The organism is Micromonospora sp. NPDC005206, from assembly GCF_040608175.1.
Taxonomy (GTDB): Bacteria; Actinomycetota; Actinomycetes; order Mycobacteriales; family Micromonosporaceae; genus Micromonospora.
Genome location: NZ_JBEXHU010000013.1, coordinates 114,543 through 171,543 on the forward strand (window position 1 = coordinate 114,543; position 57,001 = coordinate 171,543).

Here is a 57,001-nt window from a genome sequence, read left to right on the forward strand (position 1 = left end):
CACCAGCTGGTGCCGCGCGGCCAGGTCGACCAGCTCGGCGCCGATCCGGGCCCGCTCACCGGCCAGGCCGGCGCGGTGGAAGGCGTGCATGAAGCGGGCATTGAGCGCGAAGGCCAGCAGCCCCGGGTCCGCGGCGGCCCGGGCGATCCCCTCGGCCTCCTGGGCTGCCCGGCGGCCACGGTCGGTGGTGGTGCCGCGCAGCTCCAGCGCGAGGGTGCTGAGCAGCCGGCTACGCTGCGTCGAGCCGGTCGGGCCGAGGGCGGTCAGGGCGTGCTCGGCGGCCTGGACGATCCGCCCGGAGAGCCGGTCGTCGTCGTTGCGGGTCCAGATGGCGGGCACGTCGAAGCCGGCCAGCACCTCCGCGACCAGGCGAGGGTCGCCGACCGACTCGGCGTCGGCGATCGCCTCGGCCCGGCGCCGTCGCGCCTCGGCCAGCCGGCCCGTCACGGCCAGCGCGCGACCCAGGCCGAGCACGGCGCCCAGCCGCTCGCGTCGCTTGCTCCCGCCGGCGCGGTCGTACGCGTCGACCACCTGCGTCCACAGCCGGACCGCCTCGTGCGGGTTGCCGGCCCGCTCGGCGTGTTCCGCGGCGGTACGGGCGTAGCCGGCGGCCCGCCGGGCGGCTGCCGGTCCACCGGCGTGCAGCAGGTGGTGCGCCAGCGCGGCGGGATCAGTGGGTTGGCGCGTTCGCAGCGCCTCCGCCACGGCCGCGTGCAGGGCTGCGCGGCGCGGCGCGGACAGGTCGGCGTAGAGCGTGTCGCGGACGAGAATGTGGGTGAACCGCAGCCGCCCGTCGGGGTCCTGTTCGCTGAGGAAGCCGGCCTGCAACGCACGGTCCACGGCGTCCAGCAGGGTCGCGGGGTCGCCGGCCAGCGCGCCGAGCACCTCCGGGTCGAGGTCCCGGCCGAGCACCGCCGCCTGCCGCAGCACCGTGCGGGTCGGCGCGGGTAGCTGCGCCAGCCGATGCCGGATGACGTCGCGCACCCCGGGCGGCACCGCAGCGAGGGCTCCGCCGCCCTCGGCCGCGTACAGCTGGGCCAGCTCCCGCACGAAGAAGGGGTTGCCGCCGCTGCGGTGGTGGATCAACCGCACGGTGGGCGGGTCCAGCTCGGTCCCGGCGACGACGCGGGCCAGTTCACCGGTCGCCGACGTGGACAGGCCGGCGAGGTATTCCCGTACCGGCTCCAGCCGGGCCGCCCGGGCCAGTGCGGCGGTCAGCTCCGGGCTGATCTCGGTGGCCCGGTAGGTGCCGAGGATCAGCACCGGTCCGGTGGCCGGTTGCGGGCCGGTGAGCAGCGCGGTCAGCAGGTCCAGGGTGTCCCCGTCCGCGCGGTGCAGGTCGTCGAGGACCAGCAGCACCGGCCGCCGGTCGGCGACCGCCGAGACCAGCGACGCCACCGCGCGGTGCCGGCGGAACCGGGCGACGGCGGGATCGCTCGCCGCCCCGGTGCCATCGACCGCGCCGCCGGAGCCAGCGCCCCCGCTGGGGTCGGTCGGTCCGGCGAGCGCATCCGTGATCTGGGTCCACGGCCAGGCTGCCGGGGCGCCCTCGTACTCCGGGCTGCGGCCCCACGCCGTCGCCCAACCCTCGGCGGCGAGCCGTCGGGTCAGCGTCTCGGCCAGTGCCGTCTTGCCGGCGCCCGGGTCCCCGCTGAGCAGGACGAGGGTCGGCTGGCCGCGCAGGGCGGCGGTCTCAGCGGCCCGGCGCAGCCGGTCCAGCTCGGTGTCGCGGCCGACGAACGGACGCTCCCACACCGGTCCCGGGCCGCCGGGTCGAACGGGGACGGCCACCTCCAGGTTGGGCGGGGTGAGGTGCGGCGCCTGGGCCAGGATGTCGGCCTCAAGCCGCCGCAGCTCGGGCCCGGGGTCCACGCCCAGTTCGGTCACCAGGACGTCCCGGGCCTGGCGCAGCGCGGCCAGCGCGTCGCCCTGTCGACCGGAGCGGTACCGGGCCACCGCGAGCAGCCGCCAGGCGTCCTCGCGCAGCGGATGGCTGGCGAGGTGGGCCGGCAGTTCGGCGGCGGCTTCGTCCGGCCGACCGAGCGCCAACAGCGCCTCCGCCCGCCGCTCGACGGCGAGCATCCGCAGCTCCTCCAGCCGGTTGATCTCCGCGACCGCCCAGACCTCACCCGCGCAGTCGGCGTACGCGGGCCCCCGCCAGAGCCCGAGCGCCGCGTCCAGCGCGGTCAGAGCCGGTGCGGGCAGTCCCGCCGCCAGCAGCTGGGCCGCCTCGCTGACCGCCGCCTCGAACCGTCCGGCGTCCACCGCGTCCGGGGCGGCTCGCAGCACGTACCCCGGTGGTTCGGTGACCAGGAGCCGGGGCGGTTGCCGGGGCGGCCGGTCGGGCTCCAGTGCCCGGCGCAGGTCGGCGACGAAGGTCCGGATCGCGCCGACCGCGCCCTCCGGGGGTACCTCCCACAGGTCGTCGACGAGCCGGTCCACCGGCACGACCCGGCCCCGGGCGATCAGCAGCCGGCCCAGCACCGTGCGCTGGCGGGGCCCCTTGAGCGGGACCGGGCCACTCTCGGTCGCGGCGGTCACCGGCCCGAGGACGCCGAAGGTCACCGCCACGGGTGCCGCCGCCTGGTCATGGCACCAATCTAGGTGGGTCGACCCGGCCGGCCCCGGCCTGTCGGCACTGATTCGCCGCTGACCGCCTGCTGATCACCCGGGGGCAGGCTCGACCAGGTACGACGGCGTCGGGCCACCGCCCCCGCCGGCCCCTGCTCACCAGAGAGGTTCACCGTGGACCTGAGGATCAACGGATTCGACTACCGGCGGGTCAACGTCGCCGAGGGCGTCACGCTCAACGTCGCCGTGGGCGGCTCCGGGCCCGCGATCGTGCTGCTGCACGGTTTCCCGCAGACCCACCTGATGTGGCGGCACGTCGCGGCCGACCTGGCCGCCGACCACACGGTCATCTGCCCGGACCTGCGCGGCTACGGCGACAGCGACAAACCCGTCGACGTCGACGGCAGCGGGTACGCCAAACGCACCATGGCCGCCGACATCGTGGCGCTGGCCCGGGCGCTCGGCCACGAGCGTTTCGCGCTGGCCGGGCACGACCGGGGCGCCCTGGTCGCGTTCCGCGCCGGTCTCGACCATCCGGACGCGGTCAGCCAGCTGGCCCTGCTCGACGTGCTGCCCACCCTGGACATGTGGGACGTGCTGCACGGCGCCACCGCCGCCGTCGCCTTCCACCTGTATCTGATGGCGCAGCCGCCCGGCCTGCCGGAGGAGCTGATCGGCGGCAGCCCGGACGCCTTCTTCGGCCACTTCCTGGACGCCTGGACCCGCGATCCCGGGGCCCTGCCGGCGGACGTGCGGGCCGCGTACCTGGGCGCGTCCCGGGCCGCGGTCACCTCGATCGTCGCCGACTACCGGGCGTCCGCCGGGATCGACGTCGCCCACGACACCGCCGACCGGGCGGCCGGCAACCGGCTGCGGATGCCGGTGACGGTGCTGCAGCAGGACTGGGGCGCGGCGCTCGGCTACGACGCGGCCGGCTTGTGGCGGGCCTGGGCGCCGAACCTGTCACACCAGACCGTCACCTGCGGGCACTTCATGGCCGAGGAGGCGCCCGCGGAGGTGGTCCGGGCGCTACGCGCGCTGCTCGCACGGTAGCGACGGGTCGACCGCAGCCATGTGACGGAACGTAAGATATTCGACACTTATCGTCACTCGTCGACATGGCCCGGTCGACCGGGGGCCCGCACCGCGCCACCCGGGCCGACAGCCACCGAAATGGGCTCTGACCTGCGGATATATGACGTTACACAAAGTGGACGCCAGCGGTTCATCGGTGCTACACAGGCAGATATCGGCCAGCCAACGACGGCGAGTCGCTCACCTCCTCGACCATCGACCGTCCACACGCACCCTCACCACCGTCGGGCTTCGCCGCACGGACCGCAGCGCGGTCACCATCGATCCACCGGCACCCAACGGCCGCTGGTGGTTGACGACGGTTATCGACCAAGGAGTCGCCGTGGGGTACCTGCGTATCCGGCCCCGGCACCAACCCTTCGAGGTGGCCGCCCTGGCCATGGCTCCCGTCTGCGGTGTTCTGCTGCTCCTGCTCGGGGGCCGGCCGACCTCGGTCCGGATGGCCATGCCGGTCCCGATCCAGATCGGTTGGGAGCTCGGTCTGGTCCTGGTCGGCGTCGGAGGCCTGCTGGGCATCCTGTGGCCCGGCCGGCTCGCCACCGGGCTCGGCATCGAGCTCGCGTCGGTCGTGGTGTTCGGCACCATCAGCGGCATGTACACGATGGCGCTGCTGGTCGTGTCGGGCCGGCAGGCCATCGCCGCGGCGTCGTTCATCACCGCGCTCGCCGTCGGGTCGCTGTGGCGGGCCGCTCAGATCGCCATCGACCTGCGCCGGCTGGCCCAGGCCAGCCAGTGCGTCGCTGTCGAACCGGCAGAAGGCGGTGTCACGTGATCTCCACACCGGCGCCCGACGCACCCCCGTGGCTGCAGGTGGCGCTCAGCGTGTTCGGCATCCTCGGCGGAAGCACCGGCCTGGTCGCCATCGCCACCGTCGTGGTGCAGCGGGGCAAGTTCAAGGCCGACGCCGCCGACACCCTCACCGAGGCCGCCCTCACCCTGGTACAGCCACTACAGACCCGGATCACCGAGCTGGAGGAGGAGGCGCTGAGCGCCCGGTCGGAGCTGGGGTGCTGCGCGAGCAGGTCAACCAGTTGCAGTTCGTGGTCCGGGTGCTCACCCGGACGCTGGACCGGTGGCGTGCCGCGATCCGCTCCCCCGACGCCACCCTGCGCAAGGTCCGTGCCGTGGTCGCGGAGTCCGAACGGCTGCCGGAGGACCGGTGAGGGCCGACCCCGAACGGCCCGGATCCATCGGCGACCGCTCAGTCACCGTCCTGGTCGCGTAGTCGACCGGCGAGTTCGCGCACCGCTGCCCGGAACTCGGGGTCGGACTCGCCCGGGTGGTGCCCCCGCAGCGGCGGCGCCCGGCGCTCCCCTGGCCGCGCCGGCAGGTCCCGAGGATCCCGCAGCCGCCGATCGACCCGCGTGGCGGGGTTGGTCACGTCGAGCGGCGGATCGCCGGGCCGGTGCGCGGCGAAGATCCAGCCACCGATCGGGTCGGTGTCCCGCCACAGGTTCAACCACCGCCACCCGACCCGCTCCCCCACCTGGCGCAGCACCTCCTCGCTCAGGTACGCCGGGAACAGCCGGGCGTACAGGCGGTCCAGCGGGGACCCGTAGGTGAGCAGCGCGACCCGCTGACGCACGCCCGGCGGGAGCCGCAGCACCGCGAGGGCCAGCAGCGCGGAGCCGTGGCTGTGCCCGCAGAGCACCACCCCGGCGTGCCGCTGCGTGAGCTGGGTGATCCGGTCGACCAGCTCGGGCACCGCGCGGTCGGCGTAGCTCGCGGGCGCGAACGGGTGGGCGGCCCGGGGCCAGAACGTGCCCAGGTCCCACAGCACCCCGACGTACCGGCGGAACCACGCCGTCCGGTACGCGAACAGCCCGCCCAAAAGCAGGGCGAGCAGCAGGGCGGCGACGAAGTAGCTGCCCACGGCGAGGCCGACGCCGACGGACCCGGCTGGCAGCCCGAGGAGCTCCCGCCCCAGCTGGTCCGGTTCGAGCCGGAACTGTCCCAGCAGGCTGGTGGTCAGACCGATGACCGCCAGCGCCGCATAGGTCGCGGCGAGCAGCCCCAGCCACTCGGTGAAGCGGGCCCGGGCAATCATCTTCGTCACCCTGTGTAGATAATCGGCTGCTCCCGGCGGTGCCGTCGGGAAGTCCCGGGCGGTGATCGTCGCCGCGGCACGCCACCGGCGGCCACGCGAGAGCAGCGTCATCGCACCACACAGCACCACCGCCGCAACGACGTGCAGGAAGAAGGCCAGGATGGTCCAGTTGTACGCCAGCGGCTGACCGGCGATGCCGCCAAGCAAGTTCCCGGCCCAGTAGACCAGGGCTGCGGAGAACGCTCCGGCCAGGCCGACCGCGATGGCCGCGATGACCGCCGCGCCCAGCCCGTGCCGCGGTGCGCCGCGAGGGACCCCTCGACCGTGGTCCCACAGCACCAGCCCGCCCAGCGCCACGAGCAGCGACATCTGGACGAGCGACACCGAGCCGAGGATCCGCCCGTACCCCGGCAGCCCGGTCGACGACGGCCAGCCCCGCGAATCCAGGGCCACGATGGCGAGGGTGGCCACGCTCAGGCCGTACGCCACCAGGCGCAGCGCGCCGGCGACCCGGCCGGCGGGCAGGGCGGTCGCCGAGCCGTCCACCAGCCCCGGCACGCCGAGCAGAACGACGGAGGCGAGCAGCACCGCCCCGGTGAGCGCGAGCAGCACGGTCGTCGCGGTCGTCCGGCCGCCGGCCGACCGGGCGACGAGCAGCACCAGGTCGACCACGGCGAGCGCGGCGGCGACGTGGGTCGCCCGCAGCCGTCCGACGAGTGGCTCGACGGCCCACAGCGAGTTGTCGACGGGACGGCGCCGACGGGCGCCGAGCAGCCGGAGAAGTCCGACGGCGGCAATCGGCAGCAGAGCCAGCACCGCCAGTCGCTGCCCGATCGACCAGTCGTCGAGCCCGGCGAGCCCTCCACGCCCCGCCGGGCAGCGGGCCATGCCGAGACAGCGCCAAGCGAGCAGGTCGAGCGCGACACCGGCCGTCGACAGCACGTAGAGCACCGTGAGGTCGAGCGCGACGAGCCGGCACAGGACGGTGACGCCGGGGCCGCTCCACCGACCCGTCGGCCTCATCCAGACCGCCAGGTTGCTGAGCATGAACGGCAGCAGGAAGACCAGGGAGAGCGTCCGGGCCACGGTGCCCGAGGGCAGATCGCCCCACCGGTACGCCTCCAGCGTGACCCCGTCCGGGTCGGTGTCGTCGGCCTGGGGGGCCCGACGGTGGAACCCGCCACTGCGGTCACCGGCGACCTGCCGCACGTGTGCCTGGTCGAGCACCCGCTCCGGTCCCGCCCCGGAGACGCCATGCACCCGCAACTCCACGACGTCGTCGTGCCGCCGCCCCGGAAGCCCGTTCGCCATCGCCATCCTTCCAGGCCCCCGGTGTCGCCGCCTCCAGTCGTACCACCCGCAGGGCCGGAGCCGGGTCGGTTTCCCGGGCCCGCCAGTCCGTCTGTCGCGGCGGGTCGGGCTGCCTGGGTCAGCCGGCCGCCCGCTCGCCGACCACCACCGAGATGCCGTCCAGGACCCTTTGCAGGCCGAACTCGAAGGCGTACTCCGGCCCGTACGCGGCGCCGTGCTGCTGGCCCGCCGCGGTGCCGACCCGGGCGGCGGTCGGGTAGCTGCCGGCCGTCATGACCCTCTCCAGGAAGGGCGCGTGCGACTGCCACCACTGGCCGTCGGTCATGCCGGTCTCCCGCTCCAGGTCGACCACCTCGGACGCGGCGCGCGCGGCACTCTTCACGTGCCCGAGGACGAGGGTGAGCACCGCGTCCATCTCCACGTCGGTCAGCCCGATGTCGGCGACGGCGCTCAGCTCGTGGTCGTACTTGCCCACCAGGTGGGGGCCGAGCACGGGTCGGGTCGTCTCGGCCCGCAGCATCCAGAGGTGTCGCCGGTAGAGGGCGAGATTGTCCCGGGCGATCCGCTCCAGCCGGGCCCGCCAGTCGCCGGCGACGGCGGCGCGGGGCATCTCGCCGTACACGGTGTCGATCATGACGTCGACGAGTTCGGCCTTGCCCGGCACGTAGGTGTAGACGGACATCGTGCCGACGCCCAGCGCCTCGGCGACCCGGCGCATGGTCAGCGCGTCGAGGCCCTCGGCGTCCGCGATGGCGACGGCGGCCCGGACGATCCGGTCGACACTGAGCCCCGGCCCCGCGCTGCGGCTGGTCGGCTCGCCGGTGCGCCACAGGATGGCCAGGCTGCGGGCCGGATCCGCGGTCGCCTTGCGCTCACTCGCCATGGTGCGGCCATCCTAGCAACGCGGCCGTACGTCGTACGCCACCTGCCGACCGCTGCCAACGTCAGAGCGCCTGCCGGTCGTCGGTCAGCGTCGGGCCGGCTGCGGCCGGCACCAGGTGACGCACCTCCGGTTCGCCGTCGGTCAGCTCCCGGGCCCGCTCCTCGGCCTCGCGGTCCTCGCTCGTCAACCGGCCGCCGTGCTGACGCAGGTGCTCGCCCCAGGACGGCACCATGTACACCTCGACGAACCGGTCCGTGGTCTCGGCCGGCCGGAACAGCCCCCAACGCATCGCGCCGGTCCGCTGGCGGGCGCCGCGCACCAGATCCATCGCCGCCAGGAACGGCTGTGTCCGCTCCGGCCGGACGGTGTACTCCACGATCACCAGCACCGGCCCGACCCGGGGGTCCGGGTCGTGCGCCAGGTGCAGCTGGGGCCAGTAGCTGGCCGGATCCCGGTTCACCGTCGGCAGGTCCGGCAGCGGCCAGACCCGACTGGTCACGGTGCCGACCAGCATGAACACCGCCGCGGCGACGAAGGCCGCCACCAGCCCGGCCAGGTCGGCCACCAGACCCCAGACGAACGCGCCCACCGCCTGCCCGCCGGCGAAGAAGATCTGGTAGACGGCCAACCCTCGGGCTCGCACCCAGCTCGGCAGGAAGACCTGCATCTCGGCGTTGACGTTGGCCAGCACCGTCACCCAGGCCAACCCGGCGGGCAGCAGGGCGATGAGCACCAGCGGCACCACCCGCACCGTGCCGACCACCGTCAGCGCGGCGGTGAACAGCACCCCGGCGATGAACAGCAACTGGTTGGCCGACAGCCGGGTCCGGATCACAGCCAGCAGCACGCCACCCGCGATGGCTCCCACCCCGAGGGCTGCCAGCAGCAGACCGTACCCACCGGAACCCAGCCCGAGTCGGCGGTTGGCCACCAGCGGAAGCAGCGCCCACAGTGCGCTGGCCGGGATCACGAAGACCAGCGCGCGGCGCAGCAACCGGCGGACAGTCGGCGAGTGCCGTACGTAGCGGCTGCCGGCACGCAGCGCCGCGGTGAACCGCTCGGGCACCTCGACCGCGCGGGCGTTGCCCGGTTTCCAGCGCGCCAACGCGTACGTGAAGATCAGAAACGCGATGGCGTTGAGCGCGAAGACCGGGGCGACGCCGGTCTGGGCGATCAACACGCCGGCCACCGCCGGCCCGACCGCCCGCGCCATGTTCACGCTGATCGAACCGAGCGCGGAGGCCGCCCGGAGCTGGTCCTGCGGCACCAGCTCCGGGATCACCGCCGCCCAGGCCGGCAGGGTGAGCGCCTGCCCGACCCCGAACGCGAACGTGAGGGTGAGCAGCAGCGCGGGCGGCATCCGGTCGGTGACGGTGAGCAGGGTCAACGCCACCGCCACCACCACCAGGAACAGCTGTACGGCGATCAGCAGGTGCCGGCGGTCGAAGTTGTCGGCCAGCACGCCGGCGGGCAGTGCCAGCAGCAGCACCGGCAGCAGGCTCGCGGTCTGGACCAGGGCGACCAGGGTGGAGGCGTTGGAGTGGTGGATCAGCAGCCACTGCGCGCCGACCGTCTGCATCCAGGTGCCGATGTTGGCGGCGAGCAGAGCCAGCCACAGGTTGCGGTAGACGGCGGTCCGCAGGGGCGCCCACACCGAGGTCGGACGGTCGGCGGGTCCGGCCGCCGCCGTCACCACCGCCCGTCCGCGCGCAGCACGCGCTCTCCCGAGACGTAGAGATCGCCGGGTTCGAGCAGCAGCAGCCGGACGACTTCGGTGGCGACCTGATCGGGACGGGCGTACACCTCGTCCAGGAACTCGGCGCCGACCCGTTCCTGCAGCCGGGTCGGCATCGGCCCGGGATGCAGCTGCATCACCTTGATCTGGTTGCTGTGCTGGGCCTCGGCCAGCGACTCGACCAGGCTGCTGCCGTAGCTCTTGGTCGCCCGGTAGACCGGGATGCCGGGCCGGGGGGACGTCACCGCCATCGCGCCGATGTACACGATGTTCCCGTGGCCCTGCCGGTGCAGGTGCTGCAACGCCTCCCGGAGTACGTACGTGACGCCCAGAACGTTGATCTCCACGGCCCGCCGGATGTGCTCCACGGAGAGGTCCGCCAGGTCGCCACCCGCCCACATCGACGCACAGGCCGCCACCCCGTCGATCGTGCCGTAACGCTCGACAACCTCGGCGAACGTGTCGCGAACCTGCTCGTGGGAGGAGACGTCACACACCGCCCCGGCGCAGCCCAGCTCGTCGGTCACCGTGGCGATCTCGGCCGCGACGTCACCGAGCACCACCACCCGGTGCTCGTCGACCAGCAGCCGGGCCACCGCGAGGCCGAGCCCGCTGGTAGCGCCGACCACCACGAAGGTTCTGGCACCCATGTCTCTCCAGCCACCGCCAGCACACGTCACGCGGATCGCGCGACGGCGCGTTCTTCCCGTTTCCGGCCACACCACACCCCGTCGCAGCCCGCCTCGGTCCGGGCGGCGACGGTAGGGCTGGGCATACCCCAGGAGTGGATCTGGACGGCTGGGTCGACCCGGGCGCGGCGATTAGCGTCTGCGTCATGACCCCGGAACACCCCTGCCACCTGGCCGAGGCGCTGCGCCGCCGCGGCTGGCTGGTCTCCGCCTGGCCCTGGCGCGCGCTGGTCTACCTGGTCAGCACCGTGCCGGTCGCCGGTGTGCTCGCCGTCGGGCTGCTCGTCGTCGTCGCGCCCCTGCTGGCAGCCGTCAACGGCGTACGACTGCAGGGCCGGCCGCCGGAGGTCCCGCTCCTGCTGTTCCTGACGGTCGGCAGCCTCGTCCTGCTGACGCTGGCGCCGCTTGTGAGCTTCCCGGTGGCCGCCGTCGAGCGATGGCGGCTCGGCCTCGTGGACGGCCGCCCGCTGCCCGCGTCGCCGTGGCCGGGCCTGGCCGCCCGCTACCGCACCGCCGCCGGGTGGCGGGAGGTGGCGTACCTGTTCTGGCTGGGCGGGTTCGTGCCGATCGCGTACTGGGTGCTGCTGCTGGTGGTGCTGCTCGACCTCGGGATGGTCACCAGCCCCTGGCTGGCCGGTGACGCCAACCAGCCCGTCGTCATCTGGCGCACGGTGGACAGCCCCGGCGAGGCGGTCCCGTACGCGATCGTGGGTGTGCTCCTCATCCCGGTGCTCTGGTACGCGGCCGGGCTGCTCGCCGCCGCCCAGGCCGCCGTGACCCGATGGGCGCTGGCTTGGCCGGTCGACGCGGCGGCGCTTCGCGAGGTCGCCCGGTCCCGGACCCGGCTGGTCGGCGCGTACGAGGCCGAACGGCGGCGGATCGAGCGCGACCTGCACGACGGCGCCCAACCCCGGTTGACCAGCCTCACCCTCCAGCTGGGCCTGGCCCGGCTGGACGTGCCCGAGGACTCCCCCGCGGCCCGGCCCCTGGCCGTCGCGCACGACCAGGCCCGGGGCCTGATGGTGATGCTCCGGCAGTTGGTGCACGGCATCCGGCCGCAGAGCCTCACCGACCTCGGTCTCGCCGGTGCGGCACGCGAGCTGGCCGACGCGACCACCGTCGCGGTCACCGTACGGGCCGATCTCGACGGCGAGCTACCGGAGATCGTCGAGACCACCGCCTACTTCGTGGTGTCGGAGGCGCTGGGCAACGTGGCGCGGCACGCCCGGGCGACCCGCGCCGAGGTACGCCTCGCCCGGACCGGCGGAGACCTCGTCGTCGAGGTGTCCGACGACGGCCGCGGCGGCGCCGACCCCACCCGGGGCACCGGCCTGACCGGCCTCGCCGACCGGGTCGCCGCCGCCGACGGCCGGCTGCTGCTCTCCAGCCCACCCGGCGGGCCTACCCTGGTCCGGGTGGAGCTGCCATGTCGTCCTTGACCCGGGTGGTGCTCGCCGAGGACGAGGTGCTGCTGCGCGAGGGGCTGGTCGGGCTGCTCACCCGATTCGACTTCACGGTGTGTGCCGCCGTCGGCTCGGCTCCGGAGCTGCTGGACGCGGCCCGCACGCACCGGCCGGACCTGGTGCTGACCGACATCCGGATGCCGCCCGGCCGGCGAGACGACGGGTTGCGGGCCGCCGTGGCGTTGCGCGCCGAGCGACCCCAGCTCCCGGTCGTGGTCCTGAGCCAGTACGTGCAGACCGGGTACGCCGCGGCGCTGCTGGACAGCGGCGACGGCCAGCGGGTGGGTTACCTGCTCAAGGACCGGGTGGCCGAGGTCGCCGAGTTCGTCGACACGCTGCACCGGGTCACGGCCGGCGGCACCGCCATCGACCCGGACGTCGTCCGGCAGCTGCTGCACCGCCCGCGTGACCCGCTCGCCGCGCTCTCCGCCCGGGAACGTGAGGTGCTGGCGCTGCTGGCCGAGGGCCGGTCCAACGCGTCGATCGCCGCCCGGCTGCACGTCACGGAGGCGGCGGTCGGCAAGCACGTCGGCAACATCCTGCTGAAGCTCGACCTGCCGCCCAGCGACGACACCAACCGCCGGGTGCTCGCGGTGCTCACCTACCTGCGCGCCGACCCGGCCAGCTGAGCAGCGCCGGGCGCGGGCCGGACCGGGCCGACCGGGGCGTAGATTCGATCACCGGGACCGCCGCCACCAGGGCGCGGACCGGGAGACGGGAGCACGGCATGGCGGAGGCGCTGCGGGTCGGTCTGCTGGGGTACGGGCTGGCGGGCCGGGTGTTCCACGCACCGCTGATCGCCGCGACGCCCGGGCTGCGGCTGGACGCCATCATGACCCGCGATCCGCAGAAGCGTGAGCAGGCCCGGCAGCACCACCCGGACGCCCGCCTGGTCGACGACGCCGACGAGTTGTGGCGTACGCCCGACGCGCTGGACCTGGTCGTGGTGGCGACGCCGAACCGGCTGCACGTGCCGATGGCCCGGGCGGCGGTGGCGGCCGGCCTGCCGGTCGTCGTCGACAAGCCGCTGGCACCCACCGCCGCCGACAGTCGGGCGCTGGTCGAGGACGCCGACCGCCGGGGAGTGCCGCTGACGGTGTTCCAGAACCGCCGGTGGGACGGCGACTTCCTGACCGCACGCCGCCTCGTGGAGCAGGGCGAGTTGGGGCGGGTGCTCCGCTTCGAGTCCCGGTTCGAGCGGTTCCGCCCGACCATCAAGCCGGGCTGGCGGGAGCTTGCCGGCCCCGAGGAGGCCGGAGGCGCCCTCTTCGACCTCGGCGCCCACCTCATCGACCAGGCCGTACAGCTCTTCGGTGCCGTCGACCGCGTCTACGCCGAGGTCGACCGCCGCCGCGAGGGCGCCGCGGTCGACGACGACGCGTTCGTGGCGTTGACCCACGCCAACGGGGTGCACTCGCACCTCTGGATGGGCGCGATCACCGCTCAGCTCGGGCCCCGGCTGCGGGTGCTCGGTGACCGGGCCGGCTACACGACGTACGGGCTGGACGTGCAGGAAGCGGCGCTGCACGACGGTGGCCGGCCGGACCAGCCGGGCTGGGGCGAGGTTCCGCCGGAGCGGTACGGCCTGCTCGGCGTCGACGGTGACCTGCGGCCGGTGCCCACCGAGCCCGGCTCGTACCAGAGCTTCTACCAGCAGGTGGCCGCGGCGCTGCGGGACGGCACCCCGATGCCGGTGGATCCGCGGGACTCGGTCGCCACCGTCGAGTTGATCGAGCTGGCGCACCGGTCGGCTGCCGAGGGCGTGGTGCTCCCGGTCCCGAAGGACCAGGCCGCCTGACCCCTGCCGTCGAGAGGGGCCGGCCCGGCTCGGGCCGGCTTCTCTGCCGGCGTTCTGCTCGGGCCGGCCCTAGCCGGCGTCCTGCTCGGTGCGGGCGTTATCCGACACCCGGGCCTCCTCGTCGGTCAGCGCGTCCTCGGACCGGTCGCCGAGCGCGGCCAGCCGGTGCTCGGCCTCCCGCGCCTCCTCCTCGATCCTCAGGTTCTCCTCGTCGGGACCCTGCGACATGGGCGACCTCCATCACGCGCGAACCGGCCGCCCCGGTGTACCCCGCCTGACGCGGGGGACACGGAATCGCACGGAACCGCTTGATCAGGTGAGTAGTCGCATCGACCCGTCGACGACTACACAGCATCAGGCGATCGAGAGGATCTGGGCTCAGCCGCCGATCAGGGACGAACGGCCGACCGCGGCCGGGTCCGTGAGCTTGCGGAGATTCTCCGGCTGCACGTAGATCTCCCGACGGGCGAACGCCTGGCCGGTCCGGTTCACCTGGTACCCGTCGAGCCACGCCCAGCCGTCGTAGGTGGTGGTGCGGTCCAGGACCCGGATCAGCCGGAATCTGATGGGCACCACGAACTGCGGGCTCGCGGACCGGTCAACCAGCACGAGGTCGGCCGCATGGAGCCTCATCTGATCGTCCGTTGCCGCCAGGCTGTCAGGCGTTCGGCGGCCTCGGCGAGCTTCGGGCACGTCCCGTCAGGCCGGCACAGGCGGCAGACGTTGCGGTGATGGAGGTCGATCACGTAACCGGCCATGATCACGAGGAACGGCGGCTCGGGCCGGTACTGCTCAATCATCGTCATCCCCTCCTGGTCGTCCGGCTGAGAGGGCTCGATCGGCCAGTAGAGGCCCGTCCACCAGCCCTGATACCTGTCACGATCCCGGGCCGGTGAATCCTCCTGCAACACTCGCCGTGAGATGTTCACTACGCACGGCACGTTTCGGGTGATGATGCGTGTGGCGTCCCAATCGACGCCGGATGACGTGTCAAGACGAGACGGAGAGGACGGCGCGAATGACCGAGGCTGGTTCGACGGTGCCGCGGCGGCAGCTCGGCCGGCTGCTGCGCCAGACCAGAGAGCAGGCAGGCATCGGGCTGGAGGCGGCTGCGTCCGACCTTGAGTGGTCCCGCGCCAAGATGTACCGCATCGAGTCCGGGCAGACCCCCGTGCGGGCGCTGGACGTCGACCAGATGTGCCGCCTCTACGGCGCCGCCGCGGACATGACCGAAGTCCTCGTGAGCCTGGCCAGCGAGTCCAAAAGCAAGGGCTGGTATCACGCCTACAGCGAGATCATCCCGAGGTGGTTCGAGCTGTACGTGGGGCTGGAGTCAGCGGCCAGCCGGATACGAACCTATGAACATGCCCTGGTACCCGGCCTGTTGCAGACGCCGGAGTACGCGGCTGAGGTAGGACGGACTCGACCAGAAACCTCGGACGACGAGGTGGCCAAGCTGGTGGAACTGCGGACCGAGCGTCAGCGAATCCTGGTCAGGAAGCGCCCGGCCGCGCCCACGTTGGACGTCATTCTTGAGGAGGCACTACTACACCGCGCCGTTCCCGGCATGGCTGGGCAGCTAGATCGGCTCATCGAGGCCGGCAACGCGTCCAACGTGTCCATCAGGCTTCTGCCGCTCGGCAGCAGGCTGAGTCAGGTGGCGGTGGCAGGGAATTTCGTCATCCTGGACTTCCCCACCACCGGTGCCAGGTCCGCAGAGCCCACGACGGTCTACAGCGAGGGACTGTCGGGAGCTCTGTACCTCGACCGGATCGAAGAGGTCCGCGCGTACGCCGAGGTCTGGAAGACGCTCACGTCAGAGGCGCTGAGCGTGCAGGAATCCCGCAAGCTCGTGCAGGACATCAAGGAGAGACACGATGGTTGATCTGACCGGCGCCGCTTGGCGCAAGAGCATCCGGAGCAGCGCTCAAGGCAACTGTGTCGAGGTGGCGGACAACCTGCCCGATGTCATCGGCGTTCGGGACAGCAAGGACGCGACCGGCCCCGCACTGCGGTTCCGCCCCGAGCAGTGGCGCACCTTCGTCGAAGCGACGCGCAGTGACCGGCTGACGTGACCCCGTCTCCGGCCGCCGCCGGGTGAGCCGTGCGCCGGGCCGGCCGGTGACCGCGCCGGGCTGGAGCCCTGGAGCGTTGCCGGCCCGGCCCGGTGCCGGATCAGCGCGTCAGTTCGCGCCAGGAAGGGTGGGTGCCGCGCCAGGCGTCGGCGAGGATGGCCGCCGAGGCCCGGCTGGGGCACTGCTGCACCCGCTCACGACCCGACGCCCCACCGATCTGGGCGCGGACCTCCCAACCCTGCCCGTCAGTACGGATGTACACGTCCCGGCGCCCGCGCGGGGTCGTGTCACCGTTCCACCAGTGTTCCTCCACCATCATTCGCCGACCGTATAGCAATTCCCCGGCAAGGGGTACGGCGCAGGTGGGCTCAGAGCGTGACAAGAGCCGCGATTCGGGCGCAGTTCGGGTCAACTCGAGACATGGAGGAGCCGCCGCGGCACTTCTCCCGTCCTGAGCAGCGGATCAGAACCGGGACGAGGCGCCTTCGGGCATGCCGGCCAGGGAGCCGGCTGGCACTCACCCCTGCGCGGTGAGCAGGTAGTCGTCCGCTTCGGGACTCCAGCGCAGGTCGACCACACCGCCGGTGGCGGCGGCCTTGCAGAACTGGAGGAAGCTGCGGTAGCCGAGCTTCTTCTCGCTGAAGTCGGGCCGGGCCCGGCGCAGCTGGTTCTTCAGCCCGGACAGGGCGACCGGGTTGCCCGCGCTGCCCAGGTCCGCCACAACGCCACGGAGCAGACCGAAGGCCACCTCACGATCGCCATGCTCCGGCAACGAGACCTCCGGGTCGCCCTTCGCGGGGCCCTCGGCCAGCTCGATCACGCTCTGCGCGGCGAGGTGACGCAGCAACTCGCCGAAGGTGCGGAACCCGTAGTCGGACTCGCTGAACGTCGGGTCCTTGCGCAGCAGGGTGCGCTTGAGCCGGGAGGCGGTCACCTCGCCGCTGGCGCTGCCCTGGAGCCCGGCCACCGTCTGGGCCACCAGCACGGCGAGGGCGTCCACGTCCCGGCCGGGCTCCTCCCCCGTCGGCTGCCGCTCCTCCTCCGGCTCCTGCTCCCGCTCCGGCTCGGGTGCACGCAGCTCCGGGCCCGGCTGCCGCACCGGACGGCCACGCCGGCCGTGGGTCGGCGGGATGTCCACACCCTCCAGCCGGTCGTAGTAGAGGAACTCGTCGCACGCCGGCGGGAGCAGCGCTGACGTGGACCCCTCGACGCCGACGCCGATGACCCGCTTGTTCAGCTCGCGGAGCTTGTGCACCAGCGGGGTGAAGTCGCTGTCGCCGCTACAGATCACGAAGGTGGAGATGTAGTCGCGTTCGAAGGCCAGCTCGATGGCATCCACGGCCATCTTGATGTCGGCCGCGTTCTTGCGGGAGGCGCCCATCCGCTGCGGGATCTCGATCAGCTCGACATGGGACCGGGTGAGCATCCGGCGGTCCTCGTCGAAGTAGGACCAGTCGGCGTACGCCCGGCGCACCACCACGCGCCCCCGCTCGGCCAGGGCGTCGGCGATGGGCCGGAAGTCGAAGGCCATGCCGCCGCGGTTGTCGCGAGCCCCCAGCGCGAGGTTCTCGTAGTCGAGGAACAGGGCGATCCGGTCTTCTTGATCCACGCGGTTCAGCCTACGCCCGTCGGGAGCCGCTCCGGTGGAGCTGGCCGACGGCGCGCATTGAAGCGTGTTGTCGGTTTCTTTCTGCTTCTCGGTCGTCACTTTTCATGTTTTCATCTTCCTCTTGCAACGTGACGCACGCCACTGGCATCATGGCGGTCGATGCTGAGCGCCGGTGAGAGCGCCCGCGGACCACAGAGGAGAGTCCATGTCCCGGAGCACGATCCCGGCGCGGCGACGCCCCCACCGGCCACTGACCGCGGGCGCGGTCGTGGCCGTGACCGCCCTCGCACTGCTGGGCGGTGGGCCCGCCGCAGCCGCCACCCGAGCATCCGGCGTGCAGCCGGTGGTCACCCGGGCCGCCCTCGACCCGGCGCTGGTCGCCGGGCGCGGCGCGAACGTCGGCTTTCTCGAGCAGGAGGCGGAGAACGCCCACACCAACGGCGAGATCATCGGCCCCGACCGGTCCGCCTACACGCTGCCCGCGGAGGCCTCCGGCCGCCGGGCGGTGCGGCTCACCCCCGGGGAGTACGTCGAGTTCGCCCTGCCCAGCGCGGCCAACGCGATCACCGTGCGGTACAGCATCCCGGACGCGCCGCGCGGCGGCGGGATCACCGCCCCGCTGGGCGTCGCGGTCAACGGCAAGCACGTCCGCAGCATGACGCTGACCTCGCAGTACTCATGGCTCTACAACCAGTACCCGTTCTCCAACGACCCCCAGGCCGGGCTGCTGAACCCGGACTGGTGGATCACCGAGTGCTCGTGCGTGCCGTCGGCCACCACGCCGTACCCGACCATCAGCACGCCGTTCCGGCCCACCCACTTCTACGACGAGCAGCGGCGCCTGCTCGGGCGCACCTACCGGGCCGGCGACCGGGTCCGGCTCACCGCGCCACCCGGCAGCGCGGCCGCCTGGACCGTCATCGACCTGCTCGACTCCGAACTGGTCGCGCCGCCGCACGTCCGGCTTCTCGCCGCGAACGTGCTGGCCTTCGGCGCCGACCCCACCGGCCGGCGGGACTCCGCCGCCGCCCTGGACCGGGCCATCGCCTTCGCCCGGCGGGCCCACCTGAAGGTGTACATCCCGCCGGGCACCTACCAGGTCAACCGGCACATCACCGTCGACGACGTGACCATCGAGGGCGCCGGCAGCTGGTACACCATCATCAAGGGCCGCGAGGTCGCCCTGCCGACGCCGGCCCCGGACGGCTCGGTGCACACCGGCGTCGGCTTCTACGGCCGCGACGCCGCTGACGGCGGCAGCCGCAACGTCCACCTCTCCGGCTTCGCCATCGAGGGGGACGTGCGGGAACGCATCGACACCGACCAGGTCAACGCGATCGGTGGGGCGATGAGTGACTCGACCATCGACGGGCTCTACCTGCACCACACCAAGGTGGGCCTGTGGTTCGACGGGCCGATGACGAACGTCCGCGTCACCAACAACATCATCGTCGACCAGATCGCGGACGCGCTCAACTTCCACACCGGCGTCACGAACTCGCTCGTCGCCCACAACTTCGTCCGCAACACCGGCGACGACGGCCTGGCGATGTGGTCGGAGACGACGGCCAACGCGCGGAACACGTTCGACCACAACACCGTGCAGTCGCCGACGTTGGCCAACGGCATCGCCATCTACGGCGGCAGGGACAACACCGTCTCGCACAACCTCATCGCCGATCCGGTGCGCGAGGGCAGCGGCATCCACGCCGGTTCGCGCTTCGGCGCGGAGCCGTTCACCGGTCACCTGCGGATCACCAACAACACCACCGCCCGCGCCGGCACGTACGAGCTGAACTGGAACATCGGGTTGGGCGCGATCTGGATCTTCGCCCTGGACCGGAGCATCGACGCGGCCATCGAGGTGGTCGGCGACGCATACCTCGACAACACCTACAACGCGATCATGGTGGTCAGCGACTGGCCGGTGAAGGACCTCTACTCGATCACCAACGTGCACTTCCGGAACGTCCGGGTCGACGGCACCGGCACCTCCGTGGTCAGCGCCCGCTCTTCCGGCTCGGCCTCGTTCGCCAACGTGGACGCCCGCAACGTGGGTGCGGTCGGCGTCAACAACTGCGGGTCGTTCCACTTCACCCCGGCCGGCTCGGAGTTCGCGCTGACCGACCTCGGCGGCAACGACGGCGGCTGGTTGGCCCCGTGGCTGTTGCCGAACACCATCACCTGCGACGACCGACCGCCCGTATCGCCGCCACCCCCACCGACTCGGTGGTGAAACGCGACGGGGGCCCGCTACCAGGCCCCCGTCGTCGTAGTTCGCCGCCTGTCAGCCGCCCAGCCGCTGCCGGGCCAGGAACTTCGGCACCACCATCCGCCACGCCTCGGTGACCAGCTCGGTCATGTACCCGTGCTCCAGCCGGGCGGTGTGGCAGCACACCCAGTGAAAGCGCAGGTCCGACTCGCCGGGCAGGAAGAACAGATCCGGCTCGGCGGCGACCAGCCCGGCCCGCTCCTGCTTGGGGAACCCGAAGCCCATCGTCGCCTCGTCACGGGAGAACGCGACGTACACGATGGACCCGACCCGGAACTTCACCCGATCCCGGATCAGATGCTCGCTGCTGCGGGGCAGCGTCCGGGCGAGGGCCCGCACGTCGGCGACGGTAATCACACCACGACCGTAACGCCCTGCCGGCCCGCCGTGGCGTCAGCGCGCTCGGGCGTACGCCAGCGGCACGGTCGTCGGCTGGCCGTTCCAGCTGCCACTGAGGACCGCCACGGCGGCATCGACCGCGCCGGCGCCGGGCCGACGTACGACGACCAACTCGACGGAATCGGTGACGATCAGCGAGGCGTCCTCATCGACCACCGGTACCGCGGCGTCGACCGGAAGCGGCGCGGCACCACTGCCGAGGATCGTCATGTTCGGCTCACGCAGCTCGCGTCGGCCGTCGACCTCGAAGTACTGCTCCGCCTGACCGGTGCCGGCGAGGATCGCGTCGGCCAGCGCCGTCGCGTACACCGGGTCCGCGCAGCCGTCGTACACCCAGCGCGGGCCGAGCACCGAGTGCTCGGTGGTGCCGACGAGCCAGTCGTCGGCGCCGTCGAGCGGCGCGGCGCGGTAGGTGAGCGGGACCTGGTGGACCGGCCCGTCGCCGGCGCCGACCAGGATCGTCTCGATGCCGACCGCGCCAGCGGGGTCGTCGAAGCGGTAGGCGCCCAGGGTCACCACGTCGGCGCCGGCCGGCCCCCGGTACCACGGTCGAGCGGGCAGCCAGGTCGCCAGCAGGTCGAGCTTCGAGGGGCGCAGGGTCGCCCGGTGCAGCAGTGCCATGCCGCCAGCCTAGGGACGACCGCCCGCCCGCATGCTCCCGGGTCGGGCCGTTGCCGGACGACCGCGAGAACCGGTGGACGCGGCACGATGGCCCTCCCCGCGCTCGGGCCGCCCGTCGCGGCCCGCGTTCACGTGCCCGCGCACGGATTGCCGTCCACCGTGCAGCCCTCCGGCTCCCTGGCCTTCGGCCGACTGTCGCGGACGTCGAACTGGAACGTCTTCGACCCGCCGGCCGGCACGGCCGGCCCGCTGAAGGTGAGCGTCCGCCCGTCCCGCTTCACGTCGGCGCCGTCGACGTCGTCGAAGGTGCTGCTCTCGGCGAGGGTCACCACCACGACCCAGTCCGCCACCGGTGCACCGCCCGGGTTCTCGACCACCACCTCGCCCGTGTAGCCGAACAGCCGGCTGGAGTCGGTGCGGTAGCTGGCGGTCAGCGGCGGTGATGCCGGGACCGAGGCGAGGGTGGGCGACGGCTTGACCGTCGGGGTGCGGCTCGGGCGGGCGGTCGCCGACGCGGCGGTCCGCGAGGGGCGCGCCGAGGGCGTCGCCCTCGGTGAGCCGGTGGGCACGACGGCCGCCTCGGACGCCGACGCCTGCGTCGGTGACGGTGTCGCCGGGGGTGGGGCGGCAGCGGTGTCCGGCTCGCCCGGCAACGCGACCCACGCCGCCAGCCCCGCGACCAGTACGGCGCCGGTCAGCACCGCGACCACCGTGCGGCGACGGCGGCGGGCCCGGGCGGGGCCCTCCCGGAGCGCGCCGATCGTCGGGAGTTCGGCCGTCATCCCGGCCTCACCGCGCCGCAGGTCGACCTGTTGGAAAGCGAGCCAGTCGAGAATGGCCGGCAGGCGCACGGTCAGCGCCTGCCGGAGCTGCTGCTCGCGTGGATCGTGCTGCTCGGCGGACCAGGTGCCGTGCGTCGTCACCTCGCGGACCGCCAGCCGGCAGCCCTGCTTCGTGGCGGTGACGGCACAGGTCACCTCGGTGAGCCGGCCCGCCTCGTCGCAGCGCATCGTGAGCAGCTCGGGCACACGCCGTTCGATCACCTCGACCTCGACGTTGGCGTCGAAGCCGGGCAACCCGGCCGTGTGCAGCACCAGCCGGTCCGGGACTTCCGCCACGTCGGCCTCGGCGAACCACCGGCCGAGCAGCTCCCGGTCCGTCAATGCGAGCCACACCCGGTCCGGCGGGTGGGACAGGTCGACCTGCGCGCCGATCTCGATCACGGCGAGACTCTACGGCTTCCGCCGCCATCCCGTCCGGGCCGGCCGGCGATCCGGTCAACCCCAGCGGGTCGCCCGCTCCGCCGCCGCCGCCAACGCGGTCCGGGCCCCGGCGCTGACCTCGCCAACCAGCTCGGCGGCCGGCAGGTCCCGGGCCAGGGGATGAGCCTGCCCAGCCCACAGGTTCGGCACCGACGCGTCCCCCTCGCGCCGGGCGGCTGACAGCAACGGACGGGTCAGGTGCAGCACCTGCGGGTAGCCGGCGGGCGCCGCGGCATCGTGGCGGCGCAGGAAGTCGTTGACCACGCCGCGAGCCCGCTTGCCGGTGTACGCCCGGGTCAGAGCGGTCGGCGCGGAGCTGGCCACCGCCGACCGGTGCATCGGCGAACTCCCCGCCTCCGGGCAGCGCAGGAACGCCGTGCCGAGCTGCACGGCGGCGGCGCCGGCGGCCAGCACCGCGGCCACCCCGGGGCCGTCGACGACGCCTCCGGCGGCCACCAGCGGGCGGTCACCACCGGCGGCGACCAGCCGGAGCAGCGGCAGCAGCGCGTAGTCGTCGTCGTCCGGCAGGCCACCGCGATGTCCACCAGCCTCGGTGCCCTGCACCACCACGGCGTCCACGCCGATCTCGGCGGCAGCCGTAGCGGCGTCCGGCCGGGTGATCGTGGCCCACACCTCGGTGCCCCGCTCCCGCAGGGCGGCCACCGCGGCCCGGTCGGGCAACCCGAAGGCGAAGGACACCACCGGGACCGGGTCGGCGAGCAGCATGGCCAGCTTGTCCGGGTATCCGTCGTCGCCGCCCACCGGCTCGCCCAGGGCCACCCCGCGCTGGCCGGCGTGCGGGGCGAGCCGGTCGGCGTACGCCCGGATGGCGGCCTCGTCGACGGTGCCGGAGCCGGGCAGGAAGACGTTGACACCGAACGGCCGGTCGGTGTGGGCACGGACCTCCGCGATGTCGGCGGCCAGCCGGCCGGTGTCGATCATCCCAGCGGCCAGGAAGCCCAATCCGCCGGCGGAGGAGACGGCCGACACGAGCGCCGGCGTGGACGGGCCGCCGGCCATCGGGGCGGCGACGATCGGGTGGCGCAACGCGGACAGCACGGACATCCCGTCACCGCCGGGCCGTGTGTCGCCGCCACAGCACACCGGCAAGCCCGACCAGCGCCAGCAGCGTCCCGGCGACGGCCACCAGCGGCCAGGTCCGATCGCCCGCGCCGCCCACGTCCGCCGCCGCCGGGCGGACCGCGCTGGGCGCCAGCGGGCCGGCGGTGGTGGACTCCATCGGGCTTGGGGTGGCGGCCGTCCCCGTCGTGGCGGGATACCGCAGGATCGCCGGGTAGGTGCCCTGCGGCTGGCCGGCGGACTCGGAGACGGTGAGCAACGACCGGCCGTCCCGGCTGTAGGTGATCGACTCGCCCTGGGGCTCGTCCGGCAGCGGGGTGACCCGCGGGACGCCCTTGGTCAGCGCGGCGACCAGGTCGCCGTCGGGCACGTCGTACTCGAAGGCGTCGGCGTAGCTGCGCAGCACCACCCGACGCCCGTCCGGCGCGCTCGCCGCGCCGGTGACCACACCCCGGCCGAGAAAGGAGAACGGGTTGCTGGTCGTGGAGGCCGGCAGGGCCACCTGACCGACCGAGGCCAGCGGCGTCGTCGCCGCGGGACGCAGCGCGGTGGTCGGCGCGTACAGGAAGACCGTGCCGCTGCCCCCCTTGGTCACGATCAGCGGCCGGCCATCCGCGTCGAGCAGCAACGCCTCCGCGTCGTGCGGGCGGTCCGGGTACGTCATCCGGTGCAGCACCGGCTGGTCCGCGTCCGGCGCGAGCCGCCACAGCGCGATCGTCTCCCGCGTGCGGTCGTTGTCGCCGATGTCGGCGACCCAGATGGTGCCGTCCGGGCCGACGGCCAGGTCCTCCGTGTCGCGTGGTTGGGACGGGTAGGCGACCGTCCGCACCACCGCGCAACGGCGGTCGAGAAAGAAGATCCGGCGGCGGGCCTCGTCGTCGGCGCCGTCGTTGACCACCACGTACCCGTCGTCCGTGGCGACCATCCCGGACATCTCCCGGAGCCGATCGTCGCGCACCTGGCAGACCGCCGTTCCGGCGCCCGGCGCGCCGGCCAGCGCCGCGCCCGGCGCGAGCACCAGTGCCAGCGGCACCGCCCAGACGAGCAGGGTGGCCAGCGCTGTTCCCGCCCGGGCGTGCCGCCCCCGGGTCACCCGCGCCCGCACCCGCATCGCCCGCCCTCCTCGCCACGGCCGTGGCCGGCCGCCTCGCCCATCCTGGCCGATCCCGGCCACCGGTGGTGGCTATCGCGGGGATGACACCCACATCCTTGCCCATCCATAAACGATCTATCTATAGTGCCGGCACCGGCTGCGCCGGCTCACCACCGCCGCCGAGGCGCGACTGCGGCACCTACGCCTCCCGCCCCGCCTGACGCCGGACCCGAAGGATGGCCATGCCGACGACCGACCTGTTGGCCCGCCGGTACTGGCGGCTGCTGCGCCGCCGGCTCGGCCGCCCCGCCAGTTACAGCGTCGTCGCCTGGGCCACGCTGGCCGCGCTCATCTGCGGCCTCTTCGCCGGCGCGCTGGCCAGCCGGGTCGCCTGGGAGACTTCCCGACCGCAGCCCGACCGCGCCGAGGCCGGCGCCATCCTGACCGAGGTCTTTCCCGGACATGACCTGGGCGAGATCGACACCCCACCCGCGCTCTTCGTCGTGTACGGGCACCCCCTGCGGCTGAGCAACCTCAAAACCGTGCTGCTCGGCGACGGCGGCGAGTACCAGGAGAGCGCCACCGGCGTCACCTCCGTCGGCGCACCATCGGTGCCGGCCGAGCAGATCGTCACGGTGGCCCGGCAGCGCCTGCGCGAAACCGGCTGGCGGCTGTACGACCCCGTGGTGGTCGAGGACACGATCTGCTCGGACAAGCTGTGCGCTACCCCGATGGTGAGCACCACGACCACCATGCTGGCTCGGCGCGGCGACACCATCCTGAACGCCTCCATCCCCTCACAGACCACCGGTGACGGCACGTACCTGTCGGTCGAACTGCACCGCGCGCCGCCGCCGGCGGTGGTCCCCGCCGGGGTGATCGGCGCGCTGCTGGGCGCGCTGGCCGGGTGGCTGGTCTTCGGTTGGGCCAGCCGACGCACCGAGGAACGCCTGGGCGGCGGCACGGCGAAATTCCTGTTCGGCGTCACCATGGTGCTGTGGTGGCTGCCGGTGCTCCTCGCCGCGCCCCAACTGCTCAAGCACCACCTCGACGAGCCGCACCCGGCGTGGCACCCGCTGTGGGAGTGGCTGGGCCAACTGGCGGCCTCGCTGCTCTTCCTGGTCGGCGCGGTGTGCGCGCTGCTGGCGCTGGGGCTGGCCGCCGCATCCCGCCGCGACCGGTCCCCGGTGACGCTCACCGACTGATCCGCCGCGACATCCACTGAGGACCCGACCGGCCAATGCCGGCTGACGCACTGCCCGCCGCGCGGTGCGGCGGGCAGTGCGGGGCCGTGACCTAAGGCCTTTCGGTCAGCGGGCGACGATCACGTTCGTCGGCTTCTGCACCCGCACCGGGACGCCGTAGTCGGACAGCTCCAGGGTCAGCCGCTGATGCGATTCCATGGTGAGCCCACTCTTGGGGCTCTTCACCCCAGCCTTGATCCGGGCCTTGTTCGACGACAGGTAGGTCACCGTCGCGACGCGGCCGTCCGCGCCGACGGTCACGTCCCCGACCAGCGTTCGGGTGCCGGCGCTGTGCTCGTCGTCGTAGGAGCGGGTGCTCTCGAAGTGGTACCGGCCGTCGCCGGTTCGGGTGATCTTGGCGTGCGCCTCCCGTAGCGCCGCGAACAACTCCTTCGGATCGGCCGACGCGCCGGCCGCGCCACCGAGGACGTCGCCGTACTCCAGATAGCCGTTGTTCGGCTCCTGCTTCCAGGTCGCCGAGCCACTCGATCCGACATAGAACGTCCCGTTGATCATCCGCTGGTAGTAGGCCCCTCCACCGGGTATGGAGGAGGTCAGCCAGCCGGTGGAACGGTCCGGGTCCCAGGCTGCCTCCGCGGTCCCCCCGGCGTCCGGGTCCTCCCTGCTGCCGACGGTGATCTTCAGGCGGTAGCTGACGGCCTCGCTGGCGGTGATCGCCGAGGCCAGCTGGAGCTGTGGCGAGTCGGCGCTGGCCACCGGCGGCGGGTTGCCACCCGGCGCCGAGGCACCCGGGGCGTTGCCTCCCGGCGCCGAGGCGCCGGGCCCACCGATCGCCACCACCGCGGCGAGCGCCCCGGCCAGGCCCATCACGCCAGCGGCGTACGAGGCTCGCCGCACGGTGACCCGTCGCCCGTGCCGCCGGGTCGCCGCGCCCAGCACGTCCGTGTCGAGCGCGAGGCCCGCCACCTCCTGGCGCATTCCGATGGTCAACTGCTCTTCGATGTCGCTGGTCATCATTTCGCTCCGTTCGAGGCCGGGACGTCGTCGACCGTCCAGGCGGCGGTCACCTCGCGGAGGCGGGACAACCCCCGGGAGGCGGTGGACTTGACGGTGCCGATCGAGCAACCGAGGATCTCGGCGGCCTCCGCCTCGCTGCACTGCTCCCAGTACCGCAGCACCAGCACCGCCCGCTGCCGGGGCGGCAGCGTGGCCAGCGCCTGCATCAGCGCCTGGCGCAGGTGCAGCGCCTCGGTGCCGTCCGGCTCGCCGGGCGGCTCCACCTGGGCCAGCACCTCCGGGCGGCGTCGGCGGCTGCGCCACTGGTCCACCGCGAGGTGGTACAGCGTCCGGCGCAGGTAGCCCTCCTTGTCACCGTGCACCCGGCTCCAGTGCCGCATCAGCCGTTCCAGCGCCGCCTGCACCAGGTCCTCGCCGGCGGCTCGGTTGCCGGTCAGCAGTACCGCCGTCGCGAGCAGGGCACTGCCGCGATCGGCGACGAGCGTGTCCAACCCCTCGAAGCGTTTCTTCCACCGCACGGGCTCTCCTTCCGTCGCAACCAAGGACGACGGCTCCGGGGCACAGGTTGACTGCCGTCCGCAACTTTCCGCACGCCGGGTGTCGGCCCACGCCGGGTGTCGGCCACCGCGCAGCGATGTGGCGTGAATCGGACGGTGACGGGTAGGCAGCGGCCCGGCGGCATGTCGACACCCGCCGGGTAGGAGACCGCGATGAGCACGTACCGGGACGAGCAGAGTGATCCAATTCCCCCGCCCGAGGCGGACGCCCTCGAGCAACGGCAGGACGCGATCGACACGGGGCCACCGGACCGCATGTCGGGTGATGTGGACCCGGAGGCGTCCGAGGCCGACCTGGCCGAGCAGGGCGCGCTACCGGCGGGCACGCTCGACGAGGCGACGTCGCTTCCGGCCGATGCCAACGCGGCGGACGCCCTCGAACAGCGTCAGGCGATCCCCACCCGCGACGAGGGTCGGCGGACGTGACCGGGCCGGCCGTGGCCGGTTGAGCCCCGCCCGGTCGCGGCTCAGCCGAGTGCCCGCAGCCTGCGGTTCCACCAGCCCGGCCGCTGGCCGGCGATCGCACGCAGCCGCCAGTGCTCGGCGTGCTGCGTGACGATGAGCAGCGGCACCAGGCCGAGCGCCAGCAGCGGCAGGTAGCGCGGGGCCGAACGGTTCTCCCGCAGCAGCGCGCCCAGGGCGGCCGCGCCCGACACGTACAGGATCGGGTTGTAGTACCGCATCAGCTCCGGCCCCATCCCCTCGCACTCGCGCAGCCAGGGCACGCCGAGGCGGGTCCGCCGGCCGGGCCAGCCGCGCAGGTGGGCGATCACCGCGGCCAGCCCGACGCCGTTGCCGACGGCGAAGATCCGGTCGCTGGACGCCGGGCGGGTACCGGCCGCCCGCCACAGCGTCCCGGCGCCAAGGGTCCACAGCCCGGCGGCGGGCACCGGGCCCAGGACGGAGGCCGCCGGCATGCCGACACCGGAGCCCAACTCGAAGAAGACGTGCGCCGCCAGCCCCGCCGTGGCGAGCCTGGTCAGCGGCCGCCGGGCCGCCCGATCCGGTCGTACCCGGCCTCCGCCCGTCCACCCGATCCGGTACGACCCCACGGCAGGACCCTTCCCCAGTACGGCAGCTCGGCTCGTCACCGGTCACTCCCCCGGACCAGCCCGATCGCGGTACCCGCTCCGACCCGGCCTACACGCCACGGTCGGCACCCGCCCGACCGGCTCAGCCGGTGACGACCTGCCAGAGCAGGAAGGCGTTGAGTGCGACGACCAGGGCGGCCACCAGGGACGCGGCGGCGGTGGTGAGCGGATGGTTGACCAGGTTGCCCATCAGGTCCCGGCGGCGGGTGAAGGCGACCACCGGGATCAGCGCGAACGGGATGCCGAAGCTGAGGATGACCTGGGACAGCACCAGGGCCTGGGTCGGGTCGAGGCCGATGGCGAGCACGGCCAGCGCGGGCAGCAGGGTGACCAGCCGGCGCAGCAGCAGCGGGATCCGGCGGCGCAGGAAGCCCTGCATGATCACCTCACCCGCGTAGGTGCCGACACTGGTGGACGCGAGCCCGGAGACCAGCAGGGCGATGGCGAAGCCGAACGCCGCGGCGGTGCCGATGGTCTGGCCGAGGCCGGCGTGCACGCCCTCCAGGCTGTCGGCGCCGACCGGGCCGCCGCCGCGGAAGCTGGCCGCGGCGATCAGCAGCATGGCGAGGTTGACCGCGCCGGCGGCGGTCAGCGCGAGCAGCACGTCGGCGCGTTGACCGCGGAAGAGCGTACGACGCTCGGTGTCGTCGGTGGCCGGGATGCGGTCACGGGTGAGCGCGGAGTGCACGTAGATGACGTGCGGCATGACGGTGGCGCCGAGGATGCCGGCGGCCAGCAGCACGCTGTCGGTGCCCTGGAGCCGGGGCACCAGGCCGGCCACGGCGGAGCCCGGGTCGGAGCCGGCGGCGAGCAGGTTCGCCGCGAAGGCCAGGACGATGACGCCGAGCCCCACGGCGATGGCGATCTCGAAGGCGCGGAATCCACGCGAGCGCAGGGCGAGCACGGCGAACGCGGCGGTGCCGATGATGATCCCACCGGGCAGCAGGGGGATGCCGAAGAGCAGGTACAGGGCGACGGCGCCGCCGATCACCTCGGCCAGGTCGGTGGCCATGGCAACCAGCTCGGCCTGCACCCACATGACCCGGTTCACCGGCTTCGGCAGGCGTTCCCGGCACAGCTCGGGCAGGCTGCGCCCGGTGGCCAGGCCGAGCTTGGCGGTGAGCGTCTGCACGAGCATCGCCATGAGGTTGGCCACCACCACGACCCAGACCAGCAGGTAGCCGTAGCGGGCGCCGGCGGCCGAGTTGGTGGCGAAGTTGCCGGGGTCGACGTAGGCGACGGCGGCGACGAAGGCCGGGCCGAGCAGGATGAGCCGTCCGCGTAGCCGGCCCCGAGCGCGGGCTACCTGGAGCGGCGTCGGTCTCGACGTCGTCAGTTCGCTGGTGACCATCGAACACCTCCTCATCCAGACGGATCACGTGCCCGTTCCCTTCCCGGCCGGTTGACCCGTCGGTGCCACCTCCTGGCCTTCCGGTGCCAACACCCCCCGACCAGCCCGGCGACCCACGCGTTCGGGGCAACTCCGCGGGCCTCTCTTGACAGCGGTCCGGCTCCCGGTGAAGCTGTCTATTAGTCCTACTGTCGTAGGACAACAGGGAGGATCGTCTCGAGTGATCGAGTTTGTGCTGGACAGCCGGTCGAAGGTGAACACCTACATGCAGCTCGTGCAGCAGGTGAAACAGGCGCTGCGGGTCGGCCTGCTGGTGCCGGGCGACCAGTTGCCAAAGGTCAGGGACGTCGCGCAGTCGCTGGCGATCAACCCGAACACGGTGCTGAAGGCGTACCGGGAGTTGGAGATCGAAGGTCTGGTCGGCGGCCGACCCGGGGTGGGCACGTTCGTCCAGCGCACCCTGGCCGGCGCGTCCCTGCCCAACCAGGCCGAGCTGCGCGAAGACCTCGTCGCGTGGCTGCACCGGGCGCAGTCGGCCGGCCTCACGGCCGAGGACGTCGTCGCCCTGGTGGAGACCACGCTGCGAGCCACCCTCGCCGACGACGCCCCTCAGAAGGAGCCCGCGTGAGAGGAACGAGAGGACAGAGGATGGACATGGTCTTGGAGGCCGACCGGCTGGGCAAGCGGTACGGCAGCACCTGGGCGCTGCGGGACTGCTCGCTGCACCTGCCGGCCGGCCGCATCGCCGCACTGGTCGGGCCGAACGGGGCGGGCAAGAGCACGCTGCTGCACCTGGCCGTCGGGCTGCTCAAGCCCGACGCGGGCACGGTACGGGTGTTCGGCAGATCGCCGTACGGAGACACGGAGGGCCTGGCGGACATCGGGTTCGTCGCTCAGGACACCCCGCTGTACCGGGACTTCACCGCCGCCGAACTGGTCACCGCCGGCGGCAAGCTGAACCGCCGGTGGGACGCGCCGCTGGCCCGTACCCGGCTGGCGCAACTCGGCATACCGCCGGACCGGCCGGTCGGGAAACTCTCCGGCGGGCAACGCGCCCAGGTGGCGCTCGCCCTGGCGCTGGCCAAACAGCCCCGGCTGCTGCTGCTCGACGAGCCGGTCGCCAGCCTCGACCCCCTCGCCCGACGGGAGTTCCTCCAGTCACTGATGGGCAGCGTCGCGGACTCCGGCACCACCGTCCTGCTCTCCTCACACCTGCTGGCCGACCTGGAACGCGTCTGCGACTACCTGATCGTGCTCAACGCCGCCGAGGTGCAGCTCGCCGACACGGTCGACGATCTGGTGGCCGGCCACCGGCAGCTGATCGGACCCCGGCACGAGGGCGGCCCGATCGGGGGCGTCGCCGCCGTCGTCCGGGCCAGCCACACCGACCGGCAGTCCACGCTGCTCGTGCGCACCGACGGCCCGGTCACCGATCCGGCCTGGACGGTCCGCGAGGTCGGCCTGGAGGACGTCGTCCTGGCCTACCTGGCCGACGGCAACACGCAGACCAGTCACAGCGAGTGGGGGGTGCCGGCATGATCTGGCTGACCTGGCGGCAACACCGCAAGCAGGCGTTCTTCACCCTGCTGGGCTTCGCGGCGCTCGCCGCCCTGATGGTGCCCATCGGCCTGTCGATGCGGCACACATACGCCGACCTCGGCTTGGCCGACTGCGCGCGCCAGCTGGCTGACCCGAACGTGGCCGCGGCCACCCGGGACGGCTGCGACGCGGGCTTCCACCGCTTCAGCAACCGCTACGGCAGCCTGAACCTGGTGGCCGTGCTGCTGCTCACCCTGCCGGTGCTGGTCGGCCTGTTCTGGGGCGCCCCGCTGGTCGCACGCGAGGTGGAACACGGCACCCACCGCTTCGTCTGGACCCAGGGCGTCGGCCGGATCCGCTGGGCGCTGGTGAAGTTCGGGCTGGTCGGCGGGGCGACGTTGCTCGCGGCGGTCTGCTACGGCCTGGGCATGTCGTGGTGGGTCGACCCGCTGACCCAGACCGCCCACGAGGGTCGGCTGGGCGTGATCGTCTTCGACCTGCAGGGCGTCGCCCCGATCGGGTACACCCTCTTCGCCGTGGCGCTCGGCATTTTCGCGGGCACGGTGTGGAAGCGGATGCTGCCCGCCATGGGCATCACCCTGGCCGGGTTCATTGGCGTACGGGCAGCCGTGGCGGTCCTGGCACGACCGCACTACCAACCCGCCAAGACCCTCACCTTCCCGATCGAAGGGGTCACCGAGCCGCAGACCGAGCGCGGCGGTTGGATCCTCGCCCAGGGCGTCCGCAACGCCGACGGGACGATGGTGGCACCGGACACCCGGATCCAGTGCCCGCCGGGTGGCAAGGGACCGGACGGGCGGGCCTGCGGCTCCGAGCTGGGCATCGAGCCGGGCGCGTACAACTGGCAGCTCTACCAGCCGGCGGACCGGTTCTGGCTGTTCCAGGGCATCGAGACCGGCATCTTCGTGGCGCTGGCCCTGCTCCTGCTCTACCTCGCCGTCCGCCGGGTGCGCCGCATCGCGTAGCTCGGGTCGGGTGGTCGCCGGGCCACGGGGCCGGCGACCACCCGTCAGCGCAGGCCCTCGGCGGTCAGCTCGAGCCAGCCCGCGAGGTCGTGCAGCTCGTCGTGCACGGCCCGGGTCACGTCCCGGCTGAACGGCAGGTCCTCGTGGATGGCGTGCACCGTGAGGGCGCCGCGCCGGCGGTCCGCCGTGGCGTCGACCTTTCCGACCAGCCGGTCGCCGTGCAGGATCGGCAACGCGAAGTAGCCCCACCGTCGGCTGGCCTTCGGCTTGTACATCTCCAGCACGTACTCGTACTCGAACAGCTCCGCGAGGCGGACCCGGTCGTGCACCAGCCGGTCGAAGGGCGACAGCACCGCGGTACGCCCGGTGAAGGGCTGCCCGAGCGCGGCCGGGTCCACCCGCCAGACCCCCGGAACACCCTCGACAACCGCCTGTTCACCGGCCGCGCCGACATCCGCCGGCTCGCCGGGGACGACCACCGCCCGCCCCCGGGCGATGCCCAACGCCCGCAGCCGCCGCTCGTTGCGGAGCCGCAGCGCCTGTTCCAGCGGGACGACGGGGGTGTCGGGCGGGTAGACCCGCTCCGCCACGTCCCAGAGTCGCTGCCGACCCTGACGGCCGGCGATCGCGACCTCCCCGCGCAGGACCAGGAACTCCAGCATCTGGGTGACGTTGCGGTTGTTGGTCCACCCCGACGACGGCCACGGCGCCACGCACGTGTCCGGGATGTCACGGGAGAGCAGCGGCCCGGACCGGCCGAGCAGATCGAGCACGTCGCGGCGGAACGAGTCGTTGGCGCGCAGCCACTCACGCTGCCGCTCGTGACTCGGCGAAGCCGCCATGGCGGCGAGGTAGAGCCCCAGATCGTCCATCGGCCGCACCATCGCGTGATGCTCGAAGAGCGACCGGTCCCGCTCCAGCGCCCGCGGCAACTCGGCCGGCTGGTAGGACGAGCCGAGCCGGCTCCAGGCGACCAGGTCCGCGTTCGGCGCCACGGCAGCCGTCGGGTCGATCTGCAACAGCGTCAGCTGACGCACCACGGCCAGCAGGTCGGTCGGCCGCGGCGCGGCGAGCAGCTGGGCCCGGACGGCGATCCGTCGCGCCTGCGCCCGGTCGAGTTGGTGTACCACCACGCCGCCGAGCCTAGCGGCGCCCTCCGACGAAGTCGGATTCCGGCCCGTCGCCAACGCGACTGAACGTGCCGGTCCGATCACGATCAGTGCTCCGATGTGGACCGCAGGGCCCGCGTCCCGCGGGCCGCAGGGATGGGAGCGTACGCGTGAAGTCCAGAATCCTCCGTCGGGTCGCCGCGTCGGCCGTGGCGCTCGCCTGCGCCGCGCTGGGCGCGGTGGCACTGCCGGCCGCCCCGGCGGCCGCCAGCCCGATCCGCAACGCGACCGCCTGGTCGGTGCTGCTGTGCAAGTTCAGCGACAAGCCGGCCGAGCCGAAGACGCCGGCGCACTTCGCCAACTTCCTCACCGCCGCCGGGATTGGCACCGGCGGGGTGGCGGACTACCTGGCCGACCAGTCCGGTGGGCGCGTCTCGCTGGTCGGCTCAGTGGTCCGGGGCTGGTACACGATGCCGTACACCCTCGCGCAGTTCCAGTCGATCGACCGGTGGACCCGGATCCAACGCTGCGTGGACACCGCCGCGGCCGCCGGCTACGGGGTGCCCGCCGGCAACCGGATCGCGGTCATGCTCAACGACTGGGTGGACTCCGGGGCGGCCGGCGGCCGGGTGCTGCTCGACCCGGGCGCCTGGAACGTCGACTTCGCCGCGCACGAGATGCTGCACGGCTACAACCTGGGCCACTCGTTCTCCAACGACACCACGTACCAGAACGCGCCGTGGTCCCAGCCCGGCGAGTACGACGACCCGTGGGACGAGATGAGCGCGATGCACATCTACGCCTTCGGCACCGCGAACTACGGCACCAGCGCGGTCGGGCTCAACGGGCCGCACCGTGACGAGCTGGGCTGGCTGCCGAAGAACCGGGTGTTCACCATGGCCGCCGACGGGGTGGGCTCGCGCACCCTCACCCTGGCGCCGCTGGAGGTGCCCGCGGCGAGCGGCCCGCAGCTGGTCCGGATCCCGTTCGACCCGGCCGATGCGTTCCACTACTACACCGTCGAGTTCCGCCGGAAGACCGGCTGGAGCGCCGGCATCCCGGGGGACACGGTGCTGCTGCACGAGGTCCGCAACGGCACCCCCACCCTGCTGCGCACCGGGCCCGGCGGCGGACCGGCCCAGTCGCTCAACGCTAACGGCGTGCAGATCGGCGTGAACTGGGTGTCCGGCAACAACGCGTCGGTGACGGTGACCACCGACGTGGTCAACCGCTGCCTGCAGGGGTACGTCTGGCGGGAGGCCCGCCCCGGTGACCTGGTCTGCGTCACCGGCGCCACCCGCAGCCAGGTGTGGGCGGACAACGCCGCCGCGCCGAGCCGCTGGGTGAACGGCCCGTACGGTCCGCACACCTGCATCGCCGGCTACGTGTGGCGCGAGGCGTACGCCGGGGACGACGTCTGCGTCACCGGCACCCAGCGCAGCCAGGCCGCCGCGGACAACGCCGCCGCCGCGTCTCGGCGCAACCCCGCCCGGTTGGTGTCCGGCCCGAACACCTGCGTCAGCGGGTACGTCTGGCGCGACGCCGACCAGTCGGACTACGTCTGCGTGACCGGCACGACCCGTTCCCAGGTGCTCGCGGACAACGCGGTCGCCGCGAGCCGCTGGGTCAGCGGCCCGTACGGTCCGCACACCTGCGTCGCCGGCTACGTGTGGCGCGAGGCGTTCCTCGGCGACGACGTCTGCGTCACCGGCACCCAGCGCAGCCAGGCCGCGGCCGACAACGCCGCCGGGCCCGGCCGGGTGCTGCGCCCCGCGGGCTGACCGCTGGCGTCCCGATCGGGCGGGCATCCCCCGCCCGATCGGGTGCCGGCACGAACACTGAGCCGGTCACCGGAGGTCGCTGGGCCGGTCCGGTGGCAGGTCGAGCAGGGCGTCAGCCGGGTCGGTGCGGGGCGGACCCGCCGGCCACCAGGCACCGCCGTGGCGCCGGAACGGATACCAGTGCCCATCCCGGCCGTAGCGCACCTGGACGTCCCGGCCGACGGTCCATCGGTTGCGCCAGGTCCTCACCTCGTCGTTACCCGTCGCACGCAGCGTCTCGGTGACCTGGGCGGTCACCTCGGGTGGCGGGGTGAACACCGCGTCCAGGACGTCGACGCCGGCCGTGCCGCCGTACTCCCAGGCTCGAATGGCCCTGGGCAGGTCGGTCGCCCGGCCGGTGGCCTCGGCCAGGCGTTCGACCGCCGGCGAACGCGGCGCGCGGGCCGCCAACCGGGCGGCGTCCGGCCAGGCGTCGGGCGTCGGCGCGAGCAGTTCGTCGCGGGTGGCGGCGAGCAGGTGCCGCGCCCGGGACGCGGCGTCGGCGGCGAGCAGCCCGAGCGCCTCGGCGTCGACGCCGGGAGCGGAGTGCCCGGCCAGGAGTGGGGTGAGCGCCAGCGGTTCGCCCGAGACCGGCACCGGTGGGCCGGGCAGCGGCGCCGGGGTGGCGGCGTACGCCTCGTCCGCTCCGGTGCCGGCCGGGGCGGCGTCGTCCGCCACCGCGAAGCGCCGCCGGGCGTTGCGCCGGCGCAGCTCCTCCACCAGTTCGGCCTCGGCCCGCCCGCGCATCAACAGCAGCACGAACGGGTCGCGGTCGAGCAGCCAGGACGTCTGGTAGGCCAGCGCGGCGGCGTGCCGGCAGGGCTGGTCCCAGGAGGGGCACTCGCACTCCGGTTCCAGGTCACCGTAGCCGGGTAGCAGGCGTACCCCGGCGTCCTCGGCGGTGTCGACCAGCTCGGGTGGCATCTCCCGGTCGAGCAGCGCGGCGATGTGCCCGGCCTTCGCGGCGAGCGCGTCGAGCAGCCGGTCCCACTGGCGGTCGGCGAGCGGGGCCACGCGTATCACCGTGTCGTGCGGAGTCTCCGGGTCGCCGTCGTGCACTGGTGCGGAGATCCGGCCCGGGCTCACGGTGATCGGGCCGACCTGGCCGGCGGACGCGTACCGACGGCCCCGGCTCAGCTGTCCACGGTCGAGCGCGGCCCGCTCCATCGCGTCGATCCAGGCGGTGCCCCACCAGGTGGCGGCGAACGTCCGGCCGATCCGCCGGTCGGGCCCGAAGGCCGGGAAGCTGCGGGCCCGACCGTCGTCGCGGACCGGCTCGGCGTCGTCGTCCCACGGGTCGTCGAAGTCGGGGTCGCCAGTCACGTCCGGGCTCCTCATTCCTCGCCGCCGAGCCGGACGAGACGGAGCAGCTCGGCGTCGGACAGCTCGGTCAGGGCGGTCTCGCCGCCGGTGAGCACGGCGTCGGCGAGCGCCCTCTTGGACTCCAGCAGGGCGGCGATGCGCTCCTCCAGGGTGCCCTGCGCGATCAGCCGATGCACCTGCACCGGTCTGGTCTGCCCGATCCGGTGGGCCCGGTCGGTGGCCTGCTCCTCCACCGCGGGGTTCCACCAGCGGTCGTAGTGGATGACGTGGTCGGCCCGGGTGAGGGTCAGGCCGGCGCCGGCCGCCTTGAGTGACAGCAGGAAGACCGGCACCTCGCCGGCCTGGAACCGGCGGACCAGCTCCTCGCGCTGCGGCACGGGCGTGCCGCCGTGCAGCAACTGCGCCGGTACGCCCCGCTCGGCCAGGTGTCGGGCCAGCAGCCGTGCCATCCGCACGTACTGGGTGAACACCAGCGCGCCGCCGCCCGCGGCGAGGATGGTGTCCAGCAGGTCGTCGAGGAGGTCCAGCTTCTCCGACCGGCCGCGCAGCGGGCCGCGCGGCTCCTTCAGATAGTGGGCCGGGTGGTTGCAGACCTGCTTCAGCTCGACCAGCAGCTTGAGCACCAGGCCACGGCGGGCGATGCCGCCACCGCTGGCCCGGATCTCGGCCAGCACCGCACCGACCACCTTCTCGTAGAGGGCGGTCTGTTCGGCGGTCAGCGGGACCAGGTGATCGGTGACCGTCTTCGGGGGCAGCTCGGGGGCGATGCCCGGGTCCGTCTTGCGGCGGCGTAGCAGGAACGGGCGGACCAGCCGGGACAGCCGCGCGACGCTCGCGGAGTCCCGGTCCACCTCGATCGGTCGGGCCCAGGTCGCACGGAACTGCCCCGCCGCGCCGAGCAGGCCGGGAGTGGTCCAGTCCAGGATCGCCCACAGGTCGGTGAGGTCGTTCTCCACCGGAGTGCCGGTGAGCGCGATCCGGGCACGCGCCGGAATCGTCCGCAGCGCCTTCGCGGTGCCGCTGAGCCGGTTCTTGACGTACTGGGCCTCGTCGGCGACCACCAGCCCCCAACGCTGGCCGGCCAGGGCGTCGGCGTCGAGTCGCATGGTGCCGTAGCTGGTCAGCACGATCCCGTCGGTCAGCTCGGCCAGCGACCGGGCGGTGCCGTGGAAGCGGCGCACGGACGTGCCGGGGGCGAACCTGCGGATCTCCCGTTCCCAGGTGCCGAGCACCGAGGCGGGGCAGACCACCAGGGTCGCGCCGGCGGTCGCCCGGTCGAGCTGCCGGCGCAGGTGCAGCGCGACGACAGTGACCGTCTTGCCGAGGCCCATGTCGTCGGCGAGGCAGCCACCGAACCCGAGCGAGGCCATCCGCTCCAGCCAGCGCAGCCCGCGCAGCTGGTACTCGCGCAGGCGGCCGGCCAGCCCTGCCGGCGGTGTCAGCGGCTCCGGCCCGCCATCCGGGTCGCCGAGCAGTTCGCACAGCGCGCCCAGCCAGCCGTCGGCCACCACGTCGACCCGCTCGCCGGCCACCTCGGTGCTGGCGGCCAGGGTCGCGGCCAGCGCGTCGTACGCCGGGCGCGGGGGAAGCCGCCGCTCGGCGGCCTTGCGGGCCACTGCCGGCGGGACCAGGACCCACCCGTCGCGCAGGCGGACGATCGGCTGGGCAAGGGCGACCCGGTCCGTCTGCTCGTCGGTCAGCGGGACCCCGGCGAGGGTCAGCTGCCAGCTCAACGGCACCGGCGCGGCGGAGCGGAAGAACGCCGCCGGGTCGGCGGGCTGCTCCGGTGGTGAGCTGACCAGCACCCGGGCGGCGAGCGCACGCGAGAGCCGCGGCGGCCACTCGATGTCGATGCCGGCGGCGGCGAGCCGGGCCTCGGCGCCGCCGAGCAGGTCGACCAGGTCCTCGTCGAGCAGCTCCAGCTCGACCGGCGCGGCCTCGTCGAGGAGTCGCTCCAGCGGCTGCCACAGTGCGGCCGCGCGCCGCACGGCGAGCATCGCCTCCACGGTGGCCCGGTCGCCGAGGCCGTGCTCGTCGCCCGCCCAGAGGGAGGCGGCGTCGCTGACCAGGGTGGGGTCGGCGAGGCTGCGCAGCCGGACGACGGCCGTGGGCACGGTGGCGTCGAGATCCCCCCGGATCTCCACCCGCAGGGCCATCCGCAGGCCGGTGTCCACCCCCACGGAGACCTGCCCGGCCCAGCCGCGCAACTCCTCGGCCCGCTGGGGTTCCGCGACGGTGAACCGGGGGTCGCCGGCGAGCCACGGCGCGGCCGGGGTGCGCGGCAACGTGTCGGCCACCGCGTCCAGGAACGCGCGGACCAACTGCTCCGGGTCGGGGAGGACCAACCGACGCGCGGTGGGGTCCAGCGGCACCGCACGCGCCTCCGCTGGCATGGCGGCGGCCAGCGCTCGGATCCTTTGCACGTCGGCGACGTCGAACGGGCCAGCCCGCCAGGCGTCGTACCCCTGCGGGGACACTCCGGGCAGGATCCGCCCCCGGGCGGTGAGGTGCAGCGCGGTGACCGCGACCGCCGACCAGAACGCGGCGGCCGGGTCGAGCACGTCGGTGTCCCGCAGCGCGGCGAGGCCGCGCACGGCGTCGCCCACTCCGATGGTGCGGACCGGCACGGTCTCGAGGACCATCCGGCCGTCACGCGGCAGGGCCAGCCGCAGTTCGCCGCGCTGCCCGAGGCCGGTGAACCGCTCGGTCAGTGCCTCGCCGGCCGGGTGGTGGACGTGAACCGCGCCGGTCCGGGGTGGGTCGCCCGGCGTGAAGACGACCGTGAACCGCAACTGTGCCTCCCGACCGGTCGGGGCGGTGCTGCCCCGACATCTCTAGCGTACAACGTACGACAGGCATATGCGGGGCGTCGCGGGTGGATCGGCACGGAGACCGTGTTCGCGTACTAGGCCTGATCGTCGGCGCTCAACTGACCCGCGACGCCGACGTTCAGCGGGTCGGCCAGCAACTTGTCGAAGGCGAGTTCGGCGGCACCGATCAGGACGGCGTCCCGGCCGAGCGCCGCCGCCTCCAGCCGCAGGTGCTCGCGGGAACCCGGCAGCGGCATGGCACCCAACCGGCTGCGGACCGTGTCCGCCCCGGCGATGAAGATGTCGCGCAGCGAGCCGCCGAACACCACAGCGTCCGGGTTGACCACGTTGACCAGGTTGGCCACGCCGAAGCCGAGCCAGTCGGCGACCTGCTCGACCGCCTCCCGGGCGGTCCGGTCGCCGTCCGCCGCCGCGCGCAGCACCTCGGCCACTGCCGCGCGGTCGCCCGGGTCCCGACCGGCGTGCCGCAGCAGCGCGGCCTCGCCGATCTCGGTCTCCCAGCAGCCGCGGGAGCCGCAGCCGCAGGGCAGCCCGTTCGGGTTGACCACCATGTGACCGACCTTGCCGCTGTGGCCCCGGTGCCCGATCACCAGCCGGCCGTCGACGATGATGCCGGCGCTGATGCCGAGGTCACCGTGCAGGTAGATGAGGTCGTCGATGCCGGCCGCCACGCCGCGGACGTGCTCGGCCAGGCCGGCGATGTCGGCCAGGTCGCCGGCCACGAAGCCCGGGCCGACGGCGAACTCGGCCTCGAGCGCGACGCCCAGAGTCTCGTCGACGCCGGCGATCCGGATGCGACCGTCCGCCTCGCAGGTGGTGTCGGTGACCGCGACCGCGCCGCCGACCAGCAGCGCGTCGGCGGCCACGGAGCGTTCCATGTCGCGGACCAGGTCGGCCAGCGGCCCGACCGCGTCGACCGCCGTCATGCCACCGGGTCGGGCGACCTCGCGCAGGTCCAGGATGCGACCACCCAGGCCGATCCGGGCGGCGCGCAGTCGGTCCGCGTCGATGCTCAGCGCGTGGGCGTAGACCCGGTCGGAGCGCGGGCTCACCACCAGCGAGGGCCGGCCTGCCCGACGGGCGGTGGTCGGCGCCTCCTCGGTGACCAGGCCACTCGCGACCAGGTCGGCCGCGAGAGCGCCGATGGTGCTGCGGTTGAGGCCGAGTCGGCTGGTCAGCTCGGCCCGGGACGTCGGCCCGTGCAGGTGGACGTAGCGCAGGACGGCGCCGAGGTTCTGCCGCCGGATCTCCTCCTGGCTGGCGCCGGGGACCGCGGGCAGCGGGGATTCGGAGTTGCGGCCGACGCCGGCTGGCCTGGCCCGGACTGGTGATGCCACGGTCAGACCTCCTTCCGGATCGGTACCGGCTGGTGCGGGGGTGTCAGGACGACGATGGGTCCCGGAACAGGAGATCCGGGACCCATCGGTGTCACTGCCTACCGTGTGGTGCTTACTTGGTGAGCGGCGCGAGCTTCGGGTCGTTGGCGTACGCCTCAGCCGCGTTCGCCTTGGTGACGGCGACCGGCGGGAGCAGGTACGTGTCGACGACCTTGCTGCCGTTGTTGTAGGACTTGGTGTCGTTCACCTGCGGGGTGTTACCGGCCTGGAGAGCCTTGACCATGTTGATGGTCTCCTTCACCAGGTTGCGGGTGTCCTTGTTGATCGTCATGTACTGCTCGCCAGCGACGATCGACTTGACCGACTCGACCTCGGAGTCCTGGCCGGTGACGACCGGGGTCGGCTTGCCAGCGCCCTTGACCGAGGTCAGGATCGCGCGGGCCAGCGTGTCGTTCGGGGAGAGGACGCCGTCCAGCTCCTTGTTGCCGTAGGTCGAGGTCAGCAGCTGGTCCATGCGGGCCTGCGCACCCTCGGCCTTCCAGCCCTGGATGGCGGTCTGCTTGACGTCGGTCTGCTTCGAGGCGACGACCACGGTGCCCTTGTCGATCTCCGGCTTGAGCACGCTCATCGCGCCGTTGAAGAAGACACCGGCGTTGTTGTCGTCCGGCGAGCCGGAGAACAGCTCGATGTTGTACGGGCCGTTCGGCTTCTTGGCCTTCATGCCGTCCAGCAGGGCCTGGCCCTGGAGCTGGCCGACCTTGAAGTTGTCGAACGCGACGTAGTAGTCGAGGTCCGGCGTGTTGGTGATGAGCCGGTCGTACGCGATGACCTTCGCGCCGGCCGCGTGGGCCGCCGCGACCTGGGTCGACAGCTGCGCGGCGTCGGTCGCGCCGATGACGATGACCTTGGCACCCTTGGTGGTCATGGCCGTGATCTGGGCCTGCTGGTCGGCCACCGTGGTCGACGCGCCGGCGTACTGCACGTCAGCCTGGAAACCGGCCTCCTTGAGACCGTTGCTGAAGAGGTCACCGGCGAGGACCCAGTTCTCCGAGGTCTTGGCCGGGAGGGCCACGCCGATCAGCGAGTTCGCCGCGAAGCCCTTGGCGGCCTCGCCGCTGGAGTCGCCGTCGCCGTCACGGCCGGAGCCGCAGCCGGCGAGAGCCAGCATGGCGGCGGCGCTGATGGCAACCACCGACGTGCCGAAGAATTTACGCATGGGAGGACTTGCCTTTCTGATAATTGAGACGGGTGGAGAGGTCGGTGGCCGTCAGCCGGACACCGCTGCCTTGGCGGGCTCGCGCTCCGCGTCCGGCGGTGAGGCGGGTGGGGCGGAGTCTTCGCGACGGAACGGTCGCATCAGACTTCCGATGATGGAGAACCGCCCCTGGCTCTTGTTGTAGACGTCGATCGCGACGGCCAGCAGCAGGACCAGGCCCTTGATGATCTGGACGCGGTCGGTGCCGACGCCCATCAGTTGCAGGCCGTTGTTGAGCACGGCCATGACGAGACCACCAACGATCGAGCCGCTGATGGTGCCGATACCGCCGGAGACCGCCGCGCCACCGATGAAGACCGCGGCGATCGCGTCCAGTTCCCAGCCGTTACCGTCCTGCGGTCCGGAGGCCGCCGAGCGGGCCACGAAGATCATGCCGGCCAGGGCAGCCAGGACGGACATGTTCATCATGACGAAGAAGTTGACCCGCTTGAGCTTCACACCGGACAGCTCGGCCGCCCGGGAGTTGCCGCCCACCGCGTAGATGTGCCGGCCACCGGCCGTGTTGCGGGTGTAGAAGGAGTACGCGATCACCAGGACCAGCAGGATGATGCCGGAGATCGGGAAGCTGGTGCCGACGCGACCGCTGGCGAAGCGCAGCGATGCGAAGGCGATCACCCCGACCATGACGGCCATCCGCAGGATCGAGATCCACATCGGTGCGGGGTCAGCGTCCATGGCCCTGCGGGTCTTACGGGCCTGGATCTCGCGCCACACCACGGCCACCGCCGCGGCCAGGCCGAGCAGCAGCGTGGCGTTGTTGTAGCCGGTGTTCGGACCGAACTCGGGCAGGAAGCCGGAGCCGATCTCCCGGAAGCCCTCCGGCACCGGGATCGTGTTGGCGTTACCGATGTACTGGTTGCCACCGCGGAACAGCAGCATGCCGGCCAGGGTGACGATGAACGCCGGGACCCCGATGTATGCCACCCAGAAGCCCTGCCAGGCGCCGATGATCGCGCCGATCGCGAGGCCGAACAGGATGGCTACGGGCCAGGGCAGCGACCAGTCGGCCATCGACTTGGCCACCAGGATGCCCGCGAAGGCGGCGATGGAGCCGACCGAGAGGTCGATGTGCCCGGCGACGATCACCATGAGCATGCCGATGGCCAGAATCAGAATGTACGAGTTCTGCTGGAACAGCGCGATCAGGTTGTCCGACCGCAGGGTGAGGCCATCGGTCAGGATCTGGAACAGGACGACGATCGCCACCAGGGTGAAGATCATCCCGAACTGGCGAGCGTTGGAGGTGGTGCCTCCGAACAGGTTCTTCTGAAGGTCCTTCAAACGGCTCATCGTGTCAGCATCTTCTTCGTCGAGGTCATCTGCTTCATGAGGTTTTCCGGGTTGGCATCTTCCCGGGCGATCTCGCCCGTGATGGAGCCTTCGAACACGGTGTAGATGCGGTCGCAGAGCCCGATCAGCTCAGGCAGCTCCGAGGAGATGACGACGACGCCCTTCCCCTGGTCGGCGAGCCGCTGGATGATGCCGTAGATCTCGTACTTGGCACCCACGTCGATGCCGCGCGTCGGCTCGTCGAGGATCAGCAGGTCCGGGTCGGTGAACATCCACTTCGCCAGGACGACCTTCTGCTGGTTACCGCCGGAGAGCTTCGAGACGCTCTCGTCGACCGTCGGGGCCTTGGTCCGCAACTCCTTGCGGTACGCCTCAGCCGCCTGGTACTCCTCGACCTCGCTCAGGACGCCGTGGTGCGAGATCTTGGACAGCTTGGCGGCGACCGTCGACGACTTGATGTCGTCGAGCAGGTTGAGGCCGATCGCCTTGCGGTCCTCGCTGACGTACGCGAGCCCGTTGTCGATCGCGTCCGCGACCGACTTCAGGACGATCTCCTTGCCGTCCTTGATGATCGTGCCCGACTCGTACACCCCGTAGGAGCGGCCGAAGACACTCATCGCCAGCTCCGTGCGGCCGGCGCCCATCAGGCCGGCGAAGCCGACGATCTCGCCGCGACGCACCACGAAGCTCTCGTTCTTGCAGACCTGCCGCTCGGCGGAGATCGGGTGCCGGACGTTCCAGTTCCGGACCTCGAAGAAGACCTCACCGATCTTCGGCGTGTGTTCCGGGAACCGGCTGCTCAGCTCGCGGCCGACCATGCCCCGCACGATCCGGTCCTCGTCGACCCCGTCCGCCTTGACGTCCAGGGTCTCCACGGTCCGGCCGTCGCGCAGGATCGTGATCTGGTCGGCGATCGCCTCGATCTCGTTCAGCTTGTGCGAGATCATGATCGAGGTGATGCCGCGGGAGCGGAAACCACGCAGCAGGTCCAGCAGGTGCCGGGAGTCGGCCTCGTTCAGAGCCGCGGTCGGCTCGTCCAGGATGAGCAGCTTCACGTCCTTGGCGAACGCCTTGGCGATCTCCACGAGCTGCTGCTTGCCGACCCCGATGTCCTTGATCAGGGTGTCCGGGTCCTCCTCGAGACCGACCCGGGCCATCAGGTCCAGCGCCATCCGGTTCGCGGCCTTCCAGTCGATCGCGCCCCGCTTGCGCGGTTCGTTGCCGAGGAAGATGTTCTCCGCGATCGACATGCCCGGAATGAGCGCGAGCTCCTGGTGGATGATCACGATTCCGGCGTTCTCGCTGGCGCGGATGTCGGAGAACCGGGTCTCCGCGCCCTGGTAGACGATCTTGCCCTCGTAGGTGCCGTGTGGGTAGACCCCGCTGAGGACCTTCATCAGCGTGGACTTGCCCGCGCCGTTCTCGCCGCAGATGGCATGGATCTCGCCGGCGCGAACCACCAGGTTGACGTCGGAGAGGGCCTTGACTCCGGGAAACTCCTTGGTGATGGAGCGCATCTCAAGGAGGATGGGCACGTCGCTCATCGCTCGTACCACCTCGCCAACGTCATCGGTTGCCTCCGGAAGGTTTGACCTTCACTCGGTTTTGTTGTTGACGGCAACGTATTGCGGTGGAAGGGTCATCCGCAAGGCGAGGGCCTGTTGAAAATGTAACAATCCGGCAATATCGACGTCGCGCAGTGTTCACACGTCCCAACAGTCGCCGTAGCCCCACCGGCGCCCCGACCGCCGCTCGTCACACCCCATCGACTTGGCGTGACGGGCCGATCGACCTCGGCCAGCATCCCCGGGGCCGCCAGCAGGCACAACGCGCTCCGGGCGGCTCGCGAGGCACCGCGAGCGGACGCCGCCGCCATCGAGCGATCTTGATCGGCAGCTCTCCGACGACCTTGACCAGCGGCGATGCGACCCACCCCGGACAGCGATGTGATCAACGCCTCGGGCGGACGACCACTGACGGATGACCCCCGGCGAAGACCAGGATCACCACGTACGTCGGCCGCCCGGGTGCCCAACTACCCTCGAGCCCATGGGAGATCCGTTCCGGGTACGCATCACCGTTCGTGGCTACGAGCTGGACACCCAGGGCCACCTGAACCAGGCCGTCTACCTCCAGTACGGCGAGCACGCCCGGTGGGAATGCCTGCGCGCGGCCGGCATCGCGCAGGACCGGCTTCTCGCCGCCGGAGTGGGACCGGTCGCCATGGAGGTGACCGTGAAGTACCTGCGCGAGCTGCGCGGCGGGGACGAGGTGGACGTCTCCTGCCAGTTCCGCTGGGGCGAGGGCCGGGCCTTCCACATCGACCAGGACTACACCCTCCCGGACGGGACCCCGGTGGCGCGGCTGACCGGGGTGGGCGGGCTGCTGGATCTGTCGACCCGGCGGCTGGTGCCCGACCCGCGTGGGCGGTTCCGGGAGTTGGCCGCCGACCCGGCGCCACTCAACCTCTGACGCCGGCCGGAGCGCCGGCGCTCACGGGCGCAGGACCGCCTTGATCACCCCGTTCTCGCGGCGGTCGAAACTGCGGTACAGCTCGGGCGCGTCGGCGAGGGTGCCGTGGTGGGTGACGATCACGCTGGGCCGGGCCCGGCCGGAGACGACCAGGTCACGAAGCAGCACGGTGTAGCGGCGGTCGTGGGTACGGCCGAACCGGACCGAGACGCCCTTGTTGAACAGCGTCCCCCACGGTGCGACCAGCTCCTCGCTGGCACTCGCGCCGGGGCGCGGTCGCAGGTCCTTCTCCGGGTACACGCCGGCGACCGCGATCGCTCCGGCGGGGTTGACCAGCCGGGCCGCGTCCGCGATGACCTGGTCGGGGCGCTCCTGATCGGGGCGCTCGCGGTCGCGGGCGTGGAACCCGACGGCGTCGACGACCTTGTCGATCCCGCCCAGCTTCTCCTCGCCCAGCGGCAGTCCCGCCCGGGCCCGCTCCGCGCGGATCTGCTCCACGGGGTCGCCCCGGCGGAAGTCGACCGGCACCGCGCCGATCTCACCGGCCTTGTCCAGCCGGGCGTCCACACCATCCACGCAGTACACCACCCTGGCACCGCGGATCAGCGCCGAGTAGGCGCTGAGCAGGCCGATGGTGCCGGCACCGAACACGGCCACCGTGTCGCCGGCCTCGACCCCGGCGAGGGTCGCGGTGGCGTGCCACCCGGTGACGAACGCGTCGGCGAGCAGCACGAAGTCGTCCTCGTACCCGTCACCCGGCTCCCCGGGGACGGGTACGCAGTTCGCGTCCGCCCACGGCACGCGCAGCAGGTCGGCCTGGGCACCCCGGTACGGGCCCATCCCGGCGTAGCCGTACGCGGCGCCCGGCCCCTCGGCGCGGACGCGCAGGCAGGCCGCCGAGAGCCCCCGGGCGCACATCACGCACGTTCCGCAGAACAGGTGCGTGGGGATCACCACGCGGGTGCCCGGACGGACCGTCTGGACGGCGCTGCCCACCTGCTCGACCACGCCCAGCGGTTCGTGGCCGAAGACCAGGCCGGGTTCGGCTCCGGTCCGCCCGTCGTACATGTGCAGGTCGGTGCCGCACAGGGCGGTGGAGGTGATCCGCACTAGCGCGTCGGTCTCCGTCTCCAGCGTCGCGTCCGGCACCTCCCGCACCTCGACGGTCCGGACGTCCGCGTAGACGACGGCTCTCATCCCGACTCCCCACTCCGGCGGCGGACGACGTTCTTCCCGCGACCGGGGTGTTCATGCCACTGGGCACCCGGCTAGACCGCGCCGGGGGCGTCGGCGTTCCGACGTCCCCGGCGCCGCGGTTCGAGAGCCGGTGGCGGTGGGGCCGCTACTCGGGTACGGCCCCGCTCTGCTGCTGTCGGAACTGGTCGACCGGGAGGCCGCCGCGACCCCAGTTCTCCGTCTCGACCTCGTCGATCACCACGAAGGTCGACGTCAACGGCTTGTTCAGGACGTCGCGCAGCAGTTCGCTCACGCCCTTGATGAGGGCGGCCTTCTCCTCGGCGGTCGCCGCGGACGTGCCCGGCGTGTTGCCCTCGCGAGTGATCTGGATGGTGACGATCGGCATTCTCTGCTCCTCTTCCGGGGTGGGGTTGGGCGTTCAGTGACCGGCGTTCTGGCCGCCGTCGACGTGCAGGATCTCGCCAGTGACGAAGGGCGCGGACTCGAGGTAGACGACGGCGTCGACGACGTCGCTGGTCTCCCCCATCCGGCCGACCGGGTGCAGGCCGGCGAGCGTCTGGTGCGTCTCGACCGGGTGCATCGGGGTCTTGATGATGCCGGGTGCGACGGCGTTGACCCGGACTCCGCGAGCCGCGTACTCGATGGCCAGGGACTTGGTGGCGGAGCTGAGGCCACCCTTGGTCAACGAGGCGAGCACGGACGGGACGTGCGAGCTGGGCTGGTCGACGAAACTGGTCGTGATGGTGACGATGTGCCCGGCGCCGGTGGTCAGCAGGTGCGGCAGGACGCGCCGGGTGAGGTGGAAGAACCCCGCGAGGTTGACCCCGGTGACAAGGTCGAACTCCTCGTCGGTGTAGTCGGTGAACGGCTTGGCGACGAAGACGCCGGCGTTGTTCACCAGGGTGTCGATACGCCCGAAACGGTCCAGGGCGGCACGGACCACCCGCTCTGCCGTGTCCGGGTCGGCGATGTCGCCGCGGACGGTGACGACCTCCGGGTCGTCCGCGGGGCCGATCGAGCGCGAGGTCGCCACGACGCCGTACCCGAGTTTGCGGTAGGCGTCCACGAGGTCGGCGCCGATGCCCTGTGACGCACCGGTGATCACGACGACCTTCTGCCCCTGACTGGTGTTCATGAGAACCACTTCCTGACTGGCCGGAGGGGGCCGGGACCGTTTGGCCCGGCCGAGATGATCACTAGACGACTGGTCGACTAAAAGCTAGCCGACCGGTCGGGTATCGTCAAAGCATGGGACGGACCAGTGACGCGCGAAACAAGATTCTCGACGCGGCCGCGGTGCTGATCGAGCAGCGCGGCTACTCTGCCCTGGGCGTGGCGGAGATCTGCGCGACGGCGGGTGTGCCGAAGGGCAGCTTCTACTACTTCTTCGAGTCCAAGCAGGCGCTCGCCCGCACCGTGATCGACGAGCACTGGGCGAACCAGCGCCGCCAGTGGGAGCAGCTGCTCGGCAGCGGGCGCGACCCGCTGCGGCGGCTGAGGGACCTGTTCGAGGCCACCGAGGCGGTCCAGCGCACCGGCCAGCAGAAGGCCGGCGTGGTCGCCGGCTGCCTGTTCGGCAACCTCGCCCTCGAACTCAGCAACCAGGCCGAGGAGATCCGCCGCCGGCTCCAGGAGATCTTCGAGGCCCAGATCGACCTCATCGAGCAGGTGGTCGTCGAGGCGAAGGCGAACGGACTCGCCGGCCCGGCGGTCGACACCCGGGAAGCCGCCCGGTCCATTGTGGCCCAGATCGAGGGGCGGGTCCTGCTCGCGAAGCTGCTCAACGATCCGGCCCAGCTGGAGACGCTGTGGCGCAACTGCCTCGACCTCCTCCAGGTGCCGGCGGAGGCGCGGACCACGACCGACTGAGTGGCCGGGACGGTGGAGTGGGCACCCGGACGTAGCATCGGCGAGGCACGATATTCAGGCGGCCCACTCCCGACCGGATCGAGCACACCCCACATGACGACCGAGCAGACGACGTCCTCCCCGCGCACCGGCGTCGGCATCATCGCCAGGGGCCTGGGCCAGAGCGTCCGGGACGGGCGCCGGATCCTCGACGACATCTCGTTGACCATCCAACCGGGTGAGGTCGTCGCCATCATCGGCGCCAGCGGCGCCGGCAAGACCACCCTGCTGGAGACGCTCGCCGGGATACGGCGACCGGCGGCCGGCACCGTGTCGTACGACGGCCCCACCGGAGAAGGTGCGGTCGGCTACGTTCCGCAGGACGACATCATCCACCGCGAGCTGCCCCTGGAACGCACACTGCGGTACGCGGCCCGACTGCGCCTGCCACCGGAGACCGGCCCGGTCGAGGTGACCGAACGGGTCGCCGAGGTGCTCGCCGGGTTGCGGCTGACCGATAGGGGTTCCGTCCCGGTGGGCCGGCTCAGCGGCGGCGAGCGCAAACGCGCCAGCATCGCCGTCGAGCTGCTCACCCGGCCAGGCGTGTTCTTCCTGGACGAGCCCACCTCCGGGCTGGACCCGGCGATCGCCGTGGACCTGCTCCGGGTGCTGCGCACGCTCGCCGACGCGGGGACCACCGTGGTGCTCACCACCCACCAGATCACCGACGTGGACCGGTGCGACCGGGTCGTGGTGCTGACCCGCCAGGGCCGGTTGGCGTTCGCCGGCACCCCGGCTGACGCCCAGGAGTTCTTCGGCCTACGGTCCCTCGCCGAGGTGCACCTGCGGCTCGACGAGGAGACCGACCCGGCCGCGTTGCCCGACCGCTTCGCCGCGCACCGCGACGTCGACCCACCCGCCCGTCCGGTCGACCCGGGCGCCGCGGGGCACCGGCAGGTCGGCCGGCTGCGCCAGTTCGGCGTCCTCACCGCGCGCAACACCGAGATCGTCGCCCGAAACCGGCTCACCCTGGCGATCCTGCTCGGCTCGCCACTGATGGTGCTCGGTATGTTCGCGCTGCTGTTCCGCCCCGGGGCGTTCGACCCGGCGCACCCCAGCCCGACCGTGACCGTGATGATCCTGTTCTGGATCGCGTTCGGCGGCTTCTTCTTCGGTCTGACCTATGGCCTGCTCCAGATCTGCACCGAGCTGCCGATCCTGCGCCGGGAGCGGCTGGCCGGTGTCCGGCTGCTGCCGTACCTGGTGGCGAAGGTGGCGGTGCTGCTGCCCCTGCTGGCCCTGGTGGACCTCGCCCTGCTCGGTGTGCTGCGCGGCACCGATCGACTGCCGCCGGTCGACGGCGCCGGCTTCACCGCCCTGTACACGACGCTGCTGCTCTCCTCGGCGGCCGCGCTCACCCTCGGCCTGCTCTGCTCCGCGGCCGTCTCCGACGCCGCCCAGGCCACGCTCATGCTGCCAATGCTCTGCTTCCCGCAGGTGCTGTTCGTCGGCGCGATCCTGCCGGTGCCGGCCATGGCGGCCGGCGGCCAGTGGCTCAGCTACGCGATGTCGAACCGGTGGGCGTTCGAGGGCTTGGGCCACACAGCCGGGGTGGAGCGGCTCTGGCGGGAGGGCGCCTCCCCGCTCGGTCCGCCCCTGCTGGCCACCTACGGCGACAGCTTCTCCCGCCCGGTGTGGGTGAACTGGCTGGTGCTCGGCGGTTTCGTGCTGCTCTTCCTCGCCGCGACCTGGGTGGTGCTGGTCCGCAGGGAGCGTCACCGTGCCTCCTGAACCCGCGTCCCGCACCGCCGCCGGCACATCGCCGGCGAAGCTGCCGGGGTACGCCGGCACCGCCCGGATCGACGAACTGCGCGCCACCGAATACCGGCACCTCGACCGGCACGGCCACGTCTACCTGGACTACGCCGGGTCCGGGGTGGCCGCACAGGCACAGGTGAGAGCCCACCACGACCGGTTGCTGGCGGGCCTGTACAGCAATCCGCACTCGGAGAACCCGACCTCGGAGGCGGCCGGCTCCCTGGTGGAGTCGGCCCGGCACGCGGTGCTCGACTTCTTCCGGGCGGACCCGGCGGAGTACGCGGTCGTCTTCACCCCGAACGCCAGCGGCGCCTGCCGGCTGGTCGGCGAGGCGTACGACTTCAGCCGGACCGCACCGTTCGTGCTGACCTGGGACAACCACAACTCGGTCAACGGCATCCGCGAGTACGCCCGGGCAGCCGGCGCGCGGGCGCGCTACGTACCGCTGGCCGGTCCGGAGCTGCGGGTCGCCGAGGCGGACCTGGTCGACGTGCTGGACGCCAACCGCGGCGGGCTGGGCGGGCGGCGGGGTCGGCCCGGCGGTCGGGGCCTGTTCGCGTACCCGGCGCAGAGCAACTTCTCCGGCGTGCAGCACCCGCTGAGCTGGGTGGAGCTGGCCCACCGGCACGGGTACGACGTGCTGCTCGACGCCGCCGCGTACGCCCCGACGAACCGGTTGGATCTCCGCGCCGTCCAACCCGAGTTCGTCTGCCTGAGCTGGTACAAGCTCTTCGGCTACCCCACCGGCGTCGGCGCGCTGCTGGCCCGCCGCGACGCGCTGGCCCGGCTGCGCCGGCCGTGGTTCGCCGGCGGCACGATCCGGGCGGTCAGCGTTCAGGGCGACTGGCACCGGTCGATGGACGACGAGTCGGCGTTCGAGGACGGCACGCTCAACTTCCTGAGCATCCCGGACGTGGAGTTCGGGTTGCGCTGGCTCGACGCGATCGGCGTGGACCTCGTGCACACCCGGGTCGGCCTGCTCACCGGGTGGCGGCTGGCCCGGCTGACCACGCTGCGGCACCGCACCGGCCGGCCACTGGTCCAGGTGTACGGGCCGGCGACGGGTGCGGACCGGGGCGGCACGGTGACGTTCAACCTCCGCCACCCGGACGGTTCCCTGGTCGACGAGCGGCTCGTGGCGCGGGAGGCCGCGGCGGCGGGCTTCTCCCTGCGTACCGGCTGTTTCTGCAATCCGGGTGCGGGAGAGGGTGCGTTCGGCATCAGCCGCGGCTCGCTGCGCCGGCGGCTGCTCGCGCGGATCGACACGATCGATGAGTATCTCGGGGCGCTGCGGCTGCCGACCGGTGGCGCGGTCCGCGTCTCGTTCGGTCTGGCCTCCAACGCGGCCGACGCGGAACGCTTCCTCGCGTTCGTCGAGGCCACCTATCTGGACCGCGAGGCCACCGCCGACGCACCGTTGCCACCCCGGCTGCGCTGCTGACCCGCCTTTGGCCCGACCGCGCTGCGGCAGGCTCGCTAGCGTGCCTGAGCCACCGACGTCGGGCGGCTCTTCATCTCCTCCATGAAGGGGAACCGGGCGGTGAGCTCGGTGAGCGTCAGCCCGGCCCGCCAGGCCGCGGCCAGCTGGGCCACCTGCACGAGGTCCATGGCGTCGCCCCGTGCTTGAACCTCGCCGGCAACCCGAAGGTCCACCATGAAGTACCGGGCCTGAGAACCCAGCCCGACGCAGACCACGCCCTGGTCGGAGTGCAGCTCGGCGCAGGTGAACCGGGCACGCCCCTGCTCGGGAGCGGTTATCCGGCCGAGGTCGAGCTCGTGCCGGGCGGCGATCTCGATGAGCGCGGGGGCCAGACCACCCCGCTCGACCAGGTCCGGGTAGAGGCGCACACCCAGCGCCGTCGACACGTCGCTCATGACTGACTCCCACTTCCTCGTGACAGAGACCAGCAGCACGCAGGTTACGGGGATGTTTCCGGCGAGCCTCGTCATCCTGTCCCCCGTGGACGCCTCACGGCAATAGGAAGGATCGATTAGACCCCTATCGGAGGAATGTGCTCCGGAGCCGCAGCGGATGGCGGTGCACAGGTTCACCGGCGAACCGTGACCCTCGGAGACGTCGGTTCGCCAGCGACGTCGGCTCGCCAGCGACGTCGGCTCGCCAGCGACGTCGGCTCGCCAGCGACGTCGGTTCGCCAGCGGACGCGCCAGTGGTCAGCTCGCACCCTTTGCTCTGCTTCAACCCACGCAACACTCGCGGCCCGAAACCGTTGCGCGGGTTGAAGCAGAGCAAAGGCGGCAAAGAAGGTGCCCTCAGCCCGGTGCGGCCGCAGACCCGCAGGTCCTGCCCCCGCTCCCGAACCGGTCCTGCCACCCGCTCCCGAACCAGATCCAGCCCCCGCTCCCGAACCGGGTCCTGCCGCCGCTGTCGAAGGCAGGCGAGAGTCGGCCCGGCGGTCGGCCGCCGGGTGGGAGCGGCGCCCGGATGGGCGGACGGTGGACCAGCCCGACCCGGGCGACTGCGACGCTCCGGTAGTGGACTGTCGTCGCATTGGAAACACTCTTGACAAAAAGACCGTCATATCGACATGCTTCGCTATAGAGAGCGCTCTCAGGCCCTCCGGTGCACAGCCTCCGCCACCCCACTCGCTGAGGAGCCCCCCGTGTTCAACGCCCGTCCCGCCCCCCGTTTCCGACCCCTCGTCCTCGCCGCGGTCGCTCTCCTCGCCACCACCTCGGCTCTCGTCCTCCCGGCGCACCCGGACCGGGCCGAGGCCGCCATCGGCCCGATCACCTGGCAGGACGAGTTCAACGCTCCGGCCGGCGCAGCCGTCGACCAGGGCAAATGGCGCTTCGACATCGGCGGTGGCGGCTGGGGCAACAACGAGCGGCAGTACTACACCAACAGCACCAGCAACGCCGTCCACGACGGCCAGGGCAATCTGGTCATCACCGCCCGCCGGGACAACCCCGCCAACTATCAGTGCCACTACGGGCGCTGCGAGTACACCTCGGCGCGGCTGCTGACCGCGGCCACCTTCACCCAGACGTACGGCCGGTTCGAGGCCCGCATCAAGATCCCGCGCGGTCAGGGCATCTGGCCGGCGTTCTGGATGCTCGGCACCGGCAGCGGAGGATGGCCCAACGTCGGCGAGATCGACGTCATGGAAAACATCGGCAGGGAACCCAACACCGTCTACGGCACCGTGCACGGGCCTGGCTACTCCGGCGGCGGTGGCATCACCGGCAGCCGCACCCTCGGCGGGCCACTCGCCGACGGCTTTCACACCTACCGGGTGGACTGGGAGCCGAACGTGATCACCTGGTATCTGGACGGGGTGCAGTACCACCGGGTCGACCCCGCCCGGCTGGGCGGCAACCGGTGGGTCTTCGACCACCCCTTCTTCATGATCCTCAACGTGGCGGTCGGCGGTAACTGGCCCGGTTACCCGGACGGCTCCACGCAGTTCCCGCAGCAGATGCTCGTCGACTACGTCCGGGTGTCCGGCTACACCTCCGGCGGTGGCGGCGACCCGGCCCCCGGCACCAGCCGGATCCGAGGCGCGCAGAGCGGACGCTGCATCGACATCCCCAGCGCCAACCCGGTCGAGGGCGCCAAGCTGCAGATCTGGGACTGCAACACCACCGCCGCGCAGGCCTGGACCTTCGCCTCCGATGGGACCGTCCGCGCGATGGGCAAGTGCATGGACCCCGCCTGGGCGGGCACCGCCAACGGCACCGAGGTCAACCTGGTCTCCTGCAACGGCAATCCCGCCCAACGCTTCACCCTCAACGCCGCCGGCGACCTGATCAACGTCAGCGCCAACCGGTGCGTGGACGTTCGGGACGCCAACCCCGCCAACGGCGGCAAACTGCACCTGTGGGACTGCATCGGCGCCGCCAACCAGAAGTGGTCCCGCATCTGAGGACGCCGACAGCTCGTACCACCCGCGATTGGGCCGCCCGAGAGCATCTTCGGGCGGCCCACCGCCATGCGCTGTTGCGCTCCGTCCGACGGAGGCCCGCACCGTCGGCCCGCTGTCCGGTGCGGGCGATCAGTCCAGGCCCAGGCCGCGCCGTCCGGTGGGGTTGAGGCTGTCGGGCTGGAAGCGGTTGGGCCAACCGCGCTCGTAGTGCTCGGCCGGGAAGTCGGTCGGGCTGGACCCGGTCTGGAACGCCTCCCGGACGGCCGCCGAGTACCGCTCGTTGCGGGGGCACCACGGGGCCGCGGGAATGTACATGACATTGCCCCACCCCTGTTGCCCCTGGACGGGCGCCACGCTGTGGATCATGTCGCAGTGCCACCAGACGGAGTCGCCCGCCCTGACGTCGGGGATGCCGGTGAGGGCCCGCATGAGCAGCGGGTGCCACCTGTCGTTGGCGGGAAAGACCTGGTTGACCGTGACGCCGCACATGTCGTCGGCGGGCACGTCGGCCAGCAGCGGCCGGAGCATCAGGTAGCCCATCGCCTCGGGGATCGGGACCGTGTGCAGCACTCCCTGGTCATGGTCCATGTCGGAGAGCGCGGTCCAGCCCTGGAAGGTGCGGAAGGCCGAGCACATGGTGGTGCCGGGATACTGCGGTCCGGCGGTGCGGTGGGCGGCGTCCCAGGGGTCGTACTGCTCGACCGTGCCGCTGAAGAGGTGCCGGAAGGTCCTTTGGTAGGCCTCGGTCATCCACAGGTCGAGGGTGCCGGGGTCGAGGTGGGTGCCCAGACCGCCCGAGTCGGCGCCCGGCGGCCGGCGGCGGATCCGGTCCGGGTAGAGCGAGTCGCGGTTCGGGTCGAACCACCGCACACCCTCGGACTCGTGCTTCCACTGGCTGTTCAGGAACGCCTGCACCCGGGCCATCCGGTCGCTCTGGCGGGCCTGCATCTGGGCCGGCGACCAGTAGACCGGGTAGATCTCGGGCTTGGACCCCACGCTGCCGAAGAAGTCGTCGCCGGGCCCTCGGTACGCCTCGAAGAAGCCGTTGCCGTCCACGTAGTCGACGATGTCGCGGTCCCAGTCGAGGGCCTGCTGGCGGTCGAAATGCCCGCGTACGACGATGCAGCCCCGCTCGCGCAGCTTCTCCACCGCTTCGGCTGACACCGTGCCGGCCTCGATGTCCGCGTACTCGATGACCGGCCAGATCGTCTCGCCGCGCTCCCTGGCGGCGGTGACGTCGTCGACCTTCGCCTGGACCCGCTGTTCGACGACCGCGAACACCTCCTCGACGGTGCGGCCGGAGACCTCGATTCGGGCCCGTAGCGCGGCCTTGATCTGGCGGATGGCGGCGGAAAGGTCGTTCGGCGGCGACTCCCAGTGCGGCAGGGGCGGGAGCGGTGCGGCGGCCAGAGCGGGCTGGGCGTTCACGGCGCGACTCCTTCTAGTTAGGGCTCCTTCTTGGAAAGACTGTAGGAGGCGGGCACCCTTCTAGGCAAGGCTCCTGCCTAGAATCGGTGGGTGACCACCGTCAAGCCCTCGCTGGAGCTGCTCCGCTCGCTGACCGACGAGCACGTGCTGCGGGAGTTGATGCAGGCACGGCGGCTGACCCGGGCCGACCTGGCGACCCGCAGCGGCCTGTCCAAGCCCACCGTTGGCGAGAGCGTGCGCCGGCTGGCCGAAGCCGGCCTGGTCGTGGACACCGGGGAACGGACGCCCGGCGGGCGCGGCCGGGGCCGCGTCGGCTCGTACTACGCCCTCGCCGACACGGCCGGCACCGCCCTGGCCATCAGCATCGCGCCCGACGGAGTGGTCGTCGAGCGGGTCGACGCCCACGGCGACATCCTTGCGCGAACCCGCCACGACATCAGCCGGCCGGCACGGGCCGAGCAGGTCGCGACGGCCCTGGGCACCGCCGCCGCACAGGCACGGGAGAGCGCCGGAGGAGCGATCCGACTGGCGGTCGTCAGCGCCGCCGACCCGGTGGAACGCGCCAGCGGTCGACTGGTCCGACTGCCCGACGCACCGTTCCTGCTCGGCGACCTCGACCCGGTCGACGTGCTGGCGCCACAGGTCGGCGGCCCGGTCATCGTCGACAACGACGTCAACTGGGCGGCGCAGGCCGAACGAGACAACGATCCGACCCGCTTGAGCGACTTCGCCTACGTCTTCCTCGGCGAGGGGCTGGGCTGCGCGGTCGTCAGTGATGGCGAGGTACGCCGAGGCCACACCGGGCTGGCCGGCGAGATCGCCCACCTGCTGACCATCGGCCCACACGGCCAGGCAACCCGGTTCATCGACGTGTTCGCCGACCTCGACCTGCGCCGCGCCGGCACGACGGCCATCGACGCGGATCGCGTCCGTCAGACCGACATGGCCACGCGTGAAGCGCTGGGGCGCGCCGTCAGCGGCGTTCTCGCCGCCATCGTCGCGCTCACCGACCCGCGACTGGTCATCCTCGGCGGGCCCTGGGGCAGCCATCCGGCGGTCCTCGATGCCATCACCACGGCGTTCACCCAGATGCCCCGCCATGTCGAGGTCCGTCCGGCACTGCTGACGGAGGAACCGTCGCTGACCGGCGCTCGTGCGGAAGCCCTCAACCGCCTCCGCTCCACCATCGTCGCCCTCCCCCAGCGGGCGGCACCCTCGGTGACCCGCAGCTCCTGATCAGCCGAGCGGAAGGCCGGGGCGCGGATTCGGCCGATGACCCGAGACGAACAAACGATGCCCGCTATGTTCGGATTCGCCCAGTAATTCCGGCATCACCGGGAGTGAACCTATGTCGCACCACCTCGACACCCCCCTCGCCGCCCAGAACGGCCAGCTCTACATCAACGACCTGTACGTCTTCAACGGAGAGCGCGCCACCGTGTTCGTCATGGACGTCAACAGCTCGGTGACGAAGGCCGACATCCAGCGCGGCTTCCATGCCGAGGCGCGCTACGAAATCAAGATTCACGTCGATGGCGGCGAGTTCGAGGAGTTGACCTACCGGGTGGCCTTCGGCGAACCGGACGGCGCCGGGAAGCAGACGCTGATGGTGTACGAGC

General features: G+C 72.3%; 53 protein-coding genes (2 of these 53 only partly in view). 22 read left to right on the forward strand and 31 right to left on the reverse strand.

The features are described from left to right. On the reverse strand, positions 1-2,571 hold the 5' portion of the coding sequence (locus ABZU69_RS20945) for a BTAD domain-containing putative transcriptional regulator (RefSeq protein WP_354966001.1). Its footprint begins 756 nt before the window's first position; the window shows 2,571 of its 3,327 coding nt (coding positions 1-2,571); it begins with the start codon at positions 2,569-2,571; its stop codon lies off the left edge, out of view. Positions 2,572-2,745: 174 nt separating this feature from the next. On the opposite strand from ABZU69_RS20945, the gene ABZU69_RS20950 reads away from it, so the two are divergent. The 3 genes from ABZU69_RS20950 (at position 2,746) to ABZU69_RS20960 (ending at position 4,829) form a co-directional block, all read left to right on the forward strand. Next, the gene (locus tag ABZU69_RS20950) at positions 2,746-3,624 is read left to right on the forward strand and encodes an alpha/beta hydrolase (RefSeq protein ID WP_354966002.1); all 879 of its coding nucleotides are present in this window, start codon (positions 2,746-2,748) and stop codon (positions 3,622-3,624) included. A 364-nt stretch (positions 3,625-3,988) separates the two neighbouring features. Then, entirely contained in the window at positions 3,989-4,438 is a 450-nt protein-coding gene (locus tag ABZU69_RS20955) for a hypothetical protein (protein WP_354966003.1), read from the forward strand. 235 nt (positions 4,439-4,673) lie between these two features. Next, positions 4,674-4,829, forward strand: coding sequence for a hypothetical protein (locus ABZU69_RS20960; RefSeq protein WP_354966004.1), 156 nt, complete (start codon positions 4,674-4,676; stop codon positions 4,827-4,829). A gap of 38 nt (positions 4,830-4,867) precedes the next feature. Here ABZU69_RS20960 and ABZU69_RS20965 read toward each other — a convergent pair whose 3' ends face one another. The 4 genes from ABZU69_RS20965 to ABZU69_RS20980 form a co-directional block, all read right to left on the reverse strand. Beyond that, positions 4,868-7,024, reverse strand: a complete 2,157-nt coding sequence (locus ABZU69_RS20965) for a hypothetical protein (protein ID WP_354966005.1) — start codon at positions 7,022-7,024, stop codon at positions 4,868-4,870. A 118-nt stretch (positions 7,025-7,142) separates the two neighbouring features. Beyond that, positions 7,143-7,907 carry a TetR/AcrR family transcriptional regulator gene (locus tag ABZU69_RS20970; RefSeq protein ID WP_354966006.1) on the reverse strand — a complete coding sequence of 255 codons (765 nt, stop codon included), beginning with the start codon at positions 7,905-7,907 and terminating at the stop codon, positions 7,143-7,145. Between the two features lie 61 nt (positions 7,908-7,968). Further along, positions 7,969-9,603, reverse strand: a complete 1,635-nt coding sequence (locus ABZU69_RS20975) for an MFS transporter (RefSeq protein ID WP_354966007.1) — start codon at positions 9,601-9,603, stop codon at positions 7,969-7,971. Beyond that, positions 9,597-10,292 carry an SDR family oxidoreductase gene (locus ABZU69_RS20980; RefSeq protein ID WP_354966008.1) on the reverse strand — a complete coding sequence of 232 codons (696 nt, stop codon included), beginning with the start codon at positions 10,290-10,292 and terminating at the stop codon, positions 9,597-9,599. The genes ABZU69_RS20975 and ABZU69_RS20980 overlap by 7 nt, the downstream gene beginning before the upstream one ends. Positions 10,293-10,477: 185 nt before the next feature. On the opposite strand from ABZU69_RS20980, the gene ABZU69_RS20985 reads away from it, so the two are divergent. The 3 genes from ABZU69_RS20985 (at position 10,478) to ABZU69_RS20995 (ending at position 13,592) form a co-directional block, all read left to right on the forward strand. Beyond that, a complete protein-coding gene (locus ABZU69_RS20985; protein ID WP_354966009.1) occupies positions 10,478-11,770 on the forward strand; it encodes a sensor domain-containing protein in 1,293 nt (430 codons plus the stop codon). After that, positions 11,758-12,423, forward strand: a complete 666-nt coding sequence (locus ABZU69_RS20990; protein ID WP_354966010.1) for a response regulator transcription factor — start codon at positions 11,758-11,760, stop codon at positions 12,421-12,423. Before ABZU69_RS20985 ends, ABZU69_RS20990 begins: the two co-directional genes overlap by 13 nt. Positions 12,424-12,521: 98 nt before the next feature. Next, a complete protein-coding gene (locus tag ABZU69_RS20995; RefSeq protein ID WP_354966011.1) occupies positions 12,522-13,592 on the forward strand; it encodes a Gfo/Idh/MocA family oxidoreductase in 1,071 nt (356 codons plus the stop codon). Between the two features lie 69 nt (positions 13,593-13,661). Here the strand turns inward: ABZU69_RS20995 and ABZU69_RS21000 are convergent, their stop codons facing one another. From ABZU69_RS21000 to ABZU69_RS21010, 3 genes are all read right to left on the reverse strand, one after another. Then, the gene (locus tag ABZU69_RS21000) at positions 13,662-13,820 is read right to left on the reverse strand and encodes a hypothetical protein (protein ID WP_354966012.1); all 159 of its coding nucleotides are present in this window, start codon (positions 13,818-13,820) and stop codon (positions 13,662-13,664) included. A gap of 150 nt (positions 13,821-13,970) precedes the next feature. Next, complete coding sequence (locus tag ABZU69_RS21005; protein WP_354966013.1) at positions 13,971-14,225, reverse strand: hypothetical protein; 255 nt, start codon at positions 14,223-14,225, stop codon at positions 13,971-13,973. Continuing rightward, positions 14,222-14,398 (reverse strand): hypothetical protein, encoded by a 177-nt coding sequence (locus ABZU69_RS21010; protein ID WP_354966014.1) that lies wholly within the window; start codon positions 14,396-14,398, stop codon positions 14,222-14,224. Before ABZU69_RS21010 ends, ABZU69_RS21005 begins: the two co-directional genes overlap by 4 nt. A gap of 212 nt (positions 14,399-14,610) precedes the next feature. Between ABZU69_RS21010 and ABZU69_RS21015 the strand changes: the two genes are divergently transcribed. After that, positions 14,611-15,477, forward strand: coding sequence for a helix-turn-helix transcriptional regulator (locus ABZU69_RS21015; RefSeq protein WP_354966015.1), 867 nt, complete (start codon positions 14,611-14,613; stop codon positions 15,475-15,477). After that, positions 15,470-15,667: a DUF397 domain-containing protein gene (locus ABZU69_RS21020; RefSeq protein WP_354966016.1), complete on the forward strand. Its 198-nt coding sequence runs from the start codon at positions 15,470-15,472 to the stop codon at positions 15,665-15,667. Before ABZU69_RS21015 ends, ABZU69_RS21020 begins: the two co-directional genes overlap by 8 nt. Positions 15,668-15,767: 100 nt before the next feature. Here the strand turns inward: ABZU69_RS21020 and ABZU69_RS21025 are convergent, their stop codons facing one another. Together ABZU69_RS21025 and ABZU69_RS21030 are read right to left on the reverse strand one after the other, a co-directional pair. Continuing rightward, complete coding sequence (locus ABZU69_RS21025) at positions 15,768-15,986, reverse strand: hypothetical protein (RefSeq protein ID WP_074318338.1); 219 nt, start codon at positions 15,984-15,986, stop codon at positions 15,768-15,770. Positions 15,987-16,184: 198 nt separating this feature from the next. Further along, positions 16,185-17,276, reverse strand: coding sequence for a PIN domain-containing protein (locus ABZU69_RS21030; RefSeq protein WP_354966017.1), 1,092 nt, complete (start codon positions 17,274-17,276; stop codon positions 16,185-16,187). A gap of 205 nt (positions 17,277-17,481) precedes the next feature. Between ABZU69_RS21030 and ABZU69_RS21035 the strand changes: the two genes are divergently transcribed. Then, positions 17,482-19,512, forward strand: a complete 2,031-nt coding sequence (locus ABZU69_RS21035) for a glycosyl hydrolase family 28-related protein (protein WP_354966018.1) — start codon at positions 17,482-17,484, stop codon at positions 19,510-19,512. 51 nt (positions 19,513-19,563) lie between these two features. Here ABZU69_RS21035 and ABZU69_RS21040 read toward each other — a convergent pair whose 3' ends face one another. The 5 genes from ABZU69_RS21040 to ABZU69_RS21060 all read right to left on the reverse strand — a co-directional run bounded on the left by ABZU69_RS21040 (position 19,564) and on the right by ABZU69_RS21060 (position 24,021). After that, positions 19,564-19,905 (reverse strand): hypothetical protein, encoded by a 342-nt coding sequence (locus ABZU69_RS21040; protein ID WP_089016864.1) that lies wholly within the window; start codon positions 19,903-19,905, stop codon positions 19,564-19,566. A gap of 36 nt (positions 19,906-19,941) precedes the next feature. Continuing rightward, positions 19,942-20,568 carry a hypothetical protein gene (locus tag ABZU69_RS21045; RefSeq protein ID WP_354966019.1) on the reverse strand — a complete coding sequence of 209 codons (627 nt, stop codon included), beginning with the start codon at positions 20,566-20,568 and terminating at the stop codon, positions 19,942-19,944. Positions 20,569-20,696: 128 nt separating this feature from the next. Next, entirely contained in the window at positions 20,697-21,791 is a 1,095-nt protein-coding gene (locus ABZU69_RS21050) for an SRPBCC domain-containing protein (protein ID WP_354966020.1), read from the reverse strand. Positions 21,792-21,845: 54 nt separating this feature from the next. Further along, entirely contained in the window at positions 21,846-22,895 is a 1,050-nt protein-coding gene (locus ABZU69_RS21055; protein ID WP_354966021.1) for a nitronate monooxygenase, read from the reverse strand. Positions 22,896-22,899: 4 nt separating this feature from the next. Beyond that, complete coding sequence (locus ABZU69_RS21060) at positions 22,900-24,021, reverse strand: hypothetical protein (RefSeq protein WP_354966022.1); 1,122 nt, start codon at positions 24,019-24,021, stop codon at positions 22,900-22,902. Positions 24,022-24,245: 224 nt separating this feature from the next. Between ABZU69_RS21060 and ABZU69_RS21065 the strand changes: the two genes are divergently transcribed. Beyond that, on the forward strand, positions 24,246-25,208 hold the full coding sequence (locus ABZU69_RS21065; protein WP_354966023.1) for a hypothetical protein: 963 nt from the start codon (positions 24,246-24,248) through the stop codon (positions 25,206-25,208). Positions 25,209-25,313: 105 nt separating this feature from the next. On the opposite strand, the gene ABZU69_RS21070 is transcribed toward ABZU69_RS21065, so the two are convergent. Further along, a complete protein-coding gene (locus ABZU69_RS21070) occupies positions 25,314-26,222 on the reverse strand; it encodes a hypothetical protein (RefSeq protein ID WP_354966024.1) in 909 nt (302 codons plus the stop codon). After that, positions 26,222-26,743, reverse strand: a complete 522-nt coding sequence (locus ABZU69_RS21075; RefSeq protein ID WP_354966025.1) for a SigE family RNA polymerase sigma factor — start codon at positions 26,741-26,743, stop codon at positions 26,222-26,224. The genes ABZU69_RS21070 and ABZU69_RS21075 overlap by 1 nt, the downstream gene beginning before the upstream one ends. A 192-nt stretch (positions 26,744-26,935) precedes the next feature. On the opposite strand from ABZU69_RS21075, the gene ABZU69_RS21080 reads away from it, so the two are divergent. Continuing rightward, positions 26,936-27,208 (forward strand): hypothetical protein, encoded by a 273-nt coding sequence (locus ABZU69_RS21080; RefSeq protein ID WP_354966026.1) that lies wholly within the window; start codon positions 26,936-26,938, stop codon positions 27,206-27,208. Between the two features lie 41 nt (positions 27,209-27,249). Here the strand turns inward: ABZU69_RS21080 and ABZU69_RS21085 are convergent, their stop codons facing one another. Both ABZU69_RS21085 and ABZU69_RS21090 read right to left on the reverse strand, forming a co-directional pair. Further along, entirely contained in the window at positions 27,250-27,873 is a 624-nt protein-coding gene (locus ABZU69_RS21085) for a hypothetical protein (RefSeq protein ID WP_354966027.1), read from the reverse strand. An 82-nt stretch (positions 27,874-27,955) separates the two neighbouring features. Beyond that, positions 27,956-29,224 carry an Nramp family divalent metal transporter gene (locus tag ABZU69_RS21090; RefSeq protein ID WP_354966028.1) on the reverse strand — a complete coding sequence of 423 codons (1,269 nt, stop codon included), beginning with the start codon at positions 29,222-29,224 and terminating at the stop codon, positions 27,956-27,958. Positions 29,225-29,444: 220 nt separating this feature from the next. Between ABZU69_RS21090 and ABZU69_RS21095 the strand changes: the two genes are divergently transcribed. Genes ABZU69_RS21095 through ABZU69_RS21105 form a run of 3 tightly spaced genes read left to right on the forward strand, consistent with a single transcriptional unit; the run spans position 29,445 to position 31,749 of the window. Next, positions 29,445-29,852, forward strand: a complete 408-nt coding sequence (locus ABZU69_RS21095; RefSeq protein ID WP_354966029.1) for a GntR family transcriptional regulator — start codon at positions 29,445-29,447, stop codon at positions 29,850-29,852. 20 nt (positions 29,853-29,872) lie between these two features. Then, a complete protein-coding gene (locus ABZU69_RS21100; RefSeq protein ID WP_354966030.1) occupies positions 29,873-30,763 on the forward strand; it encodes an ABC transporter ATP-binding protein in 891 nt (296 codons plus the stop codon). Continuing rightward, positions 30,760-31,749, forward strand: coding sequence for a transporter (locus ABZU69_RS21105; RefSeq protein ID WP_354966031.1), 990 nt, complete (start codon positions 30,760-30,762; stop codon positions 31,747-31,749). Before ABZU69_RS21100 ends, ABZU69_RS21105 begins: the two co-directional genes overlap by 4 nt. Before the next feature lie 44 nt (positions 31,750-31,793). Here the strand turns inward: ABZU69_RS21105 and ABZU69_RS21110 are convergent, their stop codons facing one another. Then, positions 31,794-32,882: a crosslink repair DNA glycosylase YcaQ family protein gene (locus ABZU69_RS21110; protein ID WP_354966032.1), complete on the reverse strand. Its 1,089-nt coding sequence runs from the start codon at positions 32,880-32,882 to the stop codon at positions 31,794-31,796. A gap of 146 nt (positions 32,883-33,028) precedes the next feature. On the opposite strand from ABZU69_RS21110, the gene ABZU69_RS21115 reads away from it, so the two are divergent. Then, positions 33,029-34,639, forward strand: coding sequence for a hypothetical protein (locus ABZU69_RS21115; RefSeq protein WP_354966033.1), 1,611 nt, complete (start codon positions 33,029-33,031; stop codon positions 34,637-34,639). Positions 34,640-34,705: 66 nt separating this feature from the next. Here ABZU69_RS21115 and ABZU69_RS21120 read toward each other — a convergent pair whose 3' ends face one another. From ABZU69_RS21120 to mmsA, 6 genes are all read right to left on the reverse strand, one after another. After that, positions 34,706-36,001 carry an SWIM zinc finger family protein gene (locus tag ABZU69_RS21120; protein WP_354966034.1) on the reverse strand — a complete coding sequence of 432 codons (1,296 nt, stop codon included), beginning with the start codon at positions 35,999-36,001 and terminating at the stop codon, positions 34,706-34,708. An 11-nt stretch (positions 36,002-36,012) separates the two neighbouring features. Next, on the reverse strand, positions 36,013-38,793 hold the full coding sequence (locus ABZU69_RS21125) for an SNF2-related protein (RefSeq protein ID WP_354966035.1): 2,781 nt from the start codon (positions 38,791-38,793) through the stop codon (positions 36,013-36,015). 113 nt (positions 38,794-38,906) lie between these two features. Then, positions 38,907-40,112, reverse strand: a complete 1,206-nt coding sequence (locus ABZU69_RS21130) for an ROK family transcriptional regulator (RefSeq protein ID WP_354966131.1) — start codon at positions 40,110-40,112, stop codon at positions 38,907-38,909. 169 nt (positions 40,113-40,281) lie between these two features. After that, the gene (locus tag ABZU69_RS21135; protein ID WP_354966036.1) at positions 40,282-41,385 is read right to left on the reverse strand and encodes a sugar-binding protein; all 1,104 of its coding nucleotides are present in this window, start codon (positions 41,383-41,385) and stop codon (positions 40,282-40,284) included. 51 nt (positions 41,386-41,436) lie between these two features. Continuing rightward, complete coding sequence (gene mmsB / locus ABZU69_RS21140; RefSeq protein WP_354966037.1) at positions 41,437-42,735, reverse strand: multiple monosaccharide ABC transporter permease; 1,299 nt, start codon at positions 42,733-42,735, stop codon at positions 41,437-41,439. Then, on the reverse strand, positions 42,732-44,279 hold the full coding sequence (gene mmsA, locus ABZU69_RS21145; RefSeq protein ID WP_354966038.1) for a multiple monosaccharide ABC transporter ATP-binding protein: 1,548 nt from the start codon (positions 44,277-44,279) through the stop codon (positions 42,732-42,734). Before mmsA ends, mmsB begins: the two co-directional genes overlap by 4 nt. Positions 44,280-44,784: 505 nt before the next feature. Here mmsA and ABZU69_RS21150 point away from each other — a divergent pair. After that, entirely contained in the window at positions 44,785-45,207 is a 423-nt protein-coding gene (locus ABZU69_RS21150) for an acyl-CoA thioesterase (RefSeq protein WP_354966039.1), read from the forward strand. Positions 45,208-45,228: 21 nt separating this feature from the next. Here the strand turns inward: ABZU69_RS21150 and ABZU69_RS21155 are convergent, their stop codons facing one another. The 3 genes from ABZU69_RS21155 to ABZU69_RS21165 form a co-directional block, all read right to left on the reverse strand. Beyond that, on the reverse strand, positions 45,229-46,404 hold the full coding sequence (locus tag ABZU69_RS21155) for a glutathione-independent formaldehyde dehydrogenase (RefSeq protein ID WP_354966040.1): 1,176 nt from the start codon (positions 46,402-46,404) through the stop codon (positions 45,229-45,231). Positions 46,405-46,549: 145 nt separating this feature from the next. Next, the gene (locus tag ABZU69_RS21160; protein ID WP_074318313.1) at positions 46,550-46,789 is read right to left on the reverse strand and encodes a 4-oxalocrotonate tautomerase family protein; all 240 of its coding nucleotides are present in this window, start codon (positions 46,787-46,789) and stop codon (positions 46,550-46,552) included. Positions 46,790-46,822: 33 nt separating this feature from the next. Then, positions 46,823-47,539, reverse strand: a complete 717-nt coding sequence (locus ABZU69_RS21165) for an SDR family oxidoreductase (protein WP_354966041.1) — start codon at positions 47,537-47,539, stop codon at positions 46,823-46,825. A 113-nt stretch (positions 47,540-47,652) separates the two neighbouring features. On the opposite strand from ABZU69_RS21165, the gene ABZU69_RS21170 reads away from it, so the two are divergent. From ABZU69_RS21170 to ABZU69_RS21180, 3 genes are all read left to right on the forward strand, one after another. Continuing rightward, the gene (locus tag ABZU69_RS21170) at positions 47,653-48,273 is read left to right on the forward strand and encodes a TetR family transcriptional regulator (protein ID WP_354966042.1); all 621 of its coding nucleotides are present in this window, start codon (positions 47,653-47,655) and stop codon (positions 48,271-48,273) included. A gap of 93 nt (positions 48,274-48,366) precedes the next feature. Further along, a complete protein-coding gene (locus ABZU69_RS21175; RefSeq protein ID WP_354966043.1) occupies positions 48,367-50,043 on the forward strand; it encodes an ATP-binding cassette domain-containing protein in 1,677 nt (558 codons plus the stop codon). After that, positions 50,033-51,511, forward strand: a complete 1,479-nt coding sequence (locus ABZU69_RS21180) for an aminotransferase class V-fold PLP-dependent enzyme (RefSeq protein ID WP_354966044.1) — start codon at positions 50,033-50,035, stop codon at positions 51,509-51,511. Before ABZU69_RS21175 ends, ABZU69_RS21180 begins: the two co-directional genes overlap by 11 nt. A gap of 35 nt (positions 51,512-51,546) precedes the next feature. On the opposite strand, the gene ABZU69_RS21185 is transcribed toward ABZU69_RS21180, so the two are convergent. Continuing rightward, positions 51,547-51,945, reverse strand: a complete 399-nt coding sequence (locus ABZU69_RS21185; RefSeq protein ID WP_354966045.1) for a hypothetical protein — start codon at positions 51,943-51,945, stop codon at positions 51,547-51,549. 746 nt (positions 51,946-52,691) lie between these two features. Between ABZU69_RS21185 and ABZU69_RS21190 the strand changes: the two genes are divergently transcribed. Further along, positions 52,692-53,954, forward strand: a complete 1,263-nt coding sequence (locus ABZU69_RS21190) for a family 16 glycosylhydrolase (protein WP_354966046.1) — start codon at positions 52,692-52,694, stop codon at positions 53,952-53,954. Positions 53,955-54,083: 129 nt separating this feature from the next. Here the strand turns inward: ABZU69_RS21190 and ABZU69_RS21195 are convergent, their stop codons facing one another. Continuing rightward, complete coding sequence (locus ABZU69_RS21195) at positions 54,084-55,382, reverse strand: DUF1479 domain-containing protein (protein ID WP_354966047.1); 1,299 nt, start codon at positions 55,380-55,382, stop codon at positions 54,084-54,086. 90 nt (positions 55,383-55,472) lie between these two features. On the opposite strand from ABZU69_RS21195, the gene ABZU69_RS21200 reads away from it, so the two are divergent. Beyond that, the gene (locus ABZU69_RS21200) at positions 55,473-56,618 is read left to right on the forward strand and encodes an ROK family transcriptional regulator (RefSeq protein ID WP_354966048.1); all 1,146 of its coding nucleotides are present in this window, start codon (positions 55,473-55,475) and stop codon (positions 56,616-56,618) included. A 112-nt stretch (positions 56,619-56,730) separates the two neighbouring features. Continuing rightward, positions 56,731-57,001: the 5' end (the start) of a DUF4331 family protein gene (locus ABZU69_RS21205; RefSeq protein ID WP_354966049.1), read on the forward strand. It continues 752 nt past the right edge of the window; 271 of the gene's 1,023 nt are visible here — the first part of the coding sequence; its start codon is at positions 56,731-56,733; its stop codon lies off the right edge, out of view.

Coding starts and splice junctions, on each gene's coding strand:
- ABZU69_RS21005 (WP_354966013.1), bottom strand. CDS start 14,225: ATGAGGCTCCATGCGGCCGACCTCGTGCTGGTTGACCGGTCCGCGAGC.
- mmsB (WP_354966037.1), bottom strand. CDS start 42,735: ATGAGCCGTTTGAAGGACCTTCAGAAGAACCTGTTCGGAGGCACCACC.
- ABZU69_RS20985 (WP_354966009.1), top strand. CDS start 10,478: ATGACCCCGGAACACCCCTGCCACCTGGCCGAGGCGCTGCGCCGCCGC.
- ABZU69_RS21135 (WP_354966036.1), bottom strand. CDS start 41,385: ATGCGTAAATTCTTCGGCACGTCGGTGGTTGCCATCAGCGCCGCCGCC.
- ABZU69_RS20970 (WP_354966006.1), bottom strand. CDS start 7,907: ATGGCGAGTGAGCGCAAGGCGACCGCGGATCCGGCCCGCAGCCTGGCC.
- ABZU69_RS21170 (WP_354966042.1), top strand. CDS start 47,653: ATGGGACGGACCAGTGACGCGCGAAACAAGATTCTCGACGCGGCCGCG.
- mmsA (WP_354966038.1), bottom strand. CDS start 44,279: ATGAGCGACGTGCCCATCCTCCTTGAGATGCGCTCCATCACCAAGGAG.
- ABZU69_RS20980 (WP_354966008.1), bottom strand. CDS start 10,292: ATGGGTGCCAGAACCTTCGTGGTGGTCGGCGCTACCAGCGGGCTCGGC.
- ABZU69_RS21155 (WP_354966040.1), bottom strand. CDS start 46,404: ATGAGAGCCGTCGTCTACGCGGACGTCCGGACCGTCGAGGTGCGGGAG.
- ABZU69_RS21175 (WP_354966043.1), top strand. CDS start 48,367: ATGACGACCGAGCAGACGACGTCCTCCCCGCGCACCGGCGTCGGCATC.
- ABZU69_RS21150 (WP_354966039.1), top strand. CDS start 44,785: ATGGGAGATCCGTTCCGGGTACGCATCACCGTTCGTGGCTACGAGCTG.
- ABZU69_RS21165 (WP_354966041.1), bottom strand. CDS start 47,539: ATGAACACCAGTCAGGGGCAGAAGGTCGTCGTGATCACCGGTGCGTCA.
- ABZU69_RS21080 (WP_354966026.1), top strand. CDS start 26,936: ATGAGCACGTACCGGGACGAGCAGAGTGATCCAATTCCCCCGCCCGAG.
- ABZU69_RS21090 (WP_354966028.1), bottom strand. CDS start 29,224: ATGGTCACCAGCGAACTGACGACGTCGAGACCGACGCCGCTCCAGGTA.
- ABZU69_RS21010 (WP_354966014.1), bottom strand. CDS start 14,398: ATGACGATGATTGAGCAGTACCGGCCCGAGCCGCCGTTCCTCGTGATC.
- ABZU69_RS21015 (WP_354966015.1), top strand. CDS start 14,611: ATGACCGAGGCTGGTTCGACGGTGCCGCGGCGGCAGCTCGGCCGGCTG.
- ABZU69_RS21000 (WP_354966012.1), bottom strand. CDS start 13,820: ATGTCGCAGGGTCCCGACGAGGAGAACCTGAGGATCGAGGAGGAGGCG.
- ABZU69_RS21025 (WP_074318338.1), bottom strand. CDS start 15,986: ATGATGGTGGAGGAACACTGGTGGAACGGTGACACGACCCCGCGCGGG.
- ABZU69_RS21070 (WP_354966024.1), bottom strand. CDS start 26,222: ATGACCAGCGACATCGAAGAGCAGTTGACCATCGGAATGCGCCAGGAG.
- ABZU69_RS21105 (WP_354966031.1), top strand. CDS start 30,760: ATGATCTGGCTGACCTGGCGGCAACACCGCAAGCAGGCGTTCTTCACC.
- ABZU69_RS21060 (WP_354966022.1), bottom strand. CDS start 24,021: ATGCGGGTGCGGGCGCGGGTGACCCGGGGGCGGCACGCCCGGGCGGGA.
- ABZU69_RS21100 (WP_354966030.1), top strand. CDS start 29,873: ATGGACATGGTCTTGGAGGCCGACCGGCTGGGCAAGCGGTACGGCAGC.
- ABZU69_RS21160 (WP_074318313.1), bottom strand. CDS start 46,789: ATGCCGATCGTCACCATCCAGATCACTCGCGAGGGCAACACGCCGGGC.
- ABZU69_RS20965 (WP_354966005.1), bottom strand. CDS start 7,024: ATGGCGAACGGGCTTCCGGGGCGGCGGCACGACGACGTCGTGGAGTTG.
- ABZU69_RS21185 (WP_354966045.1), bottom strand. CDS start 51,945: ATGAGCGACGTGTCGACGGCGCTGGGTGTGCGCCTCTACCCGGACCTG.
- ABZU69_RS21020 (WP_354966016.1), top strand. CDS start 15,470: ATGGTTGATCTGACCGGCGCCGCTTGGCGCAAGAGCATCCGGAGCAGC.
- ABZU69_RS21035 (WP_354966018.1), top strand. CDS start 17,482: ATGTCCCGGAGCACGATCCCGGCGCGGCGACGCCCCCACCGGCCACTG.
- ABZU69_RS20990 (WP_354966010.1), top strand. CDS start 11,758: ATGTCGTCCTTGACCCGGGTGGTGCTCGCCGAGGACGAGGTGCTGCTG.
- ABZU69_RS21065 (WP_354966023.1), top strand. CDS start 24,246: ATGCCGACGACCGACCTGTTGGCCCGCCGGTACTGGCGGCTGCTGCGC.
- ABZU69_RS20995 (WP_354966011.1), top strand. CDS start 12,522: ATGGCGGAGGCGCTGCGGGTCGGTCTGCTGGGGTACGGGCTGGCGGGC.
- ABZU69_RS21045 (WP_354966019.1), bottom strand. CDS start 20,568: ATGGCACTGCTGCACCGGGCGACCCTGCGCCCCTCGAAGCTCGACCTG.
- ABZU69_RS21055 (WP_354966021.1), bottom strand. CDS start 22,895: ATGTCCGTGCTGTCCGCGTTGCGCCACCCGATCGTCGCCGCCCCGATG.